52 protein-coding genes and 1 riboswitch (1 of these 53 running past the window's edge) are annotated in these 57,671 nt (G+C 54.6%); of the genes, 15 read left to right on the top strand and 37 right to left on the bottom strand.

Features of this window, described 5'->3' with window-relative positions:
- The 3 genes from IM700_RS19390 to upp form a co-directional block, all read right to left on the bottom strand.
- Positions 1–199, bottom strand: partial view of an AtpZ/AtpI family protein gene (locus IM700_RS19390; protein WP_155607695.1) — the 5' portion only. It extends 47 nt beyond the left edge of the window; only the first 199 of its 246 coding nucleotides appear in the window; its start codon is at positions 197–199; the stop codon falls past the left edge of the window.
- Between the two features lie 181 nt (positions 200–380).
- Positions 381–1,535, bottom strand: a complete 1,155-nt coding sequence (gene wecB, locus IM700_RS19385) for a non-hydrolyzing UDP-N-acetylglucosamine 2-epimerase (RefSeq protein WP_280516399.1) — start codon at positions 1,533–1,535, stop codon at positions 381–383.
- An 871-nt stretch (positions 1,536–2,406) separates the two neighbouring features.
- Positions 2,407–3,036, bottom strand: a complete 630-nt coding sequence (upp, locus tag IM700_RS19380) for a uracil phosphoribosyltransferase (protein ID WP_155607662.1) — start codon at positions 3,034–3,036, stop codon at positions 2,407–2,409.
- A 276-nt stretch (positions 3,037–3,312) separates the two neighbouring features.
- On the opposite strand from upp, the gene IM700_RS19375 reads away from it, so the two are divergent.
- Genes IM700_RS19375 through IM700_RS19365 form a run of 3 tightly spaced genes read left to right on the top strand, consistent with a single transcriptional unit; the run spans position 3,313 to position 5,550 of the window.
- Positions 3,313–3,804, top strand: coding sequence for an RrF2 family transcriptional regulator (locus tag IM700_RS19375; RefSeq protein WP_193417113.1), 492 nt, complete (start codon positions 3,313–3,315; stop codon positions 3,802–3,804).
- Between the two features lie 58 nt (positions 3,805–3,862).
- Positions 3,863–4,780, top strand: a complete 918-nt coding sequence (locus tag IM700_RS19370) for an NAD(P)/FAD-dependent oxidoreductase (RefSeq protein ID WP_193417112.1) — start codon at positions 3,863–3,865, stop codon at positions 4,778–4,780.
- Positions 4,777–5,550: a class I SAM-dependent methyltransferase gene (locus IM700_RS19365; protein WP_193417111.1), complete on the top strand. Its 774-nt coding sequence runs from the start codon at positions 4,777–4,779 to the stop codon at positions 5,548–5,550. The genes IM700_RS19370 and IM700_RS19365 overlap by 4 nt, the downstream gene beginning before the upstream one ends.
- A 62-nt stretch (positions 5,551–5,612) precedes the next feature.
- Here IM700_RS19365 and glyA read toward each other — a convergent pair whose 3' ends face one another.
- From glyA to prfA, 11 genes are all read right to left on the bottom strand, one after another.
- Positions 5,613–6,860 carry a serine hydroxymethyltransferase gene (glyA, locus tag IM700_RS19360; protein ID WP_155607658.1) on the bottom strand — a complete coding sequence of 416 codons (1,248 nt, stop codon included), beginning with the start codon at positions 6,858–6,860 and terminating at the stop codon, positions 5,613–5,615.
- A gap of 34 nt (positions 6,861–6,894) precedes the next feature.
- Positions 6,895–7,479, bottom strand: a complete 585-nt coding sequence (locus IM700_RS19355; RefSeq protein ID WP_155607657.1) for a TIGR01440 family protein — start codon at positions 7,477–7,479, stop codon at positions 6,895–6,897.
- Between the two features lie 153 nt (positions 7,480–7,632).
- A riboswitch (ZMP/ZTP riboswitch) is annotated at positions 7,633–7,715 on the bottom strand.
- 49 nt (positions 7,716–7,764) lie between these two features.
- Positions 7,765–8,349: a low molecular weight protein arginine phosphatase gene (locus IM700_RS19350; RefSeq protein WP_155607656.1), complete on the bottom strand. Its 585-nt coding sequence runs from the start codon at positions 8,347–8,349 to the stop codon at positions 7,765–7,767.
- A 73-nt stretch (positions 8,350–8,422) separates the two neighbouring features.
- Positions 8,423–8,983, bottom strand: a complete 561-nt coding sequence (locus IM700_RS19345; protein ID WP_155607655.1) for a manganese efflux pump MntP — start codon at positions 8,981–8,983, stop codon at positions 8,423–8,425.
- A gap of 665 nt (positions 8,984–9,648) precedes the next feature.
- The gene (locus IM700_RS19340; protein WP_193417110.1) at positions 9,649–10,515 is read right to left on the bottom strand and encodes a DUF72 domain-containing protein; all 867 of its coding nucleotides are present in this window, start codon (positions 10,513–10,515) and stop codon (positions 9,649–9,651) included.
- A 19-nt stretch (positions 10,516–10,534) separates the two neighbouring features.
- Positions 10,535–11,773, bottom strand: a complete 1,239-nt coding sequence (locus IM700_RS19335) for an L-threonylcarbamoyladenylate synthase (protein ID WP_239484071.1) — start codon at positions 11,771–11,773, stop codon at positions 10,535–10,537.
- A 136-nt stretch (positions 11,774–11,909) separates the two neighbouring features.
- Positions 11,910–12,596 (bottom strand): stage II sporulation protein R, encoded by a 687-nt coding sequence (gene spoIIR, locus IM700_RS19330; RefSeq protein WP_193417109.1) that lies wholly within the window; start codon positions 12,594–12,596, stop codon positions 11,910–11,912.
- 368 nt (positions 12,597–12,964) lie between these two features.
- Positions 12,965–14,185: an FtsW/RodA/SpoVE family cell cycle protein gene (locus tag IM700_RS19325; protein WP_193417108.1), complete on the bottom strand. Its 1,221-nt coding sequence runs from the start codon at positions 14,183–14,185 to the stop codon at positions 12,965–12,967.
- Between the two features lie 242 nt (positions 14,186–14,427).
- Positions 14,428–14,703, bottom strand: a complete 276-nt coding sequence (locus IM700_RS19320) for a hypothetical protein (protein ID WP_155607651.1) — start codon at positions 14,701–14,703, stop codon at positions 14,428–14,430.
- Positions 14,704–14,820: 117 nt separating this feature from the next.
- Positions 14,821–15,690 (bottom strand): peptide chain release factor N(5)-glutamine methyltransferase, encoded by an 870-nt coding sequence (gene prmC, locus IM700_RS19315; RefSeq protein WP_193417154.1) that lies wholly within the window; start codon positions 15,688–15,690, stop codon positions 14,821–14,823.
- A gap of 25 nt (positions 15,691–15,715) precedes the next feature.
- Positions 15,716–16,783, bottom strand: a complete 1,068-nt coding sequence (gene prfA / locus IM700_RS19310) for a peptide chain release factor 1 (RefSeq protein WP_193417107.1) — start codon at positions 16,781–16,783, stop codon at positions 15,716–15,718.
- A 204-nt stretch (positions 16,784–16,987) separates the two neighbouring features.
- Here prfA and IM700_RS19305 point away from each other — a divergent pair, with 204 nt between their 5' ends.
- The 6 genes from IM700_RS19305 (at position 16,988) to IM700_RS19280 (ending at position 23,033) form a co-directional block, all read left to right on the top strand.
- Positions 16,988–17,908, top strand: coding sequence for a LysR family transcriptional regulator (locus IM700_RS19305; protein WP_193417106.1), 921 nt, complete (start codon positions 16,988–16,990; stop codon positions 17,906–17,908).
- A gap of 132 nt (positions 17,909–18,040) precedes the next feature.
- The gene (locus IM700_RS19300; protein ID WP_193417105.1) at positions 18,041–18,838 is read left to right on the top strand and encodes an ABC transporter ATP-binding protein; all 798 of its coding nucleotides are present in this window, start codon (positions 18,041–18,043) and stop codon (positions 18,836–18,838) included.
- A gap of 31 nt (positions 18,839–18,869) precedes the next feature.
- Entirely contained in the window at positions 18,870–19,733 is an 864-nt protein-coding gene (locus IM700_RS19295; RefSeq protein ID WP_193417104.1) for an ABC transporter permease, read from the top strand.
- A 51-nt stretch (positions 19,734–19,784) separates the two neighbouring features.
- A complete protein-coding gene (locus tag IM700_RS19290) occupies positions 19,785–20,846 on the top strand; it encodes an ABC transporter substrate-binding protein (RefSeq protein WP_239484070.1) in 1,062 nt (353 codons plus the stop codon).
- Between the two features lie 28 nt (positions 20,847–20,874).
- The gene (locus IM700_RS19285; RefSeq protein WP_155607645.1) at positions 20,875–21,615 is read left to right on the top strand and encodes an isochorismatase family protein; all 741 of its coding nucleotides are present in this window, start codon (positions 20,875–20,877) and stop codon (positions 21,613–21,615) included.
- Positions 21,616–21,725: 110 nt separating this feature from the next.
- The gene (locus IM700_RS19280) at positions 21,726–23,033 is read left to right on the top strand and encodes an MFS transporter (RefSeq protein ID WP_193417103.1); all 1,308 of its coding nucleotides are present in this window, start codon (positions 21,726–21,728) and stop codon (positions 23,031–23,033) included.
- A 45-nt stretch (positions 23,034–23,078) separates the two neighbouring features.
- On the opposite strand, the gene IM700_RS19275 is transcribed toward IM700_RS19280, so the two are convergent.
- The 9 genes from IM700_RS19275 to cls form a co-directional block, all read right to left on the bottom strand.
- On the bottom strand, positions 23,079–23,513 hold the full coding sequence (locus tag IM700_RS19275) for an NINE protein (protein WP_193417102.1): 435 nt from the start codon (positions 23,511–23,513) through the stop codon (positions 23,079–23,081).
- A 2-nt stretch (positions 23,514–23,515) separates the two neighbouring features.
- Positions 23,516–23,860: a TM2 domain-containing protein gene (locus IM700_RS19270; protein ID WP_418888796.1), complete on the bottom strand. Its 345-nt coding sequence runs from the start codon at positions 23,858–23,860 to the stop codon at positions 23,516–23,518.
- 251 nt (positions 23,861–24,111) lie between these two features.
- Positions 24,112–25,212: a redox-regulated ATPase YchF gene (gene ychF / locus IM700_RS19265; RefSeq protein ID WP_155607641.1), complete on the bottom strand. Its 1,101-nt coding sequence runs from the start codon at positions 25,210–25,212 to the stop codon at positions 24,112–24,114.
- Positions 25,213–25,322: 110 nt separating this feature from the next.
- Positions 25,323–25,805, bottom strand: a complete 483-nt coding sequence (locus tag IM700_RS19260; protein WP_193417101.1) for a GNAT family N-acetyltransferase — start codon at positions 25,803–25,805, stop codon at positions 25,323–25,325.
- 51 nt (positions 25,806–25,856) lie between these two features.
- The gene (locus tag IM700_RS19255; RefSeq protein ID WP_193417100.1) at positions 25,857–26,687 is read right to left on the bottom strand and encodes an energy-coupling factor transporter transmembrane component T family protein; all 831 of its coding nucleotides are present in this window, start codon (positions 26,685–26,687) and stop codon (positions 25,857–25,859) included.
- Entirely contained in the window at positions 26,684–28,432 is a 1,749-nt protein-coding gene (locus IM700_RS19250; protein WP_193417099.1) for an ABC transporter ATP-binding protein, read from the bottom strand. The genes IM700_RS19255 and IM700_RS19250 overlap by 4 nt, the downstream gene beginning before the upstream one ends.
- A 15-nt stretch (positions 28,433–28,447) precedes the next feature.
- Positions 28,448–29,008, bottom strand: coding sequence for an ECF-type riboflavin transporter substrate-binding protein (locus IM700_RS19245; RefSeq protein WP_155607637.1), 561 nt, complete (start codon positions 29,006–29,008; stop codon positions 28,448–28,450).
- Positions 29,009–29,414: 406 nt separating this feature from the next.
- Positions 29,415–30,443 carry a type 2 isopentenyl-diphosphate Delta-isomerase gene (gene fni / locus IM700_RS19240; RefSeq protein WP_193417098.1) on the bottom strand — a complete coding sequence of 343 codons (1,029 nt, stop codon included), beginning with the start codon at positions 30,441–30,443 and terminating at the stop codon, positions 29,415–29,417.
- Between the two features lie 73 nt (positions 30,444–30,516).
- Entirely contained in the window at positions 30,517–32,025 is a 1,509-nt protein-coding gene (gene cls, locus IM700_RS19235; protein WP_193417097.1) for a cardiolipin synthase, read from the bottom strand.
- A gap of 191 nt (positions 32,026–32,216) precedes the next feature.
- Between cls and IM700_RS19230 the strand changes: the two genes are divergently transcribed.
- Positions 32,217–33,125, top strand: a complete 909-nt coding sequence (locus IM700_RS19230; protein WP_155607634.1) for a TetR/AcrR family transcriptional regulator — start codon at positions 32,217–32,219, stop codon at positions 33,123–33,125.
- 42 nt (positions 33,126–33,167) lie between these two features.
- Positions 33,168–36,383 (top strand): efflux RND transporter permease subunit, encoded by a 3,216-nt coding sequence (locus tag IM700_RS19225; protein WP_193417096.1) that lies wholly within the window; start codon positions 33,168–33,170, stop codon positions 36,381–36,383.
- A gap of 273 nt (positions 36,384–36,656) precedes the next feature.
- Here IM700_RS19225 and IM700_RS19220 read toward each other — a convergent pair whose 3' ends face one another.
- Entirely contained in the window at positions 36,657–37,352 is a 696-nt protein-coding gene (locus IM700_RS19220) for a TorD/DmsD family molecular chaperone (RefSeq protein WP_193417095.1), read from the bottom strand.
- A gap of 321 nt (positions 37,353–37,673) precedes the next feature.
- On the opposite strand from IM700_RS19220, the gene moaA reads away from it, so the two are divergent.
- Positions 37,674–38,681, top strand: a complete 1,008-nt coding sequence (moaA, locus tag IM700_RS19215; RefSeq protein ID WP_193417094.1) for a GTP 3',8-cyclase MoaA — start codon at positions 37,674–37,676, stop codon at positions 38,679–38,681.
- Here the strand turns inward: moaA and mobA are convergent.
- Entirely contained in the window at positions 38,678–39,349 is a 672-nt protein-coding gene (gene mobA / locus IM700_RS19210; protein WP_155607630.1) for a molybdenum cofactor guanylyltransferase, read from the bottom strand. The two genes, moaA and mobA, sit on opposite strands and share 4 nt — an antisense overlap.
- Positions 39,350–39,481: 132 nt before the next feature.
- Between mobA and IM700_RS19205 the strand changes: the two genes are divergently transcribed.
- Both IM700_RS19205 and IM700_RS19200 read left to right on the top strand, forming a co-directional pair.
- Positions 39,482–40,699 carry an MFS transporter gene (locus IM700_RS19205; protein WP_155607629.1) on the top strand — a complete coding sequence of 406 codons (1,218 nt, stop codon included), beginning with the start codon at positions 39,482–39,484 and terminating at the stop codon, positions 40,697–40,699.
- A gap of 189 nt (positions 40,700–40,888) precedes the next feature.
- Positions 40,889–41,866 carry a LacI family DNA-binding transcriptional regulator gene (locus IM700_RS19200; RefSeq protein WP_193417093.1) on the top strand — a complete coding sequence of 326 codons (978 nt, stop codon included), beginning with the start codon at positions 40,889–40,891 and terminating at the stop codon, positions 41,864–41,866.
- Positions 41,867–41,959: 93 nt separating this feature from the next.
- Here IM700_RS19200 and IM700_RS19195 read toward each other — a convergent pair whose 3' ends face one another.
- The 4 genes from IM700_RS19195 to IM700_RS19180 all read right to left on the bottom strand — a co-directional run bounded on the left by IM700_RS19195 (position 41,960) and on the right by IM700_RS19180 (position 47,761).
- A complete protein-coding gene (locus IM700_RS19195) occupies positions 41,960–43,711 on the bottom strand; it encodes a glutamine--tRNA ligase/YqeY domain fusion protein (protein WP_193417092.1) in 1,752 nt (583 codons plus the stop codon).
- A gap of 97 nt (positions 43,712–43,808) precedes the next feature.
- A complete protein-coding gene (locus IM700_RS19190) occupies positions 43,809–44,300 on the bottom strand; it encodes a GNAT family N-acetyltransferase (protein WP_193417091.1) in 492 nt (163 codons plus the stop codon).
- Between the two features lie 48 nt (positions 44,301–44,348).
- Entirely contained in the window at positions 44,349–45,572 is a 1,224-nt protein-coding gene (locus IM700_RS19185) for an MFS transporter (protein WP_193417090.1), read from the bottom strand.
- Positions 45,573–45,691: 119 nt separating this feature from the next.
- Positions 45,692–47,761, bottom strand: coding sequence for a molybdopterin-containing oxidoreductase family protein (locus IM700_RS19180; protein WP_193417089.1), 2,070 nt, complete (start codon positions 47,759–47,761; stop codon positions 45,692–45,694).
- A 304-nt stretch (positions 47,762–48,065) separates the two neighbouring features.
- On the opposite strand from IM700_RS19180, the gene IM700_RS19175 reads away from it, so the two are divergent.
- A complete protein-coding gene (locus IM700_RS19175) occupies positions 48,066–48,956 on the top strand; it encodes a transposase (RefSeq protein WP_239484069.1) in 891 nt (296 codons plus the stop codon).
- A gap of 354 nt (positions 48,957–49,310) precedes the next feature.
- On the opposite strand, the gene IM700_RS19170 is transcribed toward IM700_RS19175, so the two are convergent.
- The 8 genes from IM700_RS19170 to IM700_RS19135 form a co-directional block, all read right to left on the bottom strand.
- Positions 49,311–50,150: a formate/nitrite transporter family protein gene (locus IM700_RS19170; protein WP_193417087.1), complete on the bottom strand. Its 840-nt coding sequence runs from the start codon at positions 50,148–50,150 to the stop codon at positions 49,311–49,313.
- A 195-nt stretch (positions 50,151–50,345) separates the two neighbouring features.
- Positions 50,346–50,948 (bottom strand): TetR/AcrR family transcriptional regulator, encoded by a 603-nt coding sequence (locus tag IM700_RS19165; protein ID WP_193417086.1) that lies wholly within the window; start codon positions 50,946–50,948, stop codon positions 50,346–50,348.
- A 91-nt stretch (positions 50,949–51,039) separates the two neighbouring features.
- On the bottom strand, positions 51,040–51,783 hold the full coding sequence (locus tag IM700_RS19160) for an SDR family oxidoreductase (RefSeq protein ID WP_193417152.1): 744 nt from the start codon (positions 51,781–51,783) through the stop codon (positions 51,040–51,042).
- Between the two features lie 35 nt (positions 51,784–51,818).
- Entirely contained in the window at positions 51,819–52,742 is a 924-nt protein-coding gene (locus IM700_RS19155) for an SDR family NAD(P)-dependent oxidoreductase (protein ID WP_204801184.1), read from the bottom strand.
- A 193-nt stretch (positions 52,743–52,935) separates the two neighbouring features.
- Positions 52,936–54,297, bottom strand: a complete 1,362-nt coding sequence (locus IM700_RS19150) for an FAD-dependent oxidoreductase (RefSeq protein WP_193417085.1) — start codon at positions 54,295–54,297, stop codon at positions 52,936–52,938.
- A 360-nt stretch (positions 54,298–54,657) separates the two neighbouring features.
- The gene (locus IM700_RS19145) at positions 54,658–55,461 is read right to left on the bottom strand and encodes a (2Fe-2S)-binding protein (RefSeq protein ID WP_193417084.1); all 804 of its coding nucleotides are present in this window, start codon (positions 55,459–55,461) and stop codon (positions 54,658–54,660) included.
- A 14-nt stretch (positions 55,462–55,475) separates the two neighbouring features.
- A complete protein-coding gene (locus tag IM700_RS19140; RefSeq protein WP_155607620.1) occupies positions 55,476–56,339 on the bottom strand; it encodes an ABC transporter ATP-binding protein in 864 nt (287 codons plus the stop codon).
- A gap of 201 nt (positions 56,340–56,540) precedes the next feature.
- Positions 56,541–57,434, bottom strand: coding sequence for a M15 family metallopeptidase (locus tag IM700_RS19135; RefSeq protein WP_193417083.1), 894 nt, complete (start codon positions 57,432–57,434; stop codon positions 56,541–56,543).
- Positions 57,435–57,671: the final 237 nt, after the last annotated feature.

Here is a 57,671-nt window from a genome sequence, read left to right as displayed (position 1 = left end):
CAAGGATGCCCGCTGCAATACCGATCAAAACGCCCAAACCAATGCCCAGGCCGTTCTTGAACCACAGCTTATCCATCCAGGTGCCAAGGAAGTAACCTCCTACAGCGCATACGGCAAAGTTCATTCCTAAAGCGGTTACCACAGCGACAGCCTTTCCAACGCTGTTGTTGTTTTTACCAGGTTTTGTCGGGTCTTCCATTTCAATCACCCTAATAATCCCAATTTATTTTACTAATTGTGAAGAGATCTTGTCAATTGAGGTTTTTTAGTGATTTAAAGCCTTGAAATGCTAAATTTGCCCTTGCCATCCTGAATAAAACGCATACAGCGTACAGTAATACTGTATACTTTTTTAGGCTCGCGATCAAAACAAATTTTCGTTAGTTTGTGAACTTTCTGTGAAATTCCTCCGGACGCTGATCCGAAAATCCGAAATGGTGACATATCGCATTGACAATTCTTTGCGATGCCTTTCCATCGCCGTACGGATTTGCTGCCCGGCTCATCGATTCATACAAGTTCTGATCGCTGAGCAACGCCTTTGTCCGCTCATAAACCATCTCCTCATTTGTGCCGACCAATTCCAGCGTTCCCGCTTCGATCCCTTCGGGACGTTCCGTCGTATCGCGAAGCACAAGCACCGGAACGCCAAAAGAAGGCGCTTCTTCCTGCAAACCGCCCGAATCCGTAAGTATCAAATGCGTATGAGGATAGAAGTTGTGCAAATCCACTACATCCAAAGGATCGATAAGTTTAATACGAGGGTGATTCCCCAAAGTTTCGTAAGCCGGCTCCCTCACCGCAGGGCTTGGGTGGACCGGATACACGATGGCTACATCCTCGAACTCATCGGCAATTCGCTTCACGGCACGGAAAATGTTCAGGTGCGGTTCGCCTTGCGATTCGCGACGGTGCGCCGTCATCAAAATAAGCCGCTTTCCGGCGGCCCAGTCCAGCACAGAGTTCGTGTAATTCGGCTGTACTGTATATTGAAACACATCCGTAACCGTGTTGCCTGTGACATATATAGCTGACTCCGGCTTATTTTCCTTGCGCAAATTACTTGCCGACCAATCCGTCGGAGCAAAGTGCAGATCGGCCAAAACGCCGGTCAACTGACGGTTCATTTCTTCCGGATAAGGCGACAACTTGTTCCAAGTACGCAGGCCGGCTTCGACATGCCCCACCTTAATTTGCTGCAGGAAGGCGGCATAACTCGCCAGGAATGTGGTCAATGTATCCCCGTGCACCAGCACGATATCCGGCTTGGCCTCTTTGAGGACGCCTTCTAACCCTTGAAGCACGCGAATCGTAATTTCGTTCAACGTTTGATTCGGCTTCATGACATCCAGATCATAATCCGGGACGATCTTGAAAACGTCCAATACCTGGTCGAGCATTTCCCGATGCTGGGCCGTCACGCAAACGATCGATTCGATCTGCTCAGGATGCTTCTGGAGCTCGAGAATCAACGGAGCCATCTTAATCGCTTCGGGTCTGACGCCGAAGATGGTCATAACCTTAATCTTACCCACCCTACTCAATTCCTTCCTTATAGAAGTAGTTTTAAAATCGTCTTTCCATCGCGATGCGAGTTCAAAGATGTGATTTCGACGTCGAATCTTGAATTCAGCCCGGGCTTTCCGCTGCTCACGTAGGCTTACCTACGCTCCGCTGCTCAATCCCTGACTTCATCCAACCTTCTCGGCGCTGAAAACCCGATTTTAAAACTTTGATTGAAACGGTTAAATATAAAATCGTCTTTCCATCGCGATGCATACTCACTGAAGTTGACTCGACGTCGAATCTTGAATTCAGCCCGGGCTTTCCGCTGCTCACGTAGGCTTACCTACGCTCCGCTGCTCAATCCCTGACTTCATCCAACCTTCTCGGCGCTGAAAACCCGATTTTAAATCTTGATCGAAATGGTAATTTATAACTAGGCTTTCCATCGCGATGCATACTCACTGAAGTTGACTCGACATCGAATCTTGAATTCAGCCGGTCGCTCCGTTGCTCACGTAGCCTCTAGCTACGCTCCGCTACTCCCTCCCTAGCTTCATCCAACCTTCTCGACGCTGAAAACCCAACTTTTAAATCTTGATTGAAATGGTCTTTCAAACTAGGCTTTCCATCGCGATGCATACTCACTGAAGTTGATTCGACGTCGAATCTTGAATTCAACTGGCACTCCGTTGTTAACGGAACCAGATGACCTTATTTGACCTAAAACACTAGGTTTTCGATTCTAACGGAACTAGGAGACCTTATTTACCTGAAAACGACCCGAGATTGTTGCCCAAAGGACAAATAAGGGCCCTGGGTTCCGTTAGCATCATAAAACACGAGAAATGGTCGAAATAAGGGCTTCGGGTTCCGTTAGAGCGGTCTCCAACCCAAACTAAATTACTTTGTGCCGTACAACCGGTCGCCGGCATCGCCTAAGCCTGGAATGATGTAGCCATGTTCGTTGAGGTGGCTGTCCAAAGCCGCCACGTAGATATCTACGTCAGGGTGCACATCATGGACCGCCTTAACACCTTCCGGCGCAGCGATCAGGTTCATCATCTTGATTTGGGTACAGCCGCGATTCTTCAAAGCGGTAATTGCCGCAATGGCGGATCCCCCGGTAGCCAGCATCGGATCGATCACGATCAGTTCACGCTCCTGTACGTCCGTAGGCAGCTTGATGTAGTATTCCACCGGTTGCAGCGTTTCCGGATCCCGGAACAACCCGACATGACCGACTTTTGCCGCGGGGAGCAATTTCAATACCCCGTCCAGCATACCCAGCCCAGCCCGGAGAATCGGAATGAGCCCCAGCATCCGTCCGGAAATGACCTTCGACTCCGCCTCAGCCACCGGCGTTTGCACTTTAATCGACTCCAGCGGGATCTCCCGCGTAATTTCGTACGCCATCAAGGTAGCTACTTCATCCACCAGTTCACGAAAATCCTTCGTGTTAGTCCGCATGTCACGGATAAAAGTCAGTTTGTGTTGAATCAAGGGGTGATCGCATACCACCAATTTTCGCATATTTCGTTCGTCCCTCCGCTTTTATAGCTAAGTCTTTACTTGCCATCTCGTTCCCATTCTTCGAACGCTCCACAAATCTTGTCTATTATATCACTCCAAGTTGGCATTTTCACCCTCGCTACAACATGTTGCAAAGCCGTCAAAAAGAAACCGCTTATATATGAAGCAACCCACTTGCAATCAGCCACAGTCATCCGTGAGCCCTTGACAGTCAGGATACCCATCCGATATTATGGATACACTAAGTCCATAATCATTCAAAGGAGGGGACCGTCCATGCAATATTCCAAAAGCACCGATTATGCGCTGCACGCCCTCATTCACTTAGCGAATGCGGAACGGCGCCAGAACGTCGGTATCAAGTCATTGTCTGAAATGCTTGGCGTGTCGGAAAGTTATCTCTCCAAAATCATGTCCAAGCTGCGGCAGGACGGCATCGTCCGCGCGGTACCAGGGGTGAACGGCGGTTACGAGTTAGCCCGGCCTGCGGATCAGATCACCTTTCTTGAGGTAATCCAAGTCATCGAAGGTCGGCAGCATTTATTCGAATGTTCGAATATGGAATCGAATCAGCATCGTTTGCTGGCTGACGAAGAACGCGACGACCGTTGCCAAGCCGATCATGATCCAGCACGATGCGTATGCCTGGTAAAGCAGGTCATGGATGGCGCTGAGCAACAACTGAATCGGTATTTGCAAGAGCATACGATCCAATCGGTGGTTGATGCAGCCGTTACGGCTCGGAGATCCCTTGCGGACAAGAAGTGATCCGACACTTCTTGTCGTTTAATTATAGATATTAAAGATCTATGGAGGTGCAGTAAAGATGGATAAAACTCTGTATGATGCCGTCATTATTGGAGGTGGGCCCGCCGGTTTAAACGCCGCCCTCATGTTGGGCAGAGCTCGTAAGAAAGCGGTAGTGATCGATGAAGGAAAACCCCGCAACCGCGTGACGCGAGAGGCTCACGGATTTCTTACTCGCGACGGAATTCCCCCGGGTGAGTTGCGACGGCTTGCAAAGGAGCAAATCGTCCGCTATCCCGGCATCACATTTATTGAAGAAGCTGTTCAATCCGCCGCCGGGGCGGACGGTCATTTCCAGATCACAACCGCCAAGGGAATCACCCTCCGCAGCAAGAAGCTGCTGTTCACCGTTGGCATGAAGGATCAACCGCTGAATATCCCGGGTCTCACTGAGGTTTATGGTCGGAGCGCCTTCGTTTGCCCCTACTGTGACGGTTGGGAATTACGCGATGAGCCACTGGTTATCATTTCGAGAGGGGCAGACGCCATGCACTTCATCCCGTTGATCTCCGGTTGGACGGACCGCTTCACGTTATGCACAAACGGCCCTGACGGGCTGACGGACGCGGATCGCGAGGATTTACGGCAGCACGGCGTCCCTCTCCACGACGCAAAGATTCGTTCCATCGAGTCAGAAGACGGGATTGTGCGGCAAGTTGTACTTGAGGATGGCACAGCGATATCGTGCAGGGGAATCTTCTTCCGTCCCGACCTGGCGATCGGCTCTAACCTCCCCCAATCCTTGGGTTGCCAGGTCACCGAAACGGGAACGATCATCGTTGACGAATTGGGGAGAACGACCGTACCGGGAGTATTTAGCGCCGGAGACGCCGTAACGATGCGACACCAGGCCATCGCGGCAGCCTCCTCTGGAGCAATGGCCGCCGCGGCACTGAATAATGAACTGAATCTGGAGGCATGGAGGAGGAACGGATGAACGAACCCCCTAACCGCTCAACAAGCAAACCCAATTCTCACGATCATCGGCATGCAACCTCCAGACCGGGCGTCGAGCTGTTAACCTGGCTGCATCCGCTGCCGGGCGAACGTATTCTCGACCTTGGCTGCGGGAATGGGGATCTCACGGCAGCTATTGCTGCCGCCGGAGCCATCCCTACCGGAATTGATGCATCCGAAGAAATGATCCATCGCGCGAAACAGAGGTATCCCGAGCTGGACCTTCAAGTCGGAGATGCTCGGCATTACCGGAGCGACAGATACTATGACGCCGTATTTTCCCATGCCGCTTTGCATTGGATCCAGGATGCGCCTGCCGTTACCGAAACGATCCGCCTCGCCCTGCGGAAAGGCGGCCGGTTGGCGGTCGAATTCGCGGGAAAAGGCAATGTCGCCGCATTGACCCGAGCTATCGAGCAGGTGTTGAAAACACATGGATATCCTTGGGAGGGGCTAAATCCTTGGTATCACCCCAGCATTGGGGAGTACGCTAGCCTGCTGGAACGAAGCGGCTTCCGCGTTACGTTCGCCCGGCATCTCGACCTTCCCACACCACTGAAAGGGGAAGAGGTCGTAAGAAAGTGGCTCGACAGCTTTGCTGACTATTTTTTCACAGGAATCCCATCTTCTGAGAGAGCTCCCCTGTACGATGCCATAGTCTCCCTCGCAAAACCCGCTTTATATAAGGAAGGTCAGTGGATGCTGGATACCAGTCGACTTCGCGTCATGGCGATCAAAGAGAGGGAATAACCTCCATCTTAAACACAAAAAAGCCGGGAGCAGTTAGCCCCCGGCTTTGTTACGTCAAGTTCTTAATATTTCAGGTTCGGGTACAACGGGTAACGGTCGGTCAACTCGGACACTTGTTTGCGAGTTTTGTCCAGCAGTGCTTCGTCCTTCGGCGATTTCAGCACGACCGCGATAATCCGGCCGATCTCCTTCATCGCTTCCTCATCCATGCCACGCGATGTAGCAGCCGGCGTACCGATCCGGATCCCACTAGTGACGAACGGACTGGTTGGGTCGAATGGAATCGCGTTTTTATTCACGGTGATCCCGATCGAGTCGAGCACATGCTCGGCGTCTTTGCCCGTGATGTTCAGGTTGCGTGTATCCACCAGCATCAGGTGGTTATCCGTGCCGCCGGAGACAATGTTCAAGCCTTCGGCCATCAGCGTTTCCGCCAGAACCTTGGCGTTCTTCACAACGTTTTCCGCATAGGTTTTAAAAGAAGGCTGAAGTGCTTCGCCCAACGCAACCGCTTTGGAAGCGATCACGTGCATCAGAGGCCCGCCTTGCGTCCCCGGGAATACCGCTTTATCAACCGCAGCAGCCCATGGCTGTTTGCACAGAATCATCCCGCCGCGCGGACCGCGCAACGTCTTATGTGTTGTTGTCGTCACAAAATGAGCATGCGGCACCGGGTTCGGATGCAGTCCTGCAGCTACGAGTCCGGCGATATGCGCCATATCGACCATGAAAAGAGCGCCCACGTCGTTTGCGATGGAAGCTAGTTTTTCGAAATCGATAATCCGCGGATACGCACTCGCTCCAGCCACGATGAGGCGCGGGCGATGCTTAAACGCCGCTTTGCGCACTTCGTCGTAATCGATCAAGAACGAATCTTCCTGAACGCCGTACGCCACGAAATTATAGAACAAGCCGGACGCATTAACCGGGCTGCCGTGGGTCAAGTGACCGCCGTGCGCGAGGTTCATCCCCAACACGGTGTCGCCGGTGTTGATCGCGGCAAGGTAAACCGCCAGGTTCGCTTGCGCACCGGAATGCGGCTGCACGTTCGCATGCTCGGCGCCAAACAATTCTTTGGCCCGGTCGCGAGCGATATTTTCCACGATATCGACACGTTCGCAACCGCCGTAATAGCGTTTGCCCGGATATCCCTCGGCGTATTTGTTCGTGAGCACGGAACCCATCGCTTCCATCACCGCCTCGCTGACGATGTTCTCGGAAGCGATCAGCTCAATATTGTTGCGCTGACGCTTCAGCTCCAAATTCATGGCCTCCAGCACCGCTGGATCTTGATTTCTCAAATTTTCCATCTTCCGTTATCCCCCTTATAATGAATATCCCATCTTACTCGCAAAGTGTGGAATCCGAATCCAGCGGAAGCGCGTAAACGGCCCGTTCCCCGCCGATCAGCTTCGGACGAGTTGTGGCTGCCGTAACGCGCGCCTGCCCAATCTTGCGCAACGAAGGACGAAACGGCACCGCCACTCGTCGCAAATGCATGCCGATTAACGTCTCGCCGATATCGATCCCGGCATGGGCTTCGAGCATCTCCGCCAGGCACGGAGCCGACAAACGCCGATAGGCCGCCGCGGCCATCGATCCGCCCGCCTTCGGTACAGGCACCGCAGCTACCTCCGTCAACGAAAGCCGCTCCAGCACCGTGCGTTCAACCACCAGCGCACGGTTCAAATGCTCGCAGCATTGAAACGCAACGTCGAAGCCATATTTAGCCCGGACCTGCTCGATCCCGGCCCATAACTCGGACGCGATATCTTCAGCTCCGCCCGTGCCGATTCGTTTACCCGCCACTTCGCTGGTGCTGGCTCCAACGACCAGCAGTTTTCCCGGACCCAGGTTAGCTGCGGCGGCAACTTCCTCCGCGACCGCTGCCACTTGCGTCCGAATCGTTCCGAGCTCTTCCTGCTCCATTTGATGCCCGCTCCTTTCTCCACCAACCAAGAACATGTAAACATAGTCTGTCCTTATTATAACAGAGAAAGGCTTGCCGCAAACGGAGGATGTTCCCCCACAACACATGACCACCCAACAAAAAAAGAGCATAACGCAGCTCACGCGCGTCGTGCTCTTTGCCCAGGCGACCGGCCGTATAATCCGATGCTCCATCGTGGTTTGATCCACTCTTGTCGCCAGTTACATCGGAACTAAAATCTTCTGCTCTTAGAATAAAGCATCGACGGGGCAAATGCAACAGGTTTAATGCCCCTCGCCGCGCTCCAGTTTGGCGATCAGCTTCTCCAGTGCGGCCCCAATCTCGGCTGCCGCCCGGTCGTAATCCACCCGCGAACCGCCAAACGGATCGGAAATGTCGTAGGCCGGCAACCGTTGCTGCAGCTCATCGAGCCGTCGTTGCTGCGCCGCAGACCACTCGCTGCCCAGCGCCCGGGCCAACTCCCGGTCCGCCGCCAACCGCCGGAACTCCTCCAGATTGGCTATAATGGAGACGTCGTCCTCGACGTACTCTTTTAACGTGAATATCTTATCGGCTGTCTCCGGAAAAGAATGAACAACCTGTCGTTTATGCCCTTGCGTCAGCGTCAGGATCAGATCGGCCCAATCCGCCAATTCGGCATATAAAGGGGTGGATTCAAAGGCATCCGTGATCCCCCGATCCCGCAAAACGGCTCCCGCATGATGGGAAATGGTGTTGCCTTTCATGGCGGCCACGCCGGCCGAACGAACCTGCACATCCAGCCCCCGGTCTCGCGCCAGCTTACGCAGCATGCCTTCGGCCATCGGGCTGCGGCAGGTATTCCCGGTACAAACAAATAAGATGCGCATGCCCTTTCACCTCCAGGTTAAGCGGGAGCATTCCCGCGTTTGGACCTTTATTTTAACACGAAGAGCCGTAGTTTCAAAAGATGAACAGCAATCCAAAAGCTAGCAAAATCGCCCCGCCTGCCGCCTCGCCGTAATCGCCAAGCGAACGCCCCACGCCTCGTCCCATCGCAAGCCCCACCAAAGACATGACGCCGCCAAAAAAACCGAAGGCCAGGACGGTCAGCAGCCAATCTCCATGGAACATCCCAAGCGACACGCCCACGGAAAAAGAATCGATGCTGACGCTAAGCGAAAACAGCAGCACGCCAAACCAGGTTCGGTGGTTGATCGACTGCATCCCGCTGCCTTTAATCGAACTGAGGATCATATGGGCTCCGAGCAGGAACAGCAGCCCTCCCGCGGCATACCGCGCCAGGCTTCCCAGCAGCGCGCCGACATATTGCCCCGCCGCAATGCCAAGCAGAGGCATAAGCACGTGAAAGAGAGCGACCATCGTTCCGATGCGGAGCGCGTCCTTGCGCCGGACCCCCTTCATGCCGATACCGACGCCCAGCGATAACGCATCCATCCCTAACGCAGCCGCCATCAGCAGGATCGTCAACAGCTCTCCCAGCCGCTCATAAGCCTCCGTCATAACCGAATCCCCTTTTGTCCAGTCTTTTGTACAACCATATGCGGACAGGTCCCGGTTCATGACTTGGCGGAAGAGCGGGATTGGGAGATTATGGCGGAAGACGGTTAGCGGCCTTGCTGGAGTTCTATCTAAACTTGTGAGGAGGAGATGGGCGGATCGGGAGTGTGAGGCGTGGGGGCTTGAGTGACAGGATAGGAGGGCGGGGCGGCGGGGAGGGCGGAACCACGAGGCTGTCCGCGCGAGTATGAGCGAGCCGCGGGGCTGTCCGCTCGATGGCAAGCCGTGAGGCTATCCGCTCGATGGCAAGCCGTGAGGCTATCCGCTCGATAGCAAGCCGTGAAGGTACCCCCTTGGCGTTACAATCCCCCCCGCTCGCCCCGCCTGTCTATGAAATAGCGGTAAAAGATGGCGTTATTCTCCCATAATCCGAGGTTTTTACAGAAATAGCGGTAATTCGTGGCGCTATTCCCCTCTTTAGGAGGCTGGCACCCCGATATCCATAGAAATAACGTCCTAAAATACCGCTATTTCCCCAATACGAGGCTCCCTCTCTATAAATAACGCCACTTTATACCGCTATTTTCGCAATCCAGCGCCAAACGAGCCGCAAACGAACGATGTGGACGAATATCCCATTCAACGATTCATCGGGTTAAGGAATCTGCTCATTCATCCTCCCAGCCGCCAAACAGATCCATTTGACGCGGCGGAAGCTCGCGTGGCGATTGACCCAGCAAATCCATCATCTCCAGGGCGTTAACAGCCGCATCCCCGCCGGAGTTGTTGTTGAAGAGCATGCAGATCTCGTTCGTCCCTTTCCCGAGTAACTGGATTAGCATCTCGGTCCACTCTAGAAGCTCCTCTCGAGAGTAGCGGTATAACGTGCGGATCTCCCGCCAATTGGATGCGCCCGCTTGGCTCCAGCCCACGGCATTTCGGCCGTGCATACGGACGATCGTCAATTCGGCATCCGTCGGTTCCAGCACTGTAGGGACCGAACCTTGCCCCGCCTGGGGTTCATCGCAAACGATATGAATCCAACCCTCTTGGCGCATGAAATCCAGCGTGCGCTCCTGGTTGTCCCCCGCGAACCAGGTTTGATGGCGAAATTCCAGTGCCACCGGCAAGTTCCCCATCCATTTGCGGATGGCCCGTAACTGCCGGACATGCTCCGGCGTACAGTCGAACCAGGGCGGGAATTGGAACATCACGGCCTTAAGCCGACCGGCTTCCACCACCGGGCGGATCGAGTTCAGATAAGCCTGGAACATATCGCCCGGCCCGCCAAACGGCGATTTGCCCCGACTATGGCCGGTCATCCCCTGATAGGCTTTGATCACAAACGTGAAATCGGGCGGCGTCTCCGCCAGCCAGCGGCGATACACCTCTTCCCCCAACACGGCGTAAAAAGAGCTGTCGACTTCCACCATATTAAAATACTTCGCGTACCAAGCGAGCTTGTCTTTGGCCGGCGTCCGGGCAGGATATAAATCGTCATGATCCCCCCAGCCGGCCAGGCCGATACGGATCATGTCCGTCTCACCCCCTGCCCTAATCCAAATCTCCGCCGGCCTCGATCACCCGGTGACCGGCGGCTTTCAGCAGCCGGTTCATCACCGCCGAGCCAAGCCCCTCCTCGGGGCAGGCTTCGGCGAGGATGTAAGTGACGCCGCATTCGTCGAAGCGGCGGAGCGCAGCGTAGAGACGGTGCGCCGCCGTCTCCAGCTCGGCCTCGCGGCCGAGCGATAGCGCGCAGTCGGCGCGGTAAGACGGGAGGCGCTCGTCGAAGGCGAGCACGCCCGTCTTCTCTCCGCGCGCCGCGGCCGCCGCGAGCTCGGCCCGTATGCGGTCCGCCACCCGGTCGGCGGACCCGCGCACAATGCGCAGCACGCCCTGCGGCGCGTAGTGCGTGTACTTCATACCCGGCGCGCGAGGCGCAGCCGCCGGGCCCGGGGCCGCTCCGCCGCCCGCTTCCGCCTCCGGCTGCAGGGCGGCGTCCAGCCGCACGCCCGCGCCCGCGACGCGGGCGAGCTGCTCTACCGTGATCCCGCCTGGGCGGAGCACGGTGACAACCCCGTCCCGGCCGGCTTCCACGACCGTCGACTCCAGGCCCACCCCGGTGGGCCCGCCGTCGACGATACCGTCAATGCGGCCGGACAGGTCCTCGCCCACGTGGCTCGCCAGCGTGGGGCTCGGTCGCCCCGACCGGTTGGCGCTGGGCGCCGCCACCGGGCACCCCGCTGCGGCGATCAGCCGCAGCGCCACGTCGTGGGCAGGCATGCGCACGCCCACGGTGGACAACCCCGCCGTCACGCGCGGCGAGACGGCGCCCTCGGCCACGGGCAGCACCAGCGTCAGCGGCCCGGGCCAGAACGCCTCCATGAGCCGCCGTGCCGTCTCGTTCACTTCCGTGACGAGTCCGTTCAGCTGGCTCATGTCGGCGATGTGCACGATCAGCGGATTATCGGAGGGGCGGCCCTTGGCGGCAAAAATCGCCTCCACCGCCGCCGTATTCCGCGCATCCGCGCCAAGCCCGTACACCGTCTCCGTCGGAAACGCCACCGTCCCGCCAGAGGCTAACACCGCGGCGGCTTCCTTCAGGGCCGCCGCCTCCCCCCCCGCCGCCGGAACTTCCGACACGCCGGCATCAGCAACTTGTTCCCCAGAGGTCGCGAACCCCGTCCCAGGCTCTACCCTCCACGAACGTGTCGACTTTGCAGCCACCTCTCCCAGAGCGGGCAAATCCACTGCGCCGCGGGCTTTATTTTCAATAGATTCATTTCGGTTCATTCTCGCTCATCCCAAACTGTTCAATATCGATATTCTACTATTATACCCGAACCCGTCCATGCGCATAGCCCGTCCCGGCGAAGCCCACAAAAAAACCGCCCGGATTCCTCCGAACGGTATCTCATCCTATGAACCATTAAACAAATAAACTTGTAATCCAGTTCCAGAAATTCACCAGCATGTCCCACAGAAAGAACCGCACCTCTGTTTGTTCTGGCTCGACCTGAACAGCATCCCTCGAGATCCCTTCAGCCGAAGTCTTCGCGATCGTGGCCGTCCCTGCATCCTTCGCCAGTGCATCTCCGCTACCGGCGTCGATGAAGCATAGCGGCGGAAACAGCACGCACCACCAGTTCTTCCCTTTCCCTTCGCCGAGCGTCACGCGCAGCGCTTCATAATTGCCGGCCGGGTACACCGCGCCGCCGTACATTTTCGTCGGAAAGGGGACCGTGCCGAGCTCGACTTGATAATCGTAGCTTTTCCCATATTGCTTGAGCGTCTGACCGACTTGCTCCTCGATGGCAGGCAGATGATCGCGGATCACCCGGCGGGCCTCCTCCAAGCTTTGCGGATTTTCCAACTCGGCAACCCAGCCATTCATCTGCTCAACCACAGCATCGCGGACGCGGCGTTTGACGAGCTGATCGCCGGTTCCATCCGAATTCGCCAGAATGCGCAGCCGAATGGATTCCTGCGGAATGACCCCTTGCGTGCCTGCCGCAGCGGCGGTATCAACCATCTGTCCCTCCCAGGACATCAACAACATCACAATAGAAAAGAAGAAAAGGGCGATTTTCTTACGGGAAGGTGTACGTTGGCTCATGATTTCTTGCTCCTAACCAAAACCGGTATTTCAGCAGCTGATGTCTATCAGTATGTCCGGTTAAGAGACTTCTAAACCTAGGAATCTAGTAAATTTTTGCCCGCGAAAAATAGAGTGAAGAAATCACCCTATTTCCGCTGATCTCCCCTTTTCGAGCCAAATAAGATGAAACTTTCACCTTATCCCCCTTCAAATCCGCTATTATAGCCACCGCATCCGGAAATAAGCATAAAAAATCACCTTATTTCGGCGATATCCTTGCACCGCGCAAAAATAAGGTGATCAAGTAACTCTATTCGAAGTCGCACATCCCGTCCCGGTCAAAAACGACCTCACACCAACTCAAAATGACCTCACGCGCCCCTCGCTCATCCCTGCTTCTCCGGCCGTCGCTTGGTTCTCAGCAAGGCGTAACGCGAAGACGATGATGCCGCCGGCACCGGGTTGTCCTCTTCCTTTTCTTGGCCGTAAATCCGGATGCTCATCGCTACGCCGATGCTTGCCATATTAATCAGCAGCGAGGTCCCGCCATAGCTGATGAAGGGCAACGTGATGCCCGTCAGCGGCATAAGGCCGATGAACATGCCGATATTTTCGAAGATCTGATACAGCAGCATCGCGACGATCCCCACGATGAGGAACGGCCCGCTCGCCTCGCGACTTTCGAGGGATATCAAGATGAGCCTATGGATCAGCACGAAATACAGCAGCAATAGTGCCGAGCTTCCGATAAAGCCAAATTCCTCGGCAATCACCACAAAGATCGAGTCCGAATACGTAAGCGGCACGCGCTCCGATTGAACCGTCTCCCCTTTCATGTACCCTTCCCCGGTCATCCCCCCGGAGGCGATCGCCAGCTTGGCGTTCCGGGTGTGATAGGAAGCGTCCTCCGACGCTTTCTCGGGGATCAGCCAGGGATCGATTCTGCTGATCCAATGCTCCCGACCGATCTCGACGAAGAAATTGTACACTTGGTCGTGATAGGTCTTATAGGCGGTAATTCCGCCGATCACCGAACCCGCGAAAATCACGAGGGCGATCAGGGCGTGCCAGTATTTAATGTTCCCGATCCACAGCATGCCCGCCAAAATGATGACATAGCTAAGCGCATTTCCCAAATCGTTCTGCGCCATCACGGCGACAAACGGGACAAAGGTCAACAGGCAGATCGGCACGACGTCGCGCCAGAACGAAAGCCGGGGTTTGCGTTTGCGAAGCAACATAAACCCGAGGAAGATGACCAGCAACAGCTTAAAAAATTCCGCCGGTTGAAAGCTTTGGTTAATGACCGGAATCGTCAGCCATCCCTTGGCGTTGTAATACGTATTCCCGATGAACATAACGACGACCAGCAGCCCGAAGCCGAACAGATAGAAATAAGGTGCATATTTGACGAGCAGCCGATAGTCGAGAATGGAGACGCCAAAAAATACGACAAACCCCAGCGCATAATACGCCAGCATGCGAAGGTGGTAGCCGTGATACTGGGTATGCGACGTGGCGCTGTACAGCACCGCGATACTGATGACCATGAGCAACAGCAAGATCAAGACGATGGAGTAATCGATTTTTTTCAGTTTGCTCAGCATGAACATCCTCTTTTCTTTATCTAGAAACCCCGTATCTTTACTTTAAAAGAAACCCCGCTCAACTACAAATGAGCCCTTCGACCCAAATAACGGGTGAAACCAGCAAAAGGTTTCCCCTTTTAAGGTTATTTTTGCCCGGAGACGGGTTTTCTCTCTTAAACGGCGCAAAAAAGAACGCCGACGCAAGCGTCGGCGCCCGAAATGGGGGTCGGGATAAGAAGGGGAAAATGGGGGAACGCAAGTTAAACGGGAGTGATGAGAGTCAAGGTCCCCGTGGCGGCGGTCAGCGCGAAAATACCGATGGTTTGAATGTTGCCGAGTTCAACGGTAAACGTGCTGCCTTGGGTCACGGTCTGAATAAAAACCGGTGCATTATACCGGGTAATGCGAAGCTCGACGTTACCGAGTGTAGCCGCTACCGTCACGATCCCGGTTGGGCCAAGCGGATCGGCAGCCACGAAATAACCTTGGCCGACGCCGGCGGCTTGCGCATACGGATACGTCAATGTGAATGCCATGTGGAATCTCCTCCTTTCGGCTTGAGATACCACATTCTATGAAACTACCCTCTCAAAGTGAGCGGCTTTTGGTTGAGGAGCTTCACCTATTTTCATAGAGTCGCGTGTAAGCGAGGACTAACGCCCCCGCGCGATGCCCAGCACATGGCGGTCGATGCCGGCGAGATCAGGAACCGTCACGATCTCGTCCCAATGGCCGGCGGCGCGGAGCAGCTCCGCAACGTCGGCGGCCTGGCCCTGGCCGAGCTCGAAGCCGATCAGGCGAGGCGGCCGCGGCAGCAGCGCGAGCTGCGCCATCATGGCGCGGTAGGGCATGAGCCCGTCCGGACCGCCGTCCAGCGCGCCGCGCGGCTCGAAGTCCCGCACCTCCGGCTGCAGGTGCGGGATGTCCTCCGCCGGGATATACGGCGGATTCGACACCACGATGTCCAGCGGCTCGCCGGCGAACGGTTCAAGCAGGTCCCCCTGCTTGAACACCACGGCAAGGCCGAGCCGCCGGACATTGTCCTGCGCCACCGCTAAAGCATCCGGCGAGATATCGCTCGCCGCGACGCGCCAGGCTGGGCGCAGATGAGCCAGGGCCGCGGCAATCGCGCCGCTGCCGGTGCCGATGTCGGCGGCATACGGCGCGCCGCCGGGCCACAGCGCATCGCCTTCCAACGCGATGCGCTCCACGAGCAGCTCCGTTTCCGGTCGGGGGATCAGCACCGCCGGGTTGACCTGGAAGGTCAACCCGTAGAATTCCTGCTCCCCGATAATGTACTGCGCCGGCTCGCCCGCCGCTTTGCGGCGGACCACCGTTTCCCAGGCGTCCTGCTTGTCCGCCGGGAACGGGTCACGAAGCGCGGCCAAATACGCCGCGCCCGCAAGGCCCAGCACATGGCGGAGCAGCAGCTCCGCATTCGACTCCGGCTCCCTCACGCCCGCCGCCGCTAAAAAAGAAGAAGCCTCTTTACGGGCTTCCCAAATCGTCATTGCACCGGACATCCGGTATCCTTCGCTGTGCAAAACGTTATTCTCCTTTATCCATCAGTTCGGCTTGTTCGGCAATCGTCAACGCCGATACGATCTCGCCGATCTCGCCGTTCATCACCTGATCCAGCTTATGCAGGGTCAGGCCGATGCGGTGGTCGGTTACCCGGCTTTGCGGGAAGTTGTAGGTCCGGATCCGCTCACTGCGATCCCCGGTGCCGACTTTACTCTTCCGCTCGCCGGCGTATTTCGCTTCCTCTTCCTGTCGCTTCATATCGAAGATCCGGGCACGCAACACCTGCAGCGCCTTTTCTTTGTTCGAGTTCTGCGATTTACCATCTTGGCAAGTCGCCACGATGCCGGTCGGGATATGCGTCACCCGCACGGCGGATTTCGTCGTGTTAACCGATTGGCCGCCCGCCCCGCTGGAGCAGAACGTATCGACACGGATATCCTTATCGAGAATTTCAATATCCACGTCTTCAACTTCCGGCAGAACGGCTACCGTCGAAGTTGACGTGTGAATCCGACCGCCGGATTCCGTCGAAGGAATCCGCTGCACGCGATGCGCACCACTTTCGTACTTCAGCTTACTATATGCGCCTCGGCCGTTAATCATAAAGATAACCTCTTTAAAACCGCCCAGGTCGCTTTCATTCATGTCCATAATATCGATGCGCCAGCCTTGAGAATCGGCATACCGCGTATACATCCGGTACAAATCGGCGGCAAACAAAGCCGCTTCGTCCCCTCCGGCCGCACCGCGAATTTCCACGATGACGTTCTTATCGTCGTTCGGATCCTTCGGCAGCAGCAATACGCGAATCTTCTCTTCCAGCTCCTGCTGACGTGCGCTGAGTTCCTCGATTTCCATCTTCACCATTTCGCGCATTTCATCATCCAGCTTCTCGGCCTGCATGACTTTAGCGGCTTCCAGCTCTTCGACGACATTCTTATATTCGGTGTACGCCTCATAAGCCGGCTGTAAATCCGATTGTTCTTTGGAGTAATCCCGCAGTCGTTTGGCGTCGTTCGCCACGTCCGGATCGCAAAGCAGCTCACTCAGCTTCTCGTAACGGTCGGCTAGGGATTGTAGTCGGTCCAACAAGGGATGTCACCTCTCTTCATTCAATCACATTATCTTATAAAAAGCCGCTCATCCGCAGCCATTACCTTACAGGGATAAACGACTTTTTATTATATCACAAAATGCGCAAACCGACTAGCCTGCCCGCCCCCTTCCAGGAGCACGATTTTTCATGTAAAATAATCTCACTTATACGCCAGATTCCTTACAAAGGAGGCCTCGCCCATGGACATGCTCGATCTCAAAGTGTTTATTGCCGTAGCCGAAAGCGAAAGCATGAGCAAAGCCGCCCAGAAGGTTGCCTTAACCCAACCCGCCGTTAGTTTCCGGATCGCCGGCCTGGAGGCGGAGCTCGGTGCCCCTTTGTTTCATCGGACACGATCAGGCGCGTTCCTGACAGAGGCAGGCCGCAAATTCTACTTCTACGCTCAGTATGCCCTTAGCGCTTTGGAAGCTGGACAAGACTCGATCCGCATGCTGTCCGAACCTCCCTTGGAGGAGAAGCTCCGAATCGGTATCGTAGATTCGTTAACCCATGTCATGCTGCCGGCCATTATTCAGTCGATGAAAGAGCAGACGTCGGTGATCCAATGGAAAATCAACACCGGGCAGTCGCTGGATCTGGCCTTACGAACGGCTTCCGGAGAGCTTGATATCTCCTTTATCAACCAAACCTATTCCCCGCTCCCCCAACTGGGTACCGTGAAATTATTCGAAGAGCCACTCGTCTTTATCGGCCCGAAGCAGGCTGGTTTCCCTCGCTATCAAAGCCTCGTAACTTATCTGGAGGAAGTGCCCTTCATCTTGCTCAAGCGCCACATGCCGCTGAGGGAATTGCTGGAACACGAGCTCTTTCGTCCGCTGCGGATGTCCCCCCGGCAACTCATCGAGGTGGATACGTCCCATTTGATCCGTCAAATGGTCGAGCAAGGCACAGGCTGCTCCTTTTTGCCCGTTTCTTCCCTATGGGCGGCCGGCAGCGATGCCGAAATCGAGCGAATCCTTCTTCCTGAAATTCGTTTGCGGCAAAGCTTCTATTGCGTTTATCATCAATCCGCGCCCGACAATATTCTTGATTTGCTTCCAAATTTGCATGCCGGCATCAACGCGCAAGTCATCCGCTTCCGCAATGGCGGGACCCCCTAATCTCCTGCCTATTCCTCGCGCGACCCTCTCTAATGTTATTTCCGTGTTATATATTCTTACATAAGAACTTCTTATTACCTCCATCGTGTGATGTATATTACTATAAATATAACACGAAGGAGGTGGCAAACCATGAACTCGTACAAAATGGAGCTTGAGAACGTCAGCAAGACCTATCAAGCGGCCGACGGTTCCCCCGTTAAGGCGCTTGGCCCGGTCAACATGCAGATCCCCAATCACCGTTTCGTTAGCATCGTGGGTCCCAGCGGCTGCGGAAAATCAACCTTGTTTAACATCATTTCCGGGCTGCTTCAGAACTCGGAGGGGGCCATCTTTGTGAACGGCAACCGCGTGGACGGACTGACCGGCATTACCGGCTACATGCTTCAAAAGGATTTGCTGCTTCCCTGGCGCACCATATTGGACAATGTCATCCTGGGTCTTGAAATTCAGGGAACTCCCAAACGGGAAGCCAAGGCCAAGGCACTGCCGTTGCTCCACAAGTACGGTTTGAAGGGCTTCGAGCATCATTACCCCGCCCAGCTCTCCGGAGGGATGCGGCAACGGGCAGCGCTCCTGAGAACGATCATGTATGACCGTGACATCATCCTCTTGGATGAACCGTTTGGTGCACTGGACGCCCAGACCCGCGCCATGATGCAGGAATGGCTGCTCGATCTTTGGGACGATTTTCAGAAGACGATCCTGTTTGTCACCCATGACATGGAAGAGGCGATTTATCTATCCGACGAGGTATACATTATGACCTCCCGCCCGGGCACCATCAAGCGCCATATGACGATTAACCTGCCGCGGCCCCGTAAACCGCAAATTATCACGACCCCGGAATTTACCCAATTAAAAGAAGAAGCGCTGCGAACGTTATCCGAAGAAACGTTAAAAGCCTACAAACAGGAAGCAGCCGTTTAAGACCCACCCTCAAAGAAAGGAGAGATGCGCAATGTCAAGCGAAGCGGATGTCGTAAAAAGCAGCGGTCCCCTGGCTAGCCTCAGGTCTGGCACACCCCGGACCCGAGCCAACGCCCTGAAGTACGAGATGGCCACGCCAAAGACGTGGCTGGTGAACACCGGACGATTCGCCGTCTTCCTCGTGGTTTTATTGCTATGGGAAGTCGGTGCCCGTACAGGGTTGATCAACGCCTTCTTCTGGAGCCAACCGTCGGATATCGCCCAGACCTGGTGGATCGGCGTGCAGACCGGCTCCGTCTGGCAGGATACGATCTATACGTTCCGCTCCACCGTTCTGGGCTTCTTGCTTGGAACTGCCGGGGGCACGCTGTTAGGTCTATCCTTCTGGTGGTCCAAATATTATGCTCGCATTTTCGAGCCGTTCATCATCATGTTCGAGGCCATGCCCAAGCTGGCTCTTGCCCCCATCATCGTTCTTGTATTTGGCATCGGCATCGGATCGAAGATCGCCATGGGTTTTGCCATCACCGTCGTCATCACCACATTAACCACGTACAACGGCGTGCGCAGCGTCGACCGCGATCTCGTCCGAATGGTCTATTCGCTGGGTGCCTCCAGGCGGCAGGTCTTTGGAAAAGTCATCGTCCCCACGGCGATTCCGGCGATGATTTCCGCGCTGCGAATTAATATCGGCCTGGCCCTTACAGGGGCAATCGTCGGCGAATATATCGGGTCGGAACAAGGACTGGGACGTATGATCTTCTACGCCGGGCAAACGTATGAAATCAGTCTGATTTGGGCCAACATCTTTAATTTGTCGATCCTATCCATGCTGCTATACCTCTTGGTCGGTAAATTGGAGAAGGTTTTGCTCAAGGGCTTCACCCACAAATAAGAGAACTGCAAGAAAACAAAGAGAACCAGGGATATCGGAGGGGGATCTAAGATGACCAAGGCTACGTTTGCCTCACGCCACATGTTGTACATGGTTGCCGTATTACTTATCACCGCGCTGGTCGCTGGATGCGGCGGCAATGCTGCACAGAAATCCGGAGTTGAAACGCCCGCCAGCTCCAGCGAAGCAAATGCATCAGACAACTCGAAGACGGGTTCAACCAAAGAGCTCACGATCGCGGAACCGGTCCACGGCACCGGCTACCTGCCGCTGTATATCGCCATCCGCAAAGGTTTCTTCGACGGGCTGACCGTCAAAACCGTGACCCTTTCGGGCGGAAGCGCCCACACCAATGCCGTACTAACCGATCAGGCTTTCGGCTTTATCGGGGGTCCCGAGCACAACGCCTTCGCCAAGGCAAAAGGAGCGGAACTTCGCGCTATCGTCAACATCGTGAATCGGGGTAATGTTTATCTGGTTGCCCGTTCCGACCTCGACCCCGGCACGGATATCGCCGCCTTTATGAAGGGCAAGACGGTCGCGGTATCCCAGTACGGCGGTACGCCGAACTCGATCATCCGTTATTTGGCCGGCGAGTGGGGATTAGAGCTCGACAAGGACCTGAAGCTGAAAGAAGTCGATACCGGAGCGATCCCCGCGGTCCTGCAGCAAAATCAAGGAGATATCGCCGTCGTGACCGAACCGATGCTGACGCAAGGCATCGAGGAAGGCATTTGGGGAGAGCCGTTCTACAATGTCCCCCAGGAGCTTGGACCCTACGCTTATTCGACGATCAATATTAAGCTCGACAACATTACTGAGGACCCCGACACCGTTCGCAAATTCGTAGAAGGCATCCATAAGGGCCTGGAGTTTATTCGCGACAACAAAGAAGAGAGCATGGAGATCGCCAAGTTGGAATTCCCAACCATGGCCCAAGAACTGCTCAAAGCAACCATCGACCGTTCTTACGAAGACGCCATGTGGGAGTTTTCAGGTCAGATCAGCGAGGAAGCCGTAAACACCGGATTAGCCGTCGTTCGTTCCGCCGGACTGCTTAAAGACGAAACCATCGGCTACGATGATATCGTTGATACGCAGTTCGTAAAATAATCCATGATCTTAAGGAGGTAGTATTAAGATGAGAATTTGGGACCGTTTTTTAACCGATCGTGACAAACAGGTATTCGGCAGCGCCGGGTACGACGCCAAGGCCGGATTCGGAGCACGCCCGGCAATTCTGGTCATCGACGTCAGCTACGGCTTTAGCGGCCACCGGAAAGAACCCATCCTTGACTCCGTCAAGCAATGGCGCAACAGCTGCGGCGAATCCGCCTGGGATGCCATCCCCTATATCCAGCAGTTGCTGCATGCCGGCAGGGAGCAACGGGTTCCCATCTTCTACACGACGGGTGTCGATCGACGGCCCGATGGCTTTGACGCCGGCGGCTGGCGCAGAAAAAATACGCGTTCCGGAGAGATCGAAGGGGTATCCGGTTACGGTAGCAACGAGATCGTGCGGGAGATTGGGCCTCAACCGAGCGATATCGTGATCGAGAAGCTGAAGCCTTCGCCTTTCCACGGCACGCCTCTACTCGGCTATTTGACCGATCTAGGCATCGACACCCTGCTGATTTGCGGAACAACGACCGGCGGCTGCGTCCGTGCCGGAGTCATCGACGCCTTCTCCTATAATTTCTACGTCGGAGTCGTGGAAGAATGTACGTTTGATCGCGGCGAAGCCTCCCACGCCATCAACCTCTTCGACATGAATGCGAAATATGCGGACGTCGTCAGCACAGAAGAAGCGGTGAGCTACCTGTATCAAACCGAAAAAGGCTTGCACGACGGCAAGATCGCATTCCCTGCCGTAAGCTCCTGATGTCATAGCATTACCAGCGGCCAAGGAATCGAAGGGAACCGGCAGTCCCGCTCCCCTGGGACTGTCGGTTCCTTTTGTCCGGGCAGCTATTTCGCCAAGGGGGAACCGCTATGCCGGAATCGACATTATCCGTCTCACCCGCCATGCGCCGCAACTTCATCTGGATATCCCTATCTTGCGGGTTGTATTGGTTCGCCTTTTCCTTAACTCGGCCGATCATCGCCCTGTATGCCTCCTCGTTAGGGCTGCAGAGCGCTGCGATCGGCATGGTGCTGGCTGTCTATGCCTTGTTGCCCATGTTGGCCGCGATCCCCGGCGGTTTCATCGCCGACCGATTCGGCCGGACCGCCGTTCTGCGCGTCGGTTCCGTCATGATGTTATTGAGCGGTTTATTGTATGGGATCTCTGCCGGTCCTTGGACGCTGGCGATAGCCCAGTTAATCGCAGGCCTGGGTCAAATGGCGGTTTGGCTGGCAGTCCAGGTACTGGTTACCGAAGGACCTGCCCAAGGGAACGAGTCCCGATTCGCTACCTTCTCCTTATATATGGCGATCGGCCAAATGACTGCTCCCATCGTCTCGGGATTCTTAGCCGATCGTTTTAGTTACAAGATGGTGTTTGCCGGATACATCCTGAGCAGCCTGCTGCTGATCTTCACCTCTTGGCGTTGCCGTGAAGATCAAGGCGCTCAACCAAGTCCTGCGGAAGATCCTGCCGAGACGGCAGCATTCGAGGCTGCCTCCGCGTACGTCGCCAACCCGACCACCGGCAACGAGAAAAGATGGTTTGAGCAATGCCTCAAGCTACTAAAAAACCGCAAATTCGCGGTCATTCTGCTGGCAACCTTTATCTCATTGTTTATTGTAGACGTGCGAACAGCCTATCTACCCTTGCATCTGGAGTCGCTAGGGATCTCCAATACCCACGTCGGACTGCTCGTCTCCATCGGTGCGCTCTCGGCCCTGTTCGTCCGCCCGATCTATCCGCGGCTTATGGCGAAGCTTGGCTTCGGCAAGACCTTATTCCTGACCTTCGCCGTCTCCCTCCTGCTGCTCTTCGCCGCACCGTTCCTGACGAATTTTTATGCGATAGCAGCGTTGGTCTTCGTGACCGGTCTGGCGCTCGGCATTAACCAACCCATGACGCTGTCCATGATTGCCGTCTCCACAGTGCCGGAGGAACGAGGGCTCGGAGTCGGACTGCGCCTGATGTCCAACCGGGCTGCCCAGTTCATGGATCCGCTTTTGTTTGGCTGCTTCACCACTTTCGCCAGCTTGCAAACGTCATTCGTCCTCATAGGACTCCTGCTCCTTGCTTGCTGCGCCTTTGCTCTTCAACTCTATCTATCGGCAGAGAAGGATCGGCCGCTGCGAGGGCCAAATCTAAACAAAAGCCGCGAATTTCAACAACATCGTTGAAATTCGCGGCTTTGTGATGAGACGAAACGGTTGCCCGTCCCAGCATTAATGATGATCTTGGGCTGCAGCGCTCGCAGGCTGGCGTATGGCAGCGATTTGTTCGATCAGCGACTGCTCCAGCTTGGCATTCCAGTCGCGGACCAAGCCCGGCAGCAAGCAAGCATCGACAATAACCCAGATAGTCAGTGCCAATCCAAATAGGATGACCGGTATGAGCAATAGCAGCGAATAGGCCGTTTCGGGTGAATCCACGCTTTCGATCCCGGCTGCAATGGCGAACACAAAATAAAGGACGAACGCTAGGATAAATAAGCATAGCTGCACGACCCCGCTGGCAATCCGCTTCAGATAGAAGCGATGCACACCCAAGTGACCGGCCAGCAGCATCAGGTAAGCCAGGCCCAACGATTTTTCGCGCTTATTCATTTCCGAGTTCAGGAGCAACAGTTCGCTCGTGGTCAGATCGCTTTTGGTCAACATGATTAGATAGGATACTCCGGAGATCTGCCGCGATCATAGAAGATCCGGTCAATGACCCGGTTCTCTACTTCAGCGTTATGCTGTTTCACCCATGTGTGCACCAGAAAAGCGTCCACGATCCACCAGATCCCGGTGACGATCAGCCCAACGACCGTCAATGACAAGATCAGCTGAGTCACAGCCGTTCCAATTTTCCCCATGTAGAAGCGATGGCCCCCAACAACGCCGAGGAAATACCATAGAATGTAAGCTACAATCATGTTTTTCCCCTGGCTCTTCACCTCGGATTCCAGCAACAGCAGTTCCCGGGTATCCAATTGGGACTTGCGGTGCAAGGCGTAATCCATACTCATAAAAAAAACTCCCCCTAGATGTAAGAATGAATCAAACTTGAATTAAGTATACAAACTCGATACTATGAAAACAATGCAAATTTTTCCCAAGTGTATATCTTTCTTTATCCAAGTTATGCCCGACTCGCCTGCATTATTCAACCCATTTTGAATGAGAAAATAGTGCAAATTACCAAAAAACTGCCCCAAGCTTCGCATGCACTTGCGATTCTTGGGGCAGCGGTTCATCGCCGTATGAAGTTGAATTATACGTTAAAGCGGAAATGCATGACATCGCCATCTTGAACGACGTAATCTTTGCCTTCCAGACGCAGTTGGCCGCGTTCGCGCGCTGCGTTCATCGAACCGGCTGCGACAAGGTCATTGTAAGAGACCACTTCGGCGCGGATAAAGCCGCGTTCAAAGTCGGAGTGGATGACGCCAGCCGCTTGGGGCGCTTTCATCCCTTTGCGAATGGTCCAGGCGCGAACTTCCTGCACCCCGGCCGTGAAGTACGTATACAAGCCAAGCAGCCGGTAAGCCGCTTGAATCAAACGGTCTAACCCGGAAGCGCTCAGACCGAGTTCCTCCAGGAACATCGCCTTGTCCTCGCCTTCCAGCTCCGCAATCTCCGCCTCTACCTTGGCGCTGATCGGTACAACTTCAGCCCCTTCGGCTGCCGCAAATTCTTTGACCTGCTGCACAAAAGGATTGCTGTCAGCCTCGGTCACGCCGTCCTCACTGACATTGGCCGCATACAGGACCGGCTTCAGGGTCAGCAGGTGCAGATCGCGGACGATCAGCTTCTCCTCTTCGCTCAGCTCGACGCTGCGTGCCGGCTGATCGTTATAGAGCGCCTCCTTGATCCGTTCCAGGACCTCGACTTCCTGCGCGTATTGCTTATTGCCGCCCTTCATATTTTTCTTGGAGCGTTCGATCCGTTTCTCCACGCTCTCCACGTCAGCCAAGATCAACTCCAGGTTAATCGTTTGGATGTCGCTGATCGGATTGATTTTGCCGTCCACGTGCGTAATATTCTCGTCCTCGAAGCAGCGGACCACATGAACGATGGCATCCACCTCGCGGATGTGCGCCAGGAACTTGTTGCCAAGACCCTCGCCCTTGCTCGCACCGCGCACCAATCCGGCGATATCGACAAATTCAAATGCCGTCGGAACCGTGCGGTTCGGAACGACCAGTTCGGTCAGCTTGTCGAGTCGCTCGTCCGGCACCTCAACCACGCCGACGTTTGGATCGATCGTACAAAACGGATAGTTGGCGGATTCGGCCCCCGCCTGGGTTATCGCGTTAAACAGTGTGGATTTCCCCACGTTCGGCAAACCCACAATGCCTGCTTTTAAAGCCATATCATTGACAACTCCTCATTCATGTAATTGCTCATCTTCCTTCAACCATAGTAACGATACGAAGGAAATATTTCAAGGATAACGATGTCCCGGCGCTCCCGGGTCCCGCTTTAGCCGCGATCCTCCAAGGTTTTGCTCATCTGGATGTCGGTGACGATGTAGCCCATCTTTTGATACAGCTGATAAGCCCGCTGGTTATGTCCAAACACATGAAGACCGATCGTATTCAATCCCAATTCACGCACCTTCTCTTCCAGCGCGGTCATTGTCGCTTGGCCATAGCCCTTGCCCTGGAATTCTTCATAGATCAGGATATCCAGGATAAACGCAACTGGGCCTTTCTCCTGCTCCATCACATTAAACCAAAGATGGCCGACAGAAGTGAGCTGATCGTTCTCCTTAACGTTGAACAGATAAGCGCCTTCCGTCTCCTGATCGTCCGGAAGAAACCGCCGGAACGCCGCTTCGGAAAGCGCCGGAGCATCGTCGGCCTTCCAGGCACCGGCAGCGACTTTTTCTTCCGCAAATTCGCGGACCGAGCGGCTGCGAAATGCCTGGTACTCCGACTTCGACATTGGAACCAATTGCACCATAAATGTACCCCTCTCTTTGCCGATCCATAAAGGACCTTAGTGAGATTTCATTTAACCAAACGGATACCAAAATCCCTGAAACAAGCTGCGTTTCAGCCAGATTCCGGAAGCCAGCAGAACAACGCACAACAACGCAATCAGCTTGTCGAACCCCGTCATGACCGTGCCCATATACCAGGTCCTCTGCTGCTTCGTACCGAACCCTCGCAAATCCATGGCATCGGAGACCGATTCGATATGCTGCAACGAGGACTGCAGCAACGGAACGACGGCCTGCGTCAGATTCCGCGCCCGCTGAACCAGCGTACCGTCGCCGCGGGAGATCCCCAGACCGCGCATCTGCAGCGCGTTGAGGATCGTACGGAACTCCTTGGTCAGATCGGGAATGTAGCGAAAGGCGATACTGACAGCATAAGCCAGCTTGTAGGGTACGCCCAGCTTATGTAGGCTGGCGGCAAAACGGCTGGGATGCGTCGTGAATATGAACAACAGCGTAATCGGCAGCAGTGTCAGGTATTTAAGCGACAAAGTCAGTACGTAGAACAACGTTTCCGTATTGACGGTATCGTATCCGAGCGGAATCAGCGGCGTATTGCTTCCGGTCAACGTCGTGCCGAAGCGAGGCGTGATCAGAAGAATAAAGACGCTGTTGACAACGGTAAAGACCGTGAGCGCCCAGAACAGCAGCGCCATTTTTTGGAACGGAACCCGGGATAGAAGCAGCATCGAGACTCCGCCAGCCAGCATCACAGCGAATACGCGCAAATCCATGAACAGGAAGGTGACGACCGTCCAGGTCAGCAGCAAAATCAGCTTGACCGCGCCGTCCATCCGATGAAAATAAGAGTCTCCCGCAACGTACAACCCACTCGTTTGACTCATGCTCGTTTCACCTTCTTCTCTGCGGCGATAAAAGCTTCGACGAATCGCGAAGGCGAGACCAGCCCCTGAGCCCGGGCGAATCGCGCCAGACTCGTCTCCCGGAGGTTAGCCCGGGAGGTGATTCCCCCGTCGGCAAGAATCCGGGCTACCGCATCCTCTGCAATCACCCGTCCTTCCGACATCACCGCCGCCCGATCCGCATACTCCAGCGCCAAATGCATGTCGTGCGTGATAAACAAGAAGGCCATGCCTTCCCCGGAAAGCCGGTTAATGAATTCCATGAATTCGGTATAATGCCGGTAATCCTGTCCTGCCGTCGGCTCATCCAAGATCATCAGCTTCGGCTGCAGCGCCAGGATAGCCGCGATGCTGAGTCGCTTCTTCTGCCCGAAGCTGAGCGCGGAGACCGGCCAGTTCCGATACGGATACAGGCCGCAAATCTGCAGCGCTTCTTCCGTACGCTGCTCTCGTTCGGGTTCAGGTACGCCGCGCGCGACCAAGCCGATGCGAATCTCGTCCCGCACCATATGCTGCGTCAGCATGTGATGGGGATGCTGCATCACATAGCCGATCTCTTCACCGCGGCGGCGGATTGACCAGCCATTGATCACCTCGCCGCGGAGGCAAATCTCGCCCGAACCAGGCTTATGCAAGCCGGTGATCAAACCCGACAGCGTCGATTTGCCGGCCCCGTTACTGCCGAGCAAGGCAACCGTTTCACCTGAACGGACAGTCAGGGTGACGTCCGCTACCGCGTTCATGCCCGGCTCGTAGGCGAAGGAAACGCCCCGGAGCTCAAGTAACGGCTCACCGAGGCTGCCCCGCCCAGCCGGAAGGACGGAGGTCGACCAAGCCTCCAGCCGATCCCGCAGTTGCGATTCGCTGAGTATTGGTGGTCCCTGCGGCTCGGAGCCATCCTCGGTCGGCTTGAGGCTCTCAGGATGGGACAAATCGGTAAAACCGGACAGCGGCAGTCCCGCATGACTCAGCGCCTCCAGGTACAGCGGCTGGCGCAAACCATAACGGGGGAGGATGCCCGCGGCCAGCAGTTCGTCCGGCGTACCAATCGCCGCAATTTCCCCCTCGTTCATAACCACGACGCGGTCGATATGCTCCAGCAGGACGTCTTCGACCCGATGCTCGATCAAGATCACCGTTTTCCCTTGGTTACGGTGAATTTCGTCAATCAGCCGCATCGCTTTGGCACCGCTGGCCGGGTCCAAATTCGCGAGCGGTTCGTCAAACAGCAAAATATCCGCTTGCGTGGACAATACACCGGCCAGCGCCACCTGCTGCTTTTGCCCGCCGGACAGCTCATGCGGTCCTTGCGCCTCATAGGCTTGCATCCCAACGAGTTCCAGTGCAGAAGAGACGGCCGTCTTCATCACGTCATACGGGGCTGCTTCATTTTCCAATTGGAAAGCCACGTCCTCACCGACCGTCTGACCGACAAATTGGGCATCCGGATTTTGCAGGATCGTCCCGATCCGGCGGCTGCGTTCGAAGATCGTCATTCCCGAGGCGTCTTGACCGTCCAGCAGCAGCTGCCCAGACATCTCACCGCCGTACGAAAAGGGAATTAGCCCATTGATACAATGGGCTAATGTCGATTTGCCGGAACCGCTTGGGCCGGCGATCCATATTTTTTCCCCGCGTGCGATCTCCAAATGAATATTCTTTAGTGTAGGTTCGCTTTGGTTTTTGTAGCGGAAACTGAACTGTCGGAAAGTTATGACTGCTTGCATCTTTTCAGTAAGCTCCTATCTGTCCACGCTTAAGTTCGAGTTGTTACGGTTACGCTTCACGTAAGCCAGCACCGCTGGCAGTCCCAGAATGAGGAACACGGCAAGATTCGCCAGACCCGCAGAGATGACCTGTACCGCAATTTTGTCATTAGGCTCGCCCATCACGAGGATGTCGAAGTACCCGGAAAACGCCAGCGAAACGAAGATCCCCACGATCCCGTACACGACGAACCAGGCAACGTGATTTTTCTTCATCTGCCCTTCCTGAGCGTTGAAATCCTTCGCTAAATAAATCAGTCCCATAAACGCTGCGGTGATCCCCGAGCCCAATGCCCAGCCCCACCAGACAGTGCCGCTTGTAATTAAATCGTTAATGACATGCCCGATAAAGCCAGCGATAAAGCCAACGATCGGCCCAAACAGCGCGCCGAAAATCGCCAGCAAGGCAATAGCCGGGCGCAGCTGCGTATCCGGTGCAATCGGGATGCCAATCCAGCTCGTCGCTCCGTACAGTGCAGCCCCAATCCCGATGGTCACCACTGTCCTCGTGTTCCATTTCCACAATGAAGGTTTCATTTCCAAATCCCCCTCTGCATCAATACCCAACCTCAGTATGGGCTCTGCCGTCGAATAAGTATGAACCGGCTGCTGTCCTAGCGAACCGGTATTTACCTTCAATATAAGGGCTAATCTATTGAATTGCAACGAAATTCTTACTGGTTTAGTTGGATTTAAACGGAGGCCCTATTCTCTTGTCCAGCCCTTTTGACCATTATCCCTATTAATCAGGTCATGGAAAAGCCCACATCCATCGGCTTTCACCCGATTTCATCCCATCCCGTCCAACCCCGTCCCACCCTGTCCAACCCTGTCCAACCCCATCCGCTTCCTGAATAAAGGGGATAATCGTGCAAAGAGCCGGCCAAGCTCCCCCGAGCGGACCCACACCCTGCTCTATCTGGCCACGGCCGGTCTCCCTGTACTACTCGCGGCGCACGAGCCGCGGCGTCCCCCGCAGCGCCGGAATGCTGCCGGTGCCAATGCCGAACATGGCGGTGCGGAGCTCCAGCTCAACGCGCTCCAGAAGCGCGTCCAGTCGCTCCTCCGAATGCACCGCCGGTTCGAGCAGCGCCCGGCCGAACCCGGCCAGGTCCGCGCCAAGCGCCAGCGCTTTGGCGGCGTCCACGCCGGTGTTCAGGCCCCCGCTGCCAATTAGGGCGGCATCCGGCAGCGCCGCCCGCACTTCGCGGATGCATTCGGCGGTGGGGATGCCCCAATCCGCGAATGCTTCCGCTGCCGCGCGGCGCACAGGGTCACTGCCGCGGAACTTCTCGACCTGGCTCCACGAGGTTCCGCCGGCGCCTGCGACATCGATGAAGGCAACGCCTGCCTCGCGCAGCCGTTTCGCCGTAGCGCCGTCGATGCCCCAGCCGACTTCCTTTACGCCAACCGGGATCGGCAGCTCGCGACAGACCTCCTCGATCCGCTCCAGCAACCCGCCGAAGTTCGTATCCCCTTCCGGCTGGAACACCTCCTGTAAGCTGTTCAGATGCAGCACGAGCATGTCCGCTCCGGCGATCTCCACCGCCCGCTTGCAATTCTCCGGCCCATAGCCGTAATTGAGCTGCACTGCGCCTAGGTTGGCGATGATCGGGATGGTCGGCGCAAACCGCCGAATGGCGAACGTAGGCGCAAGCTCGTCCCGTTCCACGGCGGCCCGGACCGAGCCGACGCCCATGGACCAGCCCCGCCGTTCCGCCGCTTCGGCGAGGCGTGTGTTGATCTCGCCGGCCAGTCGGCTCCCGCCGGTCATCGAGCTGATCAGCAGCGGCGTACGCAACGAAGCGCCAAGAAACATTGTTTTCAGGTTGATTTCCGTGAAATCCAGCTCAGGCAGCGCGTTATGGCGAAAGCGAAATTTCTCGAATCCGTTGCGAATCCCCTCTGCGTTCACTTGCTCCTCTAGACAAAGGCGGATATGCTCCGTTTTACGTTCCGATGTTGGTTCCATGCCGAAGACCCTCCTTCTTTACCTCACCCTAAAAATACGCCGGTCGACTATCGCCAATCCTTGCCCGCCCGTGTTACAGCAGCGGAGACAACAGACGGGCCGCGGATTCCGCAAGGCGCACCAGAATTCTCTTATTCATGAAATCATGCTTGTCGATCAGTTTTGCCGACAGCAGGTCACGCTCGAAATTGTTCACGACCTTGGCGACGCTGTCGCTTTGCACCAAGAGCGCATTGACCTCGAAATTCAAATGAAAGCTGCGCATATCCATATTGGCCGTGCCGACCGTAGCCACTTCCCCGTCCACGATCAGCAGTTTGGAATGCAGAAAACCCTTTTCGTATTCGAAAATTTTCACTCCAACCTCCAGCAACGAAGGGAAATAGGAATGAGACGCCAGAAACGGCAGCCATTTATCCGGTTTAGCCGGGAACAGGATGCGCACATCGATCCCCGATAAGCCGGCCACACGCAGCGCGGTCAGGATATCTTCATCCGGGATAAAATACGGCGTCGCCAGCCACACCGACTTTTTCGCCGACGAGATCATCGCGAAGAAGATGTTCTTGAGCGTCCGGCTTTCGTTGTCCGGGCCGCTTGGCACGATTTGTACCGCGCCGCTGCACCCCTGCTCAAGCTCCGGGGACAGGTAGGCTAGATCCATAATTTTCTCCCCGGTGACGTACTGCCAGTCCTGCAGGAAAATGATCTGCAGCGACCGAACCGCCTCCCCTTTGACCAGCATGTGCGTGTCGCGCCAGAAGCCATAGGTTTTGCTGCGGCTCAAATATTCGTCACCAACGTTAAGTCCGCCGATAAATCCAGTATTACCGTCGATAACGACGATCTTGCGGTGGTTACGGTAATTGACCCGGCTCGACAGGGCCAGAAAACGCATTTGTCCGTAAATGCCCACCTTAACTCCGGCCTCCCGCAGCTCCGCGATAAATGATTTAGGCAAACCGATGCTGCCGACGGCGTCAAACATAAAACGCACCTCAACACCGGCTCGTGCCTTCTCCATCAACGTCTTCTGGATTTCCCGCCCGATGTCGTCGGCACGATATATGTAATATTCCATGTGGATATGATGCTCGGCTTTTTTGAGCTCGCGCAGCAGATTGGTGAACGTCTCTTCCCCATTAGTCAGTACCTGCGTGCGGGTCGCCATCGAATAAGGCGTGCGAGCCAAACGCTGAGACAGATGCAATAAACGCTGCTGGCCGGGGCTGAACTGCGACAAGTCGCGGGGCAACGGGTGACCGCTGCGGTCGATCCGCTCGTAGCTGAGGCGGTCCTGTTCCGCTTTTTTATCGAATTTGCGCCGTTTGAAATAGTTTTGTCCCAGCAAAAAATAGAGCAAGAGCCCAACAACCGGCAGCAGAGCAAGCACGATAATCCAAGCCACGGTGCTGGACGGATTGCGGTTCTCCATAAATATGGCGAGACCAATCGTGATGACGGTCAAGGTTTGAAAAATACTAACGAGCGTACCGCCGAATTTACCGAAGACGCCAAATCCGAAATAATAGAAAGCAAATAAAATCGCGGCGATGAAAATGATTTGAAGTCCCCGTCTCATCGTTGTACTCCTTCTTTTTCTAATGATGCTTGATTATATTCTACATGAACGTTCGAATTCTTCCTACTGGTGAAAGGGAAAAATCTACTCGTGCGCCGATTTGTATCCGCTTGGGCTTTGTACTATAATCAAAATTGACCAATAAGTCAAAACGAGAACCCACGAGTCAGAGAAAGGGGGTTCGGCACTTTTTGTCTCAACCATCCATCGACAAGAAGAAGCTGATATTACGAGCTGCCATGCAGCTGTTTGCGGCCAAGGGCTCGTCCGCCACATCGATGCAGGAGATCGCCGAAGCCTGCGGGATGTCCAAGGGTAGCCTGTACCTTCACTTCAAATCGAAGGAGGAACTGGAGCAGAGCTTGTTCGACTACTGCTACCAGCTGCTGCTCGACCATCTGACACAGGTAGAGATGCAGCAAGGGTTGACGCCAAGAGAGAAACTCCGGCGCCAACTGGTCGTGATGCTCGAACTGGTGCTTGAGTTGCGTGAATTCCTGATCATGCAATTCCAGGACTGGCATAAGAACGGCACACCGTACAAGGAGCCGGCGGCAGTCCAAGCCCACAACGCCAAGCTGTTACGGCACGGCAAGAACAAGCTGGAAGCGGTCTACGGGCCGAAGATCGAGCCGTACACGGGCGATCTGTTAACGATCGCTTATGGCATGGTCGGCATTTATGTCCGTTTGCTGTTCGAGCCCCATGTTTCCGCTTCACCGGAACGGATGGCCGAGCACCTCATGGAGTTGCTCGACCTCTCGGCGCAGCATCAGTTGAACAATCGCCCGGTCCCGCTAATCTCCGAAGAGACGCTGCGGCTCATGTCCGAAGGCGCTCCGGGCAGTTTGGATTTGCAGCAGCATCCTTTGGTTACGATCAAGGCAATCCGCGATGCGATTGGCGACGCCATCGCCGACCCGGACAGGCAGCAGGAAGCGCTGGAAGCCCTGCAGATTCTCGAGCATGAAGTCTTGGAGCTTCGCCCGCGCCGCGCCATCATCAAAGGAATGCTGGCCAATTTGGCTGCGATCCCAGAGCTAGCCCCTCGTTCGGCAGAACTGGAGCAGCTGCATCAGGTTTATATCCAGTACTCGTAAATCATTGTTCACCCATAGAAAGAGAGGAGCAGAAACCCGCTTATGAAGAGTATCATTCAATTTTCCTTGCGCAATAAGTTCGCGATCTGGCTGCTCACGGTGATCGTTACCGCCGTGGGTTTGTACAGCGGTCTGACCATGAAGCAGGAAACCATTCCGAACATCGACGTGCCTTACCTTAGTGTAACAGCCGTATATCCTGGGGCCGCACCGGAGGGCGTGGTTGAGGAGATCACCAAGCCGCTGGAGACGCGGCTGCATAATGTCGACGGCGTAAAGACAGTCACCTCCACTTCGATGGAGAACGCCGCCTCGCTGATCATTGAATTCGAATATGGCATGAACCTAGACAATGCCACCGCGGCCGTTCGCGAAGCGCTGAACGATGTGCAGCTTCCCGAAGGCGCGCAGAAGCCGCAAATTACCCGGTTCAGTTTGAGTTCCATGCCGGTCGTTTCCCTCAGTTTATCGGATAAAGAATCCGGCAGTCTCGAGGATTTGACCCGGATTACGGAGAACGACATCAAACCTGCACTTGAGGATCTGGACGGCGTCGCTTCAGTACAAATCGCCGGCCAATTCGTTCGTGAAGTCAGCCTGAAGTTCGACCAGGCCAAGCTGAAAGAGCTGGGCCTGACGGAAGATACCGTGAAGGGGATCGTACAGGGCTCCGCGCTCCGCGTTCCGCTTGGATTGTTCAGCCTGGAGCAATCCCAGAAAGCCGTTGTCGTTGACGGCAACATCACGACCGTAGAAGACTTGGAAAACTTGGCCATTCCGGTCATCCCAAGTTCAGCAGGTACAGCTGGGGCCGCTGGAGGAGCTGCAGCTGGGGCAGGTATGCCTGCAGGCAGCACAGGTGCTGCAGCGGGTGCTGCTGGCGCTTCTACTGGCGCTGCTGCCGGTGCTGACGCTAGCGGAACCATGGGCGCTGTTCCGGCCGGCATCCCGACCGTCAAACTTGGCGATATCGCCGACATCGAAACGATCGGCAAAGCCGAATCGATCTCCCGGACCAATGGGGAGGAATCGATTGGCATTCAGATCGTCAAGTCCAACGATGCCAATACCGTTGACGTTGTCAACCAGGTCAAGGATGCAGCTAAAGATCTAGGCAAACAATACGAGCATATCAACTTTACGGTCCTGCTCGACCAAGGTCAGCCGATCACCGACTCGGTGAACACGATGTTGTCCAAAGCGCTGTTTGGCGCCTTATTTGCGGTGTTGATCATCCTGATCTTCCTTCGTAACATCCGTTCCACCATTATTTCTATTATCTCGATTCCATTGTCCCTGCTTATTGCCATTCTGGCCCTGAAGCAGATGGATATTACGCTGAACATGATGACGTTAGGCGCTATGACCGTTGCCATCGGCCGCGTCGTCGACGACTCGATCGTCGTGATCGAGAACATTTACCGCCGTTTGTCCTTGACCGGCGAGAAGCTGAAGGGCAGCAAGCTGGTCATTGAAGCAACGCGGGAGATGTTCGTCCCGATTATGTCTTCGACAATCGTCACGATTGCCGTGTTCCTGCCGCTCGCTTTTGTCAGCGGGATGGTCGGGGAATTGTTCAAGCCGTTTGCCTATACGATGGTCTTCTCGCTGCTGGCCTCGTTGCTGGTTGCTATCACCCTCGTGCCTGCGCTGGCGCATACGCTGTTCCGCAAGGGTCTCGGTAAGTCACACCACCATGACGAGAAGCCAAGAGGCATTGCCCGCGGTTATCGGCGTATTCTGGAGTGGTCGCTGTCGCATAAGCTGATTACCTTCGGGCTTGCGGTCGTCTTACTAGTTGGCAGCTTGTTCCTGTATCCGCTGGTTGGCGTCAGCTTCCTGCCTGAGCAAGAGGATAAATATGTAATGGCGACCTACTCCCCAGAACCGGGAACCCAACTGGAAGATGTGGAGAAGGATATGCTGATTGTTGAGAAATACATTTTGGATCAACCTGGCGTCGACAAGATGCAGTATTCCGTTGGCGGCGACAATCCACTGGGAATGGGCTCCTCCAATTCGGCCTTGTTCTACATCGCCTATGATCCGGATACCGATCATTTCAGCGATGTGAAGGAACAGTTGATCGAAGGTCTGCGAACCGAGCTTCCGAAAGGTGAATGGAGCGATATGTCCGAACTCATGACCGGTGGTTTGGGCGGCGGTTCGCTTAGTGTCAACGTATTTGGAGATGAGCTGGAGCAAATCAAGCCGGTATCGGACCAAATCCTTGCTTTGATCAAAGAAGATACGAAGAACTTCGAAAAAGGCGATACCAGCCTCTCGAAAACCTATGAGCAGTACACCTTGGTTGCGGACCAAGAGAAGCTGAGCTCCCTGGGCTTGACGCCGGGCCAATTGGCCATGAAGCTGAGCCCGGTTCGTGAGCGTCCGGTCCTGACAGAGGTTGCGATCGACGGCAAGAAATACAACGTGTATATCGAAACGGACAGCCAAACTTATAACAGCATCACCGATATTGAGAACGAAACCTTGGCTTCGCCGCTGGGCATTCAAGTCCCAATCAAGGACGTTGCAAAGGTTGAAAAGGGCACTTCCCCGGATTCCATCATGCGGATCGACGGGAAGATGGTCGTTGAAGTCAGTGCAAAAATCACGTCCACCGACGTGCAAAAAGCCTCGTCCAGCCTGCAGGAGAAAATCGATAAGCTGGATCTGCCGGACGGCGTCACCGTGAAATTCGGCGGCGTAACCGAACAGATTAACGATACGTTTGGCCAACTGGGCATCGCCATGCTGGCAGCCATCGCCATCGTTTACTTTGTCCTCGTCGTCACGTTCGGCGGCGGTCTGGCTCCGTTTACGATTCTGTTCTCCCTGCCGTTCATTGTCATCGGAGCCATGGTAGGTCTCCTGATCGGCGGAGAGACGCTAAACGTCTCGGCCTTGATGGGCGTGCTCATGTTGATCGGTATCGTCGTCACCAACGCGATCGTGCTGATCGACCGCGTTATCCATAAGGAGCGCGAAGGTTTATCGACCCGCGAAGCATTGCTGGAAGCGGGAACGACGCGGCTTCGTCCGATTCTGATGACCGCCTTGGCAACGATCGGCGCACTGCTGCCGCTGGTCTTCGGCTGGGAGCACAGCGCAGGGATCATCTCGCGCGGGCTCGGCATCACCGTCATCGGCGGCCTGATCAGCTCGACGCTGCTCACGCTGGTCATCGTGCCGATCGTGTACGAATTCTTGATGAAATTCCGCCGTCGCGATTTGTCGGCCAAAGAAGCGGAGTAATAACAGCAAAAAGATGGCGCAGGGTAGTATATCCTGCGCCGTCTTTTCAAACCGCCCCGATTGTAACGACGCAACTCTATTCTGGTCAAAACAGCGGATTTGGGCCGCGAAATTGGATAATAAGCTCTGTCCCAAGCGTTAGAATCGCAACACGGGGAGATTGGCTCAAATAAGCCCCGTGGTCCGCGTTAGAGATCATACCGGCTATCAAAAAAGGACCTCAACCCCGCATTGCTGCGGAAGTTGAGGTCCTTTTGCGTTGCCTTATTCCTTCTATCCCATCGCCGGCGACTGGCTTTCCCGCCAAGCGCGAAGCTGCTGAAGATCGTTAACCAGAAATTCATCCATCATTTCAGCCAGTCCGGTAAAGAGCGGGCTATTCGTGGCTTTCAACACTTCTTTGGCAAACGGCTGTGCCCACTTCAGCAAATGGGTTTCCAGGAAGTGGATCTGTGCGTCCGCCAGCGCCAGGCAGCTTTGCTGCAGATTGGCTTTGGCCAGCATTCCTTCGGCCAGCACCGCCATAAATTCCAGCTCCAGCGCGATATGATCGTCGCGTTCTCCGTTCAATTTATTGAACACAACCGCGTTCTCCATGTACACCTTGCGGACTTCGGCGCTGCAAGCCAAAGCACTTGACCCTTCTAGGCGACTGCGAAACAAGCTCTCGCATGATGGGATCACCGCCTCACGGCCCGTAAACAAGCGCTCGAATTCCCTCGCTTCTTGATGGCAAACGCTGCGAAAATCCTCTTCGGGGATGCTCTCCAGATAGGCCTTGAGCCTCTGTCCGCCCTGGCTGACTGCCGCCTTCGGGTTCTGTTCCACCTTGCGACGCCACTGAGCGATCAAAGACATCCGCGGCGGACGACTCAGAAAGTCCATCAACAACTGATAAACCATCCCCCGAGTTTCAAGCCACTGAACCTGCTCCTGTGTGTAGACCAAAGGTTTGAACAGCATAGCCATCTGAATTCATCTCCCTGTATAGGTTGTTCAAAAGTCAGCTTCCGATCCTATAGACCAAAAAAAAAGATGACTTCCTTAAAAGTTGTCGGAAATCATCTCGAATGCATATACCGACACATGATTAAGGGGGATCACGTATCGCTTACATGAATTATACCTTACAATGTAAGCGCTTTTATGTGATCTTTTTTACACTTTACTCTACTTTCATTGTATCATCGTCCGCCACAGAATATACTTGAACAGTGTGTGTCAACGCATTGACTACCCGGTTGAATATATATAAAATTTGAAGCACCTAGATAGAAAGGAGGCGTACACATGGAGCAACTGCTTGACCCTTTTGGGCGAAAGCACGATTACCTGCGCATTTCGGTCACCGACCGTTGTAATTTGCGCTGCGTCTACTGCATGCCTGCCGAGGGAATGGTTTTTCAACCGCATGAGGAAATCATGAGCTACGAAGAAATTGCCGAGACGGTATCGGCTCTTGCTCCGATGGGCCTCCGTAAGATTCGGCTAACCGGCGGAGAACCGCTGGTGCGTAAGGATTTAGAACAACTTGTTACTATGCTCTCGGCCATTCCGGGCATTGAAGATATTGCATTGACTACGAACGGGATGTTCCTGGCCAAAAAAGCGGAGCTGCTGAAGCAAGCGGGATTGAAGCGGGTGAACATCAGCTTGGATTCGCTGCGACAGGACCGTTTTGCCATGATTACTCGCGGCGGTGAGGTGGAAAAGGTGCTGGAAGGAATCCAGGCCGCCGTCGAGGTTGGCTTCGAGCCAATCAAGCTGAACGTGGTCCTAATGAAAGGAGTCAATGAGGACGAGATCCGCGATTTTCTCGCGCTAACCATTGACCGACCGCTGCATGTGCGCTTTATCGAATACATGCCGATCGGCAGTGCCAGCGAGACCTGGCGCCAAACCTACTTGCCCCTGACGGCCGTGGAAGACGTGTGCCGGGAATCGGGCTGGGAGGTGGAGGCGGTCGAAGGCCCCCGCGGCAACGGGCCGGCGGAAAGCCGTCGGATCGCCGGCGCGGCCGGTACGTTCGGGTTAATTCATCCGGTCAGCGAGCATTTCTGCGACAACTGTAACCGGCTGCGCTTGACTGCCGACGGACATATCAAAGCCTGCTTGTATTGGTCGGATGAGCTCCACGTTCGCCCATTTGCGACGGCTGGCGACCGCGATGGCATCCGCTCCTTGTTCCTGAAGGCGCTGGGCGCTAAGCCGAAAAACCATGAAATGGCGTTGGCGCTGGAGCATAAACAGCAGAGCCACACCCCGACGACCCGCCGGATGTCACAGATCGGCGGTTAGTCCGGCAGCAGGCCCGTTTCCAGCCGGATACGGGCCTGCTCGTAATCTTCCGGCTTGTTCATATTAAACGCGCACCACTCCAGGGGGAGGCCCGTCGCTGACGCGAGGGCCTCCCCTTCGATGTATTCGGTGTGCAGCGTTTCCGTCCAAGCCGTCATTTTGAGGCGGCCTGCGCGAAGCTGTGCTTCCAGACCCGGAAGCACGCTACGCCGGTAGGCCGCCAGCAGCGGATGCGCCCGCCCCTCCGTGCGGGCGAGGATCGCCTCCGTCACAGCAAGGCTTGCCGAGGCAGCCTCCGATGAACCTGCCCGGCCATTAGCCAGGGCCTCCGCCGCCTCCGCGCGTTCCAGCAAGGCGCGGAACAAGCCGCGGTTCGCAAACGGCGTATCACAAGCCACCGCGAGGTTCCAGAGTGAGGCTGAGCTCTCCAGCCCCGCATGCAGCCCGGCCAGTGGCCCGGCCCCCGGATAATCGTCGGTCACGACTTCTTTGCCGAACCGACCATAGGCCGCCTCGTTGCCTGCCGCAATCACGATTCGCGAAGCTACCGGCTCCAGCTCTCGGATCAGACGTTCCAGCACCGTCAACCCGCCAAGTTCAAGAAGCGCCTTATCGCTGCCCATGCGGCTTGATCGTCCTCCGGCTAAAATGATCGCAGTCGTGTTCATCCATTTTCCCCCGATGCATAAATTATGGTAAATCCAAAAAAACTTGGTTTGTATCCCCTTTCACCTGTGTGTTACATTGGGAGCATAGTCACAAGCTTCCTGTTGTGACCACTTGGACCCGGACAGAAAGGAATGGCGCGTTTGCAGGACAAAAGACGACATTCGTCCTTTTCGTTGTTGCCGCTAGGGCTGCTTAACTTTTTCATTTACGGAACCATGGTCATTTTTGCTGCCTTTTTTCAATTATATTTGCAGGACATCGGCATGGACAAGCTCGAAATCGGAAGCCTCATGGCAATCGGACCGTTAATCTCGCTGCTGGCTCACCCGTTTTGGAGGTATCTGGGCGATCAGAGGCAGAATCCTCGCGCTGTTCTGTTGACCATGATGCTGGGCTTGCTCATCATGGGCCACCTGATGTTTAAGGTCAACACTTTTACGATGCTGTATTTAACGATGATTCTATTATATTTCTTCCTAAGCCCGCTGCTCTCTCAAAGCAATACCCTGATCCTCGGATATACCGCGGGGACCGAAAACCAATTCGGAATCTATCGCATTTGGGGCTCGCTCGGGTGGACCTTTATCGCGCTGGCCGCCGGACCGATCATCGACTCTATTGGCCATCACGGGATCTCCCTGCTGTTTAGTGTCACCTTGATGCTGGCGATCGGCGCTACGCTGCTGCTTCCCTCCATTCGGCAAACGTCTCAGACACCTTGGCTTAGTGGCCAAGAAATTCGGCGGGCGCTGCAGAACAAGTACCTGCTCGCTTTTGTCGTGTTCAGCATGCTGGTGGCGATTCCGAACGCGATGAACAGTATTTTCATGCCGCTATTCATGACGGATCTCGGCGGGTCGAAGCTTGCGGTCGGCGGCGCCGTGTTCTTATCGACGGTTTTTGAATTGTTGGCGTTTATCCTGCTGGATCGTTTCTTGAAGCGCAAATTGTCTTATTTGCTCGCTTGTATCACCATCGTCAGCTTGCTGTTCGCCGTCCGCTGGGATCTGATGTCCGAGGCGACGCATCCGATCCAAATCCTGTTGATTCAACTGCTGCACTCCGTGACGTTTGGCGGATTCTTCTACGTCGGCACCAAGTTGATCACCCTTTTGCTGCCACGCCCGCTGCGATCGGCAGGACAAGCGGTGTATGCATTTGCCGCCAGCGGCCTTGCCGGCGTGATTGCGGGGTTCTGGGGCGGCTGGCTGTTTCAGAATTTCGGTTCGGTCGTCATGTACCGCTCTGGCGTCGCATTAACGCTGATCGGAGCGCTTGGATTCGCCGCGATCTGGTACCAAGTCCGACATCACGGATATTCACCGAAGAGCGGACGCGATGACCATTAAGGAGGGACGGCTTCGCCGCTCCGTAAAACGAAAGAAAACAATGCCTGATACCGTAACGCCCTCGTTCGCTTACGAGGTAACGCCGGTTGAGGGCATTGTTTTCTTTGCTGCATCTCCAGTGTAAAATATGAAATGCATTCCATAGCAAGATATATTTTTTCACCTCTTTCGGGGAAGGAGCGGTTTGCCTTGCCGAACATCAAACAGATCGCTGAAGCCGCCGGTGTATCGGTTACCACCGTATCCCGCGTTCTGAACGGACATCCCTACGTCAGCGCGGACAAACGGGCGGCGGTCGAGGATGCCGTTCGCCGGCTTAACTATTCACGGAATATGAATGCTGTACATTTGATCAAAGGCATCACGCAAACCATCGGCGTGATCCTGCCGAACATCAACCATTACTACTTTGCCCGGATCATGGAGGGGATGGCCCAACAAGCCCTGAAATGCAACTATCAGCTGATGCTTTGCCAGACCGACTACCGTCCGAATGAGGAACGGAAGGTACTGGAGATGCTGCGTAACAAGCAGATGGACGGGTTGATCATCTGTTCACGGGCGCTTTCGCTCAGCGAGATCGAGACGTATGCCAACTACGGTCCGATCGCGTTATGCGAGCGTGTGAGCGGCCGCAACCTCTCCTCGGTGTATATCGATCATTACGCTAGCTTTCAAACCGCGATCCGCTATTTGTGGGAGCAGGGGCGGCGCCGCATCGCGTTTACGATCAGCCGCCGCAACAGCCCTAGCAGCCGCAGCCGCCTGCAAGCCTATACCGACACGCTCACGGCCTTGGGCGGTCAGGCCCGGGAGGACTGGGTGCTGGACGGCTGCATCGATTGGGAAGACGGCGCCGCCTTGGTGGACCGGCTGCTCGCGATGGAGGGGCGTCCGGACGCCCTGCTCATTACCGGCGACCAGGTTGCCGCCGGCTTCATCCTCACCGCACGCCTGCGCGGGCTGGAAGTGCCAGACGATTTCGCCGTCATCGGTTTTGATAACCAACCGATCTCCGGCTTGCTCGAGATAACGACGATCGATAATCGGTTGTCGGAGATCGGGGAGCGCGCTTTTTCCATCGTTCATACGCAAATCACCTCCGGCGGGGGCAAGCCCGTCTCCGAAGAGCTTGGCTTCCGGTTTATTGAGCGCAGCTCGGTATAAATCAAAGAAAGGAGCCTGCAGATAGCTGCAAGGCTCCTTTTAGGTTACACAGGCACGCACGCGGGCACTGCCGTTAGGGTTGTCAATGCCGACTTACGCTTTCGGCAGCTGGAACGAGCTTTTCAACGAAACGATCAAGTTAAACACCGGGTGTCCGGGCTTAGCGTATTTCGTATCAACGTTAAAATACCCATGCCGGAAAAATTGGAATTTATCCTGCGGCTTCGCATCCTTCATGTTCGGCTCCACGAAGCCGTGAGCAATCGTCAGCGAGTTCGGATTGATGAGATCGAGGAACGTTTTCTCCTCAGCGATCTCAACAACTGCGTCCCCTGCTTCCGTAGGGGCATCGTCTACCAGACCCTCAACCGTTTCTTCCAGCGCCACGTTTGCCGTTTCCTCTGCTTCCTCTTCCAGAATCAGCGGCTCGTACAACCGGAATTCGGCAGGCACCGCCTGAGTGGCTTCCACCCAATGGATCGTGCCCTTGACCTTACGGCCGGTAAAGCCGGTGCCGCTCTTCGTTTCCGGATCATACGTGCAGTGGATCTCCACCACGTTGCCGTCCGAATCCTTGATCACCTCATTGCATTTCACGAAGTAGGCATTTTTAAGACGGACTTCGTTCCCCGGGAACAAGCGGAAATACTTACTTGGCGGATTTTCCATAAAATCATCACGCTCGATGTAAATTTCACGTGAGAACGGAATTTGGCGGCTGCCCATGTCCGGGTTTTCGCTGTTATTTTCCGCCTCAAGCCATTCGACTTGCCCTTCCGGATAATTGGTGATGACCACCTTCAGCGGGTCCAGCACGGCCATCGTGCGTGGAGCTTTCATCTTCAAGTCCTCGCGAATGAAATGCTCCAGCATTTTCGGATCGATGTTACCGAAGTTCTTGGAAATCCCCGTTTCAAAAATGAACGCCTTGATCGCTTCCGGCGTATACCCGCGGCGGCGCAGCCCGGAAATCGTCGGCATGCGAGGGTCGTCCCAACCGTCAACGATGCCTTCGTCAACGAGCTTTTTCAGCTTCCGCTTACTGGTCACCGTCTGCGTTAAATTCAGCCGTCCGAATTCGTATTGATGGGAAACGTTCGGCATTTCGGTTTCCGCAATCGTCCAGTCGTAGAACGGGCGTTGATCCTCGAACTCAGTGGAGCACAAGGAGTGGGTCACGCCCTCGATGGCGTCTTCCAGTGGATGGGCAAATGTGTACATCGGATAAATGCACCATTTATCGCCGGTGTTATGATGAGACGCATGTACGATGCGGTAGATGACAGGGTCTCGCAGATTGATGTTCGGCGAGGCCATGTCGATTTTGGCGCGCAGCACCTTCTCCCCGTCCTTGAATTCGCCGGCGCGCATCCGTTCGAACAGGTCGAGGTTCTCCTCGATAGAGCGGTCGCGGTAGGGGCTGTTTTTACCCGGCTCGGTCAGCGTCCCGCGCAGCTCGCGGATTTGGTCGGCGCTGAGATCATCCACATAAGCTTTGCCCTTTTTGATCAGCAGCACCGCGCGTTTGTACATCTCCTCAAAATAATCCGACGCAAAATGTAGTTCTTCCCAATCGAAGCCCAGCCATTTGACGTCTTCCTTGATCGAATTGACATACTCTACGTCTTCTTTCACCGGGTTGGTGTCGTCGAATCGCAGGTTGGTGCGTCCGCCAAACTCGTCCGCCAGCGCAAAGTTGATCCAGATCGCTTTGGCATGCCCGATATGTAGATAGCCGTTCGGTTCCGGAGGGAACCGCGTGATGACGGTATTTACCTTGCCGGATTTTAAATCTTCCGAAATGATGTTTTTAATGAAATTGGGAGGGGTAAAGTTGTTCTCCACGGGTAATCAACCTTTCCATTCGAGTTCTTCCCCGATTTTTCTTCTTCTAAATATACCGATATCTTTCGAATAGTTCAATGCCTTAGAACTTCATCCGCTAAACCTTTCGCCACATGAAAATATCGTCGACATATTGGCCATCCAGCCAAAATTCTTCGACCAACCGTCCCTGCTCCACGAATCCGCAGCTTTCATAGAAGGCGACGGCGCCGGGGTTGCTCGCCAGTACGCGCAACGACAGCTTGCGAACGCCCCGTTCTGCCGCCAGTTGCACCAGGGCGTCCATCAACACGCGTCCGATGCCCTGCCGCTGGTACGCCGGGTGAATGGCGATGTTCAGCTCGAGTACATGGGCGTTGCTCGGCAGCGGAGTCGGCGGCTTGAAGCCGATGTAGCCGCCAATCTCTTCGCCGATAACGGCCACGATCTGGTTACCCGGCGGGCAGCTTTGCAGGTATTTCTCCCGCGACTCCCACTCCATTTTTTCCGCGGGGGTATTTTGGCGGTCCCAAACCAAGTTGTCGATTTCCATCAAAACAGCCGCGTCGCGCATTTCGGAGAGACGCGTCTGGATGTCACGAGGATTCATGGTATCCATCCCTTCGTCATAATTAAGATCGTAAGCTCTAGCTAGTTGTCAGGTCGTCAGTCCGGATGGCTCCGGACGGTCATCCCGGTTCATGGCGGCATGTACCAGGAACGAAACGACCGACAGCACCGCAATGCCTACCGCCAACCAAGCAACCGGAACCAATCCGTTCCAGTCGAACAGCAAGCCCATCGCATAAGGGCCGACAACCCGGCCTGCCGCACCCATCCCGCCGACCAAACCGAGGTAGAACGGGGCTGCTTTCCCTGTCCGATCGGAGATAAACGACGGAATGGCCGGCGAGATTAGCATCTCCCCGAAGGTGGTCAGCACCATCGCAGCCACCATGCTCGGATACGTATGGAAGCCCAATATCGTTGCGTAGCCCAGCATGTAGAATAACGCGCTGGCCGTCATTTGTGCTTGCGGAGAGCCGGCGAACGTGCGTTTCACCCACAAAATAAACGGTTGCCCCACAAAAATCAACAATCCATTCAAAGTCCAAAGAATGCTATAATTCCATTCCGGCATCCCTTGAGAGATCGTAAACGGCGATACGCCGTTATTCCAGATACAATTCCCGAGCCAGAGAAAGAACGATCCGACGCCCATAAACAGGTAGACGGGGTAGATACGCAGCAGCGACCAGACGCTTTGCCCATCCACCGATTTCTTGCGTTTCTGCACGTGCAGCTCGCCTTGGCTTTTTTGAACCTTGTTCAAATAAAACCAGAAAAACAACGCAAATGCAGCCGAAGTCACTCCATTCAAAATAAAGCTGAGGTCATACGAAATCTGCGCCAAAAACCCGCTGATCGCCGTCCCCAACGCCACGCCAATATTATTTGCCACATAGATGACATTAAACAGCTCTCCACGTCGCTCCGCGAAACGAAAGCCAATAAACGCCTGGATTGCCGGCATCGATGTCGCGTTGAAGAAACCAACGAGCAGCATCAGCAGCATGAACAAATGCCAGTTACCGCTCCCGTGAGGCAGCAGCAGCAGGAACAAGGCGTTCATAGCTAGTCCACCCACGATGAGTCGCTTCACGCCTAGTCGGTGATACAGGGCCCCTCCTAGCAACTGACCGGCGATCCCGCCAACCGACATAACCAGAATGACCAGACCGGCATCCGTCACGGTCCGACCTAGCACCTTGAACACAAACATCGTGACCAAAGGCCACATCAACGAACCGCCGGCCGAGCTAATCAAGCTAGCGACCAGAAACACCTTTACTTCCCGCGGATAGGACTGCAGCCATCTCATTGTTTTCTCCCCCTTTGCTGCAAGACATCAGCGTATGTACAAAAAAGGAGAGCCGACAGGGCTCTCCTGCTACCAGATTACAATAGTATCGCCTAAAAGTGTAGGCCAGGCAAGTACATCTATCGCCGCTTTACATCAACGACGGTGGAAAAAAATACCGCCCCGCCGCCCATATCGGCCAAACGGCCCGGAGTTAAGGCATTAGCGCGTGTGCGCGCACCGCCCTCCCGCTGCCACCATAGCCCTTGGCTGACGACCGTACCCGGCAGCATTTTGTCGGTCACGGACGCCTTGACGTCGTAGCTGCCACGGTCGTTCCACACCGTGACTTCATCGCCGTCCGTAATTCCGCGCGCCGCGGCATCTTCGGGGTGAATCTGCAGCAGCGGGCTTTTCTCCAGCGCCGTCAGCTTCTCTACATTGCCGAACGTCGAGTTAAGGAAGCTGTGGTTTGGCGGCGAAACGAACATCAGTGGATACGGCGTATCCTTGCCGGGACGGCGCTCGCCGTCATAACCTTCCACCAGCGGTACATAGGTCGGCAATGGCGGCAGCCCGGCCCGCTCCAGCGTGGCAGAGTATAGCTCAATCTTCCGCGACGACGTCGGCAGATGATCAAGCCAGGTTTGCTGCGGCTCCATGTTCAACTTTACAGCCCGTTGCTCCTTTAACTTCTCCAACTTGACGCCTTCGAGATACGGATTATGCCGGAACTCCAGCGCCTGCCGGATCATATCTTCTTCTGTGTCGCGGAATGCCTCTTCTTTGAAGCCCATCGTCTCCGCAAGCAGCTTGAACGTTTCAACGTTGCTTTTGCTTTCCCCCCTGGGCGCGATGACCGGCTCCTGGAGTTGAATATAATGATGCCAGTAAGAGCTGTATAAGTCCGTATTTTCAAAAGAGGATGTCGCCGGCAGCACGATATCGGCGTATTTCGTCGTGTCCGTCAGAAACAGATCGTGCACGACGGTGAACAAATCTTCCCGCAGAAGGCCCTGCTCTACCTTGCCCGTATCCGGAGCCACCACCGCCGGGTTAGAGCAATAGACGTACAACGCATGGATTGGCGGATCCAACGTCAGCAGCACATCCCCCAACTGGTTCATGCTCACCGTGCGAGCGCCCGGATTCGGTCGCAAGTCGGGACGTTCTAGCGCAGTCGCATTCATCTTGCCGTAAGCGCCGTTAGACTTGAAGGCGCCGCCGCCCGGCACGAGCCATTGCCCGGTAAGCGCCGGCAGACAGCTGATCGTGCGAACCGTCATGCCGCCGTTGTCGTGATGCTGCAGGCCATTGCCGATATGGATGTAAGCAGGCGAAGTTTCGCCGTACAGGACGGCCAGCTTCACAATGCTCTCCGCCGGTACGCCGGTGATCGCCGCCACACGCTCCGGCGTGTACTGCTTCACATGCTCGCGCAGCTCGGCATGTCCATGCGTGTAGCGTTCCAGGAACGCGTCATCTACCAGGTCACGCTCGAACAGCACATGCATCATCCCAAGCGCCAATGCCCCGTCCGTGCCGGGATGGAGCGGAATAAACCAGTCCGCCCGCTGTCCCGTCCGGTTCCGATGCACGTCGATCACCACAAGCTGCGCGCCTTGCTTGCGGGCTTTTTCGATCAGGGTGATTTGGTGCATGTTCGTGCTGACGAGGTTGCCGCCCCACACGATAATCAACTTCGCCTTGACCGTCTCTTCCGGGCTCGTCCCGCCGCCAAACCCCATCGTATATCTCCACCCCGCGTTGCCTGCGGAGTTGCATATGCCTTGCTGTAGCTGAGTAGCGCCTAAACGGTTGAAGAACCGCCGGTCCATGCCGTCGACACTCAGGATCCCCATGTTACCGTAAAAACTGTACGGCAGGATCGACTCCGGTCCGTGCTCTAGGATCAGCCCCTTGTAGCGTTTAGCGATCTCCTGGACCGCTTCCTCCCAGGTGATGCGTTCAAACTTCCCTTCACCTTTAGCTCCGACCCGCTTCAAGGGGTACAGCACCCGCTCGGGATGGTAGACCCGTTCCGCCATATTGCGAACCTTGTTGCAGATCGCGCCTTGCGTTATCGGGTGATCGGGGTTGCCGGTCACCTTAACGATTTTTCCGTTCTCTTTATGGAGCAGCAAGCTGCACGTATCGGGACAATCCAGCGGGCACACCGCGGGAAACACCCCGTTTGGTTCATGGATCATGTTCCACCCCTCCTGTCTGTAGCCTATTGTAAGGAAAAACGGCCCCCGGCGTAAACCCCCGGTGGGAAATTCCATTCGTATGATGGGCGGGTAGGCTCTATAGAAGATGCTGAAGTCCCTGAACGCCTCTTTTCATGATTATCCCTTTCGTTCAGATAGAGCCTGGGGTTAGCTGGTTGAAAGTCAATAATTCTGTGTTATCGCAAAAATTAAGCTTGCACCGAACATGCGTTTGGCATATAATGGAATTAGAGGAACATATATTCTCATTCACTGGGGTGGTTGCTTGAATATGGAGGTTAATATGGATATGATTCATCACCTATTCAATAAACACTATACGAGTGAGCAAGATTGCATGGATGCACTGGTTGCTGCGAAGTGGCCAACTGGCTTTGTCTGCCCTCGATGCGCTTATACCGGGTGCAGCCACCTAACCTCCCGGCATATTCCTTTATTTCAGTGTGAGAACTGCGGGCATCAAACGTCACCTTTGGTTGGGACCCTTTTTGAGGGAACGCATCTGCCCTTGTTGAAGTGGTTCCAGGCGATAGAGTTGTTTCTGCTTCCTGATGGTATCTCCGCAATGCGGCTGCACCAGGAGATCCGGGTCACCTACAAAACCGCTTGGTTGATGCTGCACAAAATACGCCATGCCGTTAGCGAATTTGATGCCCGTGAACGGTTGAGCGGAGACGTAAAGGTCAACTGCGATCGATATGGGACCAATCCGTCCCGTTGTCAGCATCCCAATCCGTTTGCTACGGCAGTCGTAACTGGTTGTACGGTGACGGAGTCAGGAGATCTGGACCAGATCAAAATTCACCTTTTACTACATAAACGGGGCACTGGGAATAGGGCAACCCGTCATGAACTCGCCGCTTTCATCAACGAGCATGTAGATGTCGAAACATCCACAATTCATGCGTTCCCTCTAGCCTATAAACTGTATTCTCCCTTGCGAAAAGTAGTGAGAGACGCTTGGAGGTCGCTGACGAGTACATATTTAGCTTTGGGACCAAAGTATCTGCAGGCTTATCTGAATGAGTACACCGTACGCCGCAGGTTGCAATTGCCTGGTTCAACGAAGGCAATGCGTCAGCAATTATTAGCTATGTGTGTGGCGACTCCTGCAATTTCTTATTGCCAACTGATCGCACGTCAACCAAAACACCCTTTTGCGATTGCGGCCTGATTGAGACGCTTGAACCTTGAGAGTTGTTTAGACGCGGAACTTCTTTACCCATAAGTTTCATTATCCGTCCGCTGTTCTATCTACTTGTTTCTTTACTATTGCTGCTCTACCTATTCGTTTCTATACCTATTGCTGCTCTATGGATCTGCTTCCTTACGATCTATTTACTCCACCAAGATTATCTGATCCAATTTCTTTGCCTACTGATCCAACGGGATAATCGTGCAAAGGGCCGAAACAACATGTACTGGCCCGGATACCACCCTCCGTGATCTAATACTCTCCCCTTTAGCAAAAAAACTGCTCCTCCAAATGGAGAAGCAGTTAATAAAGCCTGTTGATTGCTTATTCTCGTTATTTGGTTTTGCCTACCGTCGCGGACGGAGTTGTTGTTGCATGCTCGGCAGCCGGAGCAGCCGTTTGCCCTTTTTCCTTCAAATAGGCAGCCCAATATGCCGCTCCCACGAAGATGGCGCCGCCGGTCAAGTTGCCCAGCCATACGGGCACAAAGTTCTTCAAATATTCGCCCCAGGAGAAATAGCCCTCAAAAATAGCCGCCGGAATCAGGAACATGTTGGCGACCACGTGCTGGAAGCCGATGGCCACGAAGGCCATTGTCGGAAACCAGATTCCGAGTATTTTGCCGCTCATGTTGTCTGCGCCGTAAGAGAGCCATACCGCCAACGCAACCAGCCAGTTGCAGCCTATGCCAGACACAAATGCTTGCAGGAAGCTATCATCCAGCTTGTGGCCGGCCATATCAACCAGTTTATCGAGATAAGGTCCGCTGGCCGTCAAGCCAACCACATGTCCAAAAAAGTATGCGACGAATAAAGCACCCACAAAATTGCTTAAGGTAATGAGGACGAGGTTCTTGAACATTTCCCCTGTGGAAATTCGCCCCGCCATCCGTGCTAGCGGCACAGCCATCATGTTGCCGGTCAAAAGCTCCCCACCGGCCAAAAGTACGAGAATTAATCCGATAGGGAATACCGCCGCGCCGATGAAGGTTGCGAAACTACCCCACTCTGCCGGAGCACTGCTGATGACGCGAATATCGAGCAAAAAACCGAGCGCTATAAACGCCCCGCCCAAAAATCCGAGAATAAGTACGGTCAACAAAGGATTATGCGCTTTTTTGATGCCATTTTCTACGGTTACGTCAGCAATTTGCGCAGGTTTATAGTAAGCCATGTTCTAGTCTCCTTTATAAGTAGATCCGTGTCTATTGTAGCGTGCCGATTAATCTTGGATAAGTAACAAAGATCACGATAACGTTTTCATATGGTGAAATATTTCACACATCTAAAGGAACAGCTGTGATCATGCAATAATAAGAAAGACCCTTCCGATCAAATCGGAAAGGGTCCCTTAAATCTGCGCTGATTACTAGTGCGATGGTACGCTGGTGATGCCGCCCAAGAGCAGCCGCCATACGGCATCGAAATCCGCATCGATCCGCTCATTCGTCCATTGGCGAAAATGTGCGGGATGGTGAAAATGCAGGAACGCCAAGAAGATCGCCCTAGCTGTTTCCCGCGGCTCCAGCGCTTTGAATTCTCCCGCACGGATGCCTCCTTCGATAATCGTGGTAATTTGCCCGATCAAATGGTCCAGGTGGGCTTCGATGATTTCAGCGGCTGACTCGGTAACGGCCGCATACATGGCAAACATCTCGGGATCGTCGCTGGCATAGGTTCGCTTGCAGCCGATCAGCGTTTGCAGCCATAAACGTAATCGTACGGAGTAGCTCCCGTCCGTACCGTTCGCAATGTCTGCAAGGGGTTCGGCGATGCTTCGCGTCAGCCAACGATCTGTCACAGCTTCGCGAAGCGAGGCTTTGCTGGAGAAATGCCGATACAACGTACCGTGGCTGACCTGCAGCGCACGCGCGACATCCAGCACGGAGGTTTTATCCGGTCCGAAGCGCCTTAGCACCTGCTCTGCGGTGTCCAAAATCTGTTCTTTGCTTAAAGGCAGCTCGTTGCTCATTTCATTCCTCCTCCTCCCCGTTTTTTCCTACTATATCAAAATGGTTCTAAAGTGACAATGATACGATTCTGTCAATTGTGATTCGCCAAAATCAGATGAAGCCGCCATTGACGCGAATCGTTTGTCCTGTAACCCACCCGGATTCCGAACTTGCCAAGAACATGACCACGTTCGTTATGTCCTCCGGTTCAGCCAATCTCCCGAAAGCGTTCATGCTTCCGACGTTTTTGATTTGCTCCGGTGTTTTCCCGGCCGTAAACAGCTCCGTATTCACGGGTCCCGGACCAACCGCGTTAATCGTAATGCCCTTCGGTCCAAGCTCCTTAGCCAATTGGCGCGTCAATTGCTCCACTGCGCCCTTGGTTGCCGTATAAGAGCTGTAAGCCGGAAACATTTGCCCCGTTACGGATGTGGAGAAGTTAATGATGCGTCCCCCCTCGCTCATATGCTTCATAGCTTGCTGGGTGGCGAAAAAGGTACCCTTCACGTTGATGGCGTACTGACGATCAAAGTCCTCTTCCGTGATGTCTTGGAGCGGTTTCGTAATCATAATTCCAGCGTTATTGACCAAAATATCCAATCGACCAAAGATATCCGACGTCTCCTGAAACAGCTTCTCCAAGTCCGGCAACTTGCTGACATCGGCTTGTATGGCGACGGCCTCCCCTCCCTCAGCTTGAATGCCTTTAACGACTTCCTCCGCTTGATCGAGGCGGGTGGCATAGTTGACGACCACCTTCGCCCCGCTGCGGGCCAATTGCTCCGCAATATTCCGGCCCATGCCTCTTGATGCTCCCGTAACCAATGCGACTTTCCCATTCAATAATTGATCCATCATTTTAAATTCCTCCTATATCGTATTGTTATCAATTAATTCTGAGCGCTCTGCGCAGTTTTGATGTGCAGCAGCTCGCCAAAGCCCAGACGGTTCATGAAATTCTCCTGCGCCCGACGAGCCGCTTCATTGACTTCCTCGACGCCCGCATTGGTGAAATCGACCACGCTTCGGAACGGACGAGTGCCTTCCGGCAAAGCAAGAATGCGGGCGATTTCTTCGCCTACCGCTTTAGGATGCGCATCCACTCCCGGCGTGAACAGCCCTGAAGTCGCTTCCTCGTTGCGCTTTACCAGCGGATCCAACGCGGCATAACCCGAGCTCCGCTCAACATCGCTCGCGCGGCTGGCATTCGGGAAGTGGTCGGTCCCCTGGGTAAACGGACCCGGCATGACGATCGTGGTCTCGATACCGAACTGCCCTACCTCGTAAGCAGTCACCTGGGCAATGGCGTCCGCGGCGAACTTGGAAGCTACATAAGGTCCCATGAAGGGTGGAACGACCACCGAAGTGGTGCTGCCGACATAAACCAAGGTTCCCGACCGACGCTCGCGCATATGCGGAAGTACAGCACGATTTACCCGTTGGATGCCGATCGCGTTCACGTCAAAGAGATGTTCGATATCCTTTGGGGTAAACGCTTCTACGTAACCGACGACTAAATGACCCGCGTTATGCACGACGACATCAAGCTTGCCCGCCTCCCTGAGAATCGTAGCGACCGCAGCTTCAGCGGAAGCTTCGGATTGAACATCGAGTTCCACGCCTCGAAGATCTAGCCCGTTGCTTCGCCCATACTCCAGCAACTCCTCGGCATGACCGGCATTTCTTCCCCCGATATTCCGCATGCTGGCATAAACCGTGTGGCCCGCATCGGCTAAGGAACGGGCAGTCAAATTTCCGATTCCCGTGGAAGCACCCGTGACGAGAACAACTTGCTTCATCGATTCCTTCTTCATTTTTATCATCTCCTCTTTTTGATGACTTGATTATATGACAAACATATTTCAGATATCAAGTATCAATTTTTATTTTTTGTCATTCATCTCAGTCGGCTTGTTATCCACCATATAAAAAAGCCGGTCCTAGAAGGCGTATGCCCTCTTTGGATCGGCTTAGTTGATCATCAAATGGAGAATCTAGGTTACTAGCTTAAACGTGAGCGATTTCCCGCTTCGGGACTTCCGGCAGCGCCCCCAAGCCCGCGCTGTTCAGGAAATTCCAAGGTTTGTTGTAATGCGGCTGGAAGAAGAAGTCGACGAAGGCGAGTTCTTCCATTTTCATGCCGTTTTGGATGCACACCGAGATCGTATTCATCGACTGGGTCAGGTCCACTTTCGACATGATTTGCGCCCCGAGGATCCGGCGGGTGTTCTTCTCGTAAACCACCTTCAGCATAACCGGTTCGTGGGTCGGCATGAATTCCGGCCGGTAGTTATCGGTAATCATTACCGCTTCGGCCTCCAGACCGGCATCCTTCGCCGCTGTTACCGTCAACCCGGTCCCCGCGATATTATCTTCGTAGATTTTAATCCCCGAGGTGCCCTGAGTGCCCATATACTTCACGGTTGGCGTTACCAGGTTTCGAGCCACCAGCGTACCCATGCGAACGGCGTTCGTGGCCAACGGGATATACGCATGCTTGCCGGTCGGATTATAAAATACCGCACAGCTGTCTCCCGCCGCATATACGTCCGGCTTGCTGGTGCGCATGTATTCGTCTACGATGATTGCACCATTGCCCAGCATGTCGACTTGCCCCTTTAACAGCTCCGTGTTTGGACGGAATCCGATGCACATAATCACGAGATCGGCGGCGTACGCGCCTTTGTCGGTGATCACCTTAGCTACTTTGCCGTTCTCCCCTTCAAAGCGCGTAACCTTTTGGCCTAAGGCCAACTCAATCCCATGCTCGCTAAGCGATTGTTCGATCTTATCCGTGTATTCCGGATCCAGGTATTTGCTCAAAATGCGATCCTCCGCATCAATCAGCGTCACTTGCTTGCCGTTCAACTGGAACGCTTCAACAAGTTCAACGCCGATGTATCCGGCCCCGACCACCACAATATGGTTGGCTTGCTGCGCTTTTTCAATGATCGTGTTGGAATGGTTGAAATTTTTCGAAAGCACGATATTCTCTAAGTCGCTTCCTTCGAACTTCGGAACAATCGGCCACGACCCGGTCGTTACGATCAGCTTGTCGAACGTATCTTCGAACACCTCACCGGTCTCCAGGTTGCGAGCTTGAAGTGTTTTAGCGTCCGTATCGACCGACACTACCTCGTGAAGCATTTTCGTATTTACACCAAGTTCGGCCAATTGCTGTGGCGACGAGTAGAACAATCCCTGCGGATCCTGAACCATCCCTCCGACATATAACGCAATGCCGCACGACAGAAAAGAAATGTTGTCGTTCCGTTCATATACGGTAATTTCCGCGTCCGGGTAAAGTTTGGCTGTATTGACGATCGCTGCCGTGCCTGCATGGGTACATCCGATAACTGCTACTTTCATGACTTCTTCCCCCTCCAAATTCACTGCTCGTTTTGTATTTTGTCATAATCAACTCAATATTTGTGAAATTCATCACTTATAAATCCATTTACTTGTGAAATATTTCACCTCATGTCCCTTATTATAGTGTGACATTTTTCACATTGCAAGAGGTAAAAGATACTTTTTAAAAATTTCACAATTTAAATTATAGGTTTCCCTATTTGGGGGTTGATAAGCTGGAAGGTTGAGGAGATCGATTTTTGGATAAAACAAAGCACCTGGTCGGAACCTCCTGAATGGTCTTCAGGTCTGCCAGGTGCTTGCTTGCTAATCATATCCGCGATGATCATATGTAAATGTAATGTCATTACGGGTGAGTTACTGTGCTTGGACTGAGGTAAGTTGTTTTCGTATTTCGGCGTATTTAGCCTCCCGCTCCGACTTGGAGAGTTTAGGACATCCGTAGCAGTAGCCATGGTCCGTCTCCGTCCGGTAAGCCAGACAGCAGGTTGGCTTCATCGGCGATTTCTCACCCGGCCGATAGGGGTCATCAAGCAACACTTCTTTGACGAGATAGGGATTGCGCTTCAGACCAAACTCCTCTGCTGACAGTTGCTTCACAAGCTCGTAATCTTCCAGGAGCCGAGAACGCAATATGTCATCCTCAAGACGATCCGCCAGGGAGCGAACGTAGAATTGAACGCCAAGCGGCAACTGCCCCCATAATTGAGCTACCGGCAACCCTGAGACCGCAGCGATTCTCTCCATTACAGGGCGCAGCACCTCCCCGTAAAAACGGCAGAGTTCGCCTCTCTGCCAGGACGTACGATCCCCCGCTGGCCACGGTTGCTCCGCCTGATCGTTCAGCACAAAATAAACCCAAGGGAACCCGTTAACCATCACGAGTTGAATCGTTAGATTTTCCAGCGAAATTTGGATCCTGCTCGCCGTTACGGATACCATGTACTGCAGCGCCGCACACACGACCCGCCAGCTCGTAGCGAAATAAGTAGCCGATACCTGAAGGTCAAGTCCCTTGATCTTCTCCTGATACAGTTCCAAAAAAGAAACTAGCTGTCCACGATCCAACAGCTTTGCTGCAGGCATCGTGAACAGCGCGTCCGTTCGGTTCTGCGTGACGATTCCCAATTGCTGCTCCAGCAGCTGATAATCTAAGCGCATTTTAGCTTCCTCCGCTATAGGAACGAGACCACTTTAGGTGAAGCCTCTTCCGGTCCATCGTTTTTGCCTTTGCGGACTTTGCCTTCAGATGCAGCCTTATACAGCTCATAAGGGAGACAAAGCGGCACACCGCTCCGCGGATCGGTGACGATATCCGCCTCGATACCGAATACATCGCGCAGCACTGGTGAGGTCACAACCTCTTCCGGTGTACCGGTAGCAACTGCCTGGCCTTGTTTAATTGCGATCATGTAATGGGCATATCGGGCGGCATGGTTCAAATCATGGACGACCATCACGATCGTCCGATTCGAAGTATCGTTCAGCTCCTCTAGCAACTGCAGCACTTCCAATTGGTGAGCCATATCCAGGAATGTTGTCGGCTCGTCAAGGAACAGGATATCCGTTTCCTGCGCCAGCGCCATTGCAATCCAGGCCCGCTGACGTTGACCGCCGGACAACTGCTCCAGGGCGCGGTCGCTGAATTCGCCCATACGGGTTGCTTCGATCGCCCAATCCACGATCTTCCGGTCCTCGGACTTCAGACCGCCGAACCCTTTTTGATGCGGAAAACGCCCGTAAGAAACGAGCTCATAGACCGTCAGCCCCTCCGGGGCGGTTGGATTTTGCGGAAGTATGGCCATTTGTTTGGCCACTTCCCGCGTCGACTGCTTATGGATTGACTTACCGTTCAGCAGCACACTGCCGGACTTCGGCTGAAGGATCCGAGCCATCGTTTTCAAGACCGTCGATTTACCGGAGCCGTTCGCTCCGACCAACGCCGTGATTTTCCCCTCGGGAATCGAAATATTTAAGTCTTCGACAATCAGACGATCCTCATAAGCAATGTCCAGATGCGAAGTTTTTAAGGAGACCATGGCACTCTTCCTTTCCGTGTCCAACTGAATAACGGCTTCATCGTAAGTTCATTTAAATTTCATCATCTTAAAGATACTGATAATCATTATCATCTGTCAACTGTTAATTTGAGTCGGGTGAATTCGGCTGACCGTAAAATCAAAAAAGACGCCTTCAGGCGTCTTTTCCTTCATAGCTCACGGCCCGGGTGGTGTAAGAAGTTACTGACCCGAAACCGGTACGGCATCATAGTACTCTTCCAACGTGATGTCCCGTTCTCCGATGTCAGCTGCGATCTCTTTCCCTACATAGCGTAGGTGCCATGGCTCATATTTATAGCCGGTAATGTCTTCCTTACCTTCCGGATAACGAATGATAAAGCCGTATTCGGTTGCATGGTCCGCCAGCCAAGCCGCTTCCTTCGTGTCGCCGAAGCAACTTTCCGCCGCGCATTTGCCGTCGCTGCCCGAAACGTCGATTGCCAGTCCTGTCTCATGTTCGCTATGGCCCGGCACCGCGCTGTAAGTCTTAGCCAGTTCCTCGCCGTCCTTCTCCACATAACGGTTAAACAGCGCCGTTTGTGTACGATGCGAGCGGTACGCCGACACGCCTGCCAAATAGACGCCGTCTTTCTCGGCTCCTTCGAACAACTCCTCAAGCGCTGCCGCAGCCTCTTTGCGCATCATACGTTTCTCAATTTTGTCTTTAAACGTGAATCGAACGTCTGGATAAATCAGATCCTTTGGTTCGTAGTCGTCTGGCAGAGCAAACTGTTTGTTAATTAACACAGCCACGCTCTCAGAGTCGGTCATCGCAGCTTTGTCCCCTCCGCTGCCCTTATCCGAATCGGCAGGGTCCGGAGCTTGATTGGCGGAATTCCCGGTTTCGGCATTGCTGCCGTTGGCCGCATTATTCCCTTCCGGCGCCTGATCATCCTTAGCGCCTCCATCGTTCACGGCGCCATTCTCCGAAACATTATTTGAGCCGGCTGCGTTTGTACCGTTCTGAACTGGCGTCTGCGGTGCGTTTGCCGCTTGATTCCCGCAGCCCGCAAATACGACTGCCGCTAGCAATAGAGCAATCGTTGCGGTTACCGCGCCTTTCTTGCTGTACATCCTGGTTCCTCCCCTATGGCCAGTGCCCTGTCATGACGTATCAAGAGGCACCTCTGTAGTTGTTCCTTGATCCTATCCTTTTAAACGCATTAGGCGAGCAAGAAGTTACATGGAAAATAGCGGGGGCGCCGGCTACCGCCCCCGGCGCCCGCGCCCTCCGTCGCCGCGTGCGTTTTGACCGCGGCGGTCCGGCCCTTGCGCGCGCGAGGCGCCTCCGGCGGAGCCGCGCTGAGCGCG

This window comes from Paenibacillus rhizolycopersici, assembly GCF_014947195.2.
Taxonomy (GTDB): Bacteria; Bacillota; Bacilli; order Paenibacillales; family Paenibacillaceae; genus Fontibacillus; species Fontibacillus rhizolycopersici.
The sequence above is the reverse complement of the archived record's forward strand: the minus strand, read 5'-3'. Positions and strand labels throughout refer to the sequence as shown.

Excerpts from the sequence above, each read along its gene's own strand:
- upp (WP_155607662.1), bottom strand. The coding sequence starts at position 3,036 with ATGCGAAAATTGGTGGTATGCGATCACCCCTTGATTCAACACAAACTG.
- IM700_RS19375 (WP_193417113.1), top strand. The coding sequence starts at position 3,313 with ATGCAATATTCCAAAAGCACCGATTATGCGCTGCACGCCCTCATTCAC.
- IM700_RS19370 (WP_193417112.1), top strand. The coding sequence starts at position 3,863 with ATGGATAAAACTCTGTATGATGCCGTCATTATTGGAGGTGGGCCCGCC.
- IM700_RS19365 (WP_193417111.1), top strand. The coding sequence starts at position 4,777 with ATGAACGAACCCCCTAACCGCTCAACAAGCAAACCCAATTCTCACGAT.
- glyA (WP_155607658.1), bottom strand. The coding sequence starts at position 6,860 with ATGGAAAATTTGAGAAATCAAGATCCAGCGGTGCTGGAGGCCATGAAT.
- IM700_RS19355 (WP_155607657.1), bottom strand. The coding sequence starts at position 7,479 with ATGGAGCAGGAAGAGCTCGGAACGATTCGGACGCAAGTGGCAGCGGTC.
- IM700_RS19350 (WP_155607656.1), bottom strand. The coding sequence starts at position 8,349 with ATGCGCATCTTATTTGTTTGTACCGGGAATACCTGCCGCAGCCCGATG.
- IM700_RS19345 (WP_155607655.1), bottom strand. The coding sequence starts at position 8,983 with ATGACGGAGGCTTATGAGCGGCTGGGAGAGCTGTTGACGATCCTGCTG.
- IM700_RS19340 (WP_193417110.1), bottom strand. The coding sequence starts at position 10,515 with ATGATCCGTATCGGCCTGGCCGGCTGGGGGGATCATGACGATTTATAT.
- IM700_RS19335 (WP_239484071.1), bottom strand. The coding sequence starts at position 11,773 with ATGAACCGAAATGAATCTATTGAAAATAAAGCCCGCGGCGCAGTGGAT.
- spoIIR (WP_193417109.1), bottom strand. The coding sequence starts at position 12,596 with ATGAGCCAACGTACACCTTCCCGTAAGAAAATCGCCCTTTTCTTCTTT.
- IM700_RS19325 (WP_193417108.1), bottom strand. The coding sequence starts at position 14,185 with ATGCTGAGCAAACTGAAAAAAATCGATTACTCCATCGTCTTGATCTTG.
- IM700_RS19320 (WP_155607651.1), bottom strand. The coding sequence starts at position 14,703 with ATGGCATTCACATTGACGTATCCGTATGCGCAAGCCGCCGGCGTCGGC.
- prmC (WP_193417154.1), bottom strand. The coding sequence starts at position 15,690 with ATGTCCGGTGCAATGACGATTTGGGAAGCCCGTAAAGAGGCTTCTTCT.
- IM700_RS19305 (WP_193417106.1), top strand. The coding sequence starts at position 16,988 with ATGGACATGCTCGATCTCAAAGTGTTTATTGCCGTAGCCGAAAGCGAA.
- IM700_RS19300 (WP_193417105.1), top strand. The coding sequence starts at position 18,041 with ATGAACTCGTACAAAATGGAGCTTGAGAACGTCAGCAAGACCTATCAA.
- IM700_RS19295 (WP_193417104.1), top strand. The coding sequence starts at position 18,870 with ATGTCAAGCGAAGCGGATGTCGTAAAAAGCAGCGGTCCCCTGGCTAGC.
- IM700_RS19290 (WP_239484070.1), top strand. The coding sequence starts at position 19,785 with ATGACCAAGGCTACGTTTGCCTCACGCCACATGTTGTACATGGTTGCC.
- IM700_RS19285 (WP_155607645.1), top strand. The coding sequence starts at position 20,875 with ATGAGAATTTGGGACCGTTTTTTAACCGATCGTGACAAACAGGTATTC.
- IM700_RS19280 (WP_193417103.1), top strand. The coding sequence starts at position 21,726 with ATGCCGGAATCGACATTATCCGTCTCACCCGCCATGCGCCGCAACTTC.
- IM700_RS19275 (WP_193417102.1), bottom strand. The coding sequence starts at position 23,513 with ATGTTGACCAAAAGCGATCTGACCACGAGCGAACTGTTGCTCCTGAAC.
- IM700_RS19270 (WP_418888796.1), bottom strand. The coding sequence starts at position 23,860 with ATGGATTACGCCTTGCACCGCAAGTCCCAATTGGATACCCGGGAACTG.
- ychF (WP_155607641.1), bottom strand. The coding sequence starts at position 25,212 with ATGGCTTTAAAAGCAGGCATTGTGGGTTTGCCGAACGTGGGGAAATCC.
- IM700_RS19260 (WP_193417101.1), bottom strand. The coding sequence starts at position 25,805 with ATGGTGCAATTGGTTCCAATGTCGAAGTCGGAGTACCAGGCATTTCGC.
- IM700_RS19255 (WP_193417100.1), bottom strand. The coding sequence starts at position 26,687 with ATGAGTCAAACGAGTGGGTTGTACGTTGCGGGAGACTCTTATTTTCAT.
- IM700_RS19250 (WP_193417099.1), bottom strand. The coding sequence starts at position 28,432 with ATGCAAGCAGTCATAACTTTCCGACAGTTCAGTTTCCGCTACAAAAAC.
- IM700_RS19245 (WP_155607637.1), bottom strand. The coding sequence starts at position 29,008 with ATGAAACCTTCATTGTGGAAATGGAACACGAGGACAGTGGTGACCATC.
- fni (WP_193417098.1), bottom strand. The coding sequence starts at position 30,443 with ATGGAACCAACATCGGAACGTAAAACGGAGCATATCCGCCTTTGTCTA.
- cls (WP_193417097.1), bottom strand. The coding sequence starts at position 32,025 with ATGAGACGGGGACTTCAAATCATTTTCATCGCCGCGATTTTATTTGCT.
- IM700_RS19225 (WP_193417096.1), top strand. The coding sequence starts at position 33,168 with ATGAAGAGTATCATTCAATTTTCCTTGCGCAATAAGTTCGCGATCTGG.
- IM700_RS19220 (WP_193417095.1), bottom strand. The coding sequence starts at position 37,352 with ATGGCTATGCTGTTCAAACCTTTGGTCTACACACAGGAGCAGGTTCAG.
- moaA (WP_193417094.1), top strand. The coding sequence starts at position 37,674 with ATGGAGCAACTGCTTGACCCTTTTGGGCGAAAGCACGATTACCTGCGC.
- mobA (WP_155607630.1), bottom strand. The coding sequence starts at position 39,349 with ATGAACACGACTGCGATCATTTTAGCCGGAGGACGATCAAGCCGCATG.
- IM700_RS19205 (WP_155607629.1), top strand. The coding sequence starts at position 39,482 with ATGGCGCGTTTGCAGGACAAAAGACGACATTCGTCCTTTTCGTTGTTG.
- IM700_RS19190 (WP_193417091.1), bottom strand. The coding sequence starts at position 44,300 with ATGAATCCTCGTGACATCCAGACGCGTCTCTCCGAAATGCGCGACGCG.
- IM700_RS19185 (WP_193417090.1), bottom strand. The coding sequence starts at position 45,572 with ATGAGATGGCTGCAGTCCTATCCGCGGGAAGTAAAGGTGTTTCTGGTC.
- IM700_RS19180 (WP_193417089.1), bottom strand. The coding sequence starts at position 47,761 with ATGATCCATGAACCAAACGGGGTGTTTCCCGCGGTGTGCCCGCTGGAT.
- IM700_RS19175 (WP_239484069.1), top strand. The coding sequence starts at position 48,066 with ATGGATATGATTCATCACCTATTCAATAAACACTATACGAGTGAGCAA.
- IM700_RS19170 (WP_193417087.1), bottom strand. The coding sequence starts at position 50,150 with ATGGCTTACTATAAACCTGCGCAAATTGCTGACGTAACCGTAGAAAAT.
- IM700_RS19165 (WP_193417086.1), bottom strand. The coding sequence starts at position 50,948 with ATGAGCAACGAGCTGCCTTTAAGCAAAGAACAGATTTTGGACACCGCA.
- IM700_RS19160 (WP_193417152.1), bottom strand. The coding sequence starts at position 51,783 with ATGGATCAATTATTGAATGGGAAAGTCGCATTGGTTACGGGAGCATCA.
- IM700_RS19155 (WP_204801184.1), bottom strand. The coding sequence starts at position 52,742 with ATGAAGAAGGAATCGATGAAGCAAGTTGTTCTCGTCACGGGTGCTTCC.
- IM700_RS19150 (WP_193417085.1), bottom strand. The coding sequence starts at position 54,297 with ATGAAAGTAGCAGTTATCGGATGTACCCATGCAGGCACGGCAGCGATC.
- IM700_RS19145 (WP_193417084.1), bottom strand. The coding sequence starts at position 55,461 with ATGCGCTTAGATTATCAGCTGCTGGAGCAGCAATTGGGAATCGTCACG.
- IM700_RS19140 (WP_155607620.1), bottom strand. The coding sequence starts at position 56,339 with ATGGTCTCCTTAAAAACTTCGCATCTGGACATTGCTTATGAGGATCGT.
- IM700_RS19135 (WP_193417083.1), bottom strand. The coding sequence starts at position 57,434 with ATGTACAGCAAGAAAGGCGCGGTAACCGCAACGATTGCTCTATTGCTA.